The sequence below is a fragment of the Levilactobacillus bambusae genome, from assembly GCF_003124125.1.
In the GTDB taxonomy this organism is placed as follows: Bacteria; Bacillota; Bacilli; order Lactobacillales; family Lactobacillaceae; genus Levilactobacillus; species Levilactobacillus bambusae.
Genome location: NZ_QCXQ01000002.1, coordinates 157,201 through 214,871, shown reverse-complemented (window position 1 = coordinate 214,871; position 57,671 = coordinate 157,201). Strand labels below are relative to the sequence as shown.

The following is a 57,671-nucleotide window of genomic DNA, read 5'->3' as shown; positions in this document are numbered from 1 at the left end:
AGATTAACCGATTAAACTCTGACTGTAAAGAAAAATTTAAAGAAGCGCAAAACTCACCGCCGAATATCGCAGGGGATGGAACTCTTCACTACACGTTGACGGAAACCGATAATCCAACTTGTTTTGGGACGTTAGCAGCTTCTGATTTATAATCGTTGCAACAACATCTTTTGATTTAGACCTGCTATAATCGAGTTAAGATGTCGATCCGAGGAGGAAAACGGACCATGATCAAATTGATCGCAACAGATTTAGATGGAACATTGTTACGTGACGATGGTGAATTTAATGTGGAATTAATGGATTTATTGGTCGCACAGCTAGCGGATGCTGATGGGCACTTTGTTGTGGCAACCGGCGACCCCGTTTCCCACGTTAAGAAGTTATTTAAACGTTACCCAACGCTTACGACCGTCGCCGAAAATGGGGCAATTATTGTTCAGGATGATGAAGTTAGACGCAGTTTTCCCATTCCGGATTCTTTGTGGCAGGAGGCAGTGACGTGGATTGAAACCACGGATCAGCTAGCGGAACCATACGTGATCTTGGCGGGAGCTAACCGGGCCTACACCAAATTGCCAAAGGACGGTGACCGGTTTAAGGCTTCCCAGTATTACTACGAGAATTTAACGCATGTCAACGATTGGACGGAGATTCCGGAACCCATTTTAAAATTGGACTTAACTTGGCTGCAGGATGATGTTAATGATTACGCAGACGCCTTTAACCGCGAATTTAAGGGCCGGCTCGTAGCAACTCCCAGTGGATTAGGGGGAATGGATGTCTTGCTAGCCGGAATCTCAAAGGCGTCTGCTGTTTCGCACCTCATGGATCAGTGGCAGATTGAACCCACCGAGGTGTTGGCATTTGGAGATGCTGGAAATGACGTTCCCCTGCTTGAACTGGCGGGAACTGGTATTGCCGTTGAGAACGCCTCTGATGCGGCGAAACGGGCGGCTTCGGAGATTCTGTTAACTTCTAATAACGACGATTCAGTCTTAAAAACGGCGCTGCGGTTAATGTATTAGGTTAGGAAAAGAGTGCAAACGGAGATGAAACAGTTCTGGGGATTAATTGAAAACGGGTTAGTCGATTGGTTAAGCAGCGATACATACTTCCTGTTGAAACGGATCCTAACGGTCATTTTTCCGCTCGTGTGGCTAAGTGCCATGGCGGAATTAGTGGTTAAGGGATGCTTAACGTCAAACGGATACTACTACCAAACGCTTGGAGTGAAAAATTGGCTGCCCGGACTTTCGGTGTGGCGGACGTTTTTTCAACTGTTACAACAAATTCCCGCCCACTTAATTGCAATCATGGGTTGTTACGTAACAGCAGAGTGGGTTTCCCGGTTTTCGGGTGATCATAAACGGTGGGTTGGAATTACCGCTGTAGCCGGTTATTTAATGCTCAATACGAGTTCGCTATCTGGTTCGAATGCGACTTTCTATGGGGCATCGCTTGGGTATAAAGGACTCTTTTTAGCGGTAATGGTTGGTTACTTTGTGGGTTGGATCATACGTCTGGCTAATCACCGTACGGACTCGATTACCACCCAAAATACCATTCGGGGATGGGCCCTTGGGATGGTCATTTTATTCGCGGGGATCGGGTTGCTAGTACGGGAGTTTGTGACTACCGGATTGGTAAACGTCTTTTACCGGTTTTTAACCTATCCCTTTCAGTCAACCACGAAACTTTTGGCCATGCTGGGGGAGAGTTTACTGAATGGTTTTTATTGGTTGATTGGACTTAACGGCCCGTTAGCCATCAATAACAATGACGTGGTCAGTTCCTTAGAAAATTTCGCCTACGTTATCACGCACGATTCTTTGAAAAATTTGCCATATCCCGTCACGTTTCATACGGTTGTCGATACCTTTGCGACTTTTGGGGGACCCGGAATGACACTGGGGTTAATTATTGCCATTTTGCTGGCCTCAGATGATCACCACGAGCGCCGGATCACCTGGTTAAGTTTAGTTCCCGGGTTAGGAAACTTAAACTTGCCCCTGTTAGTGGGGATCCCCGTTGTGTTGAATCCGGTCTATGGAATTCCGTTCTTACTGGCGCCTCTGGCTAGCATTGGAATCGCCTTTGGACTGTTAAAACTGGGGTGGTTAGTTCCGGTGGTTTATCCATTATACAATGCGATTCCCGGTCCGTTTCAAGGGTTCTTTGGCTCCGGCGGTCACCTTAGCGGGCTAATTGTGGGATTGATTTGCCTTTTAGTTTCCGTGGCGATTTATTACCCGTTCGTTAAGTGGAACGCACGGCTTCAAGGGCGGATTGAAGAGAGGCGAAGCGAATGATTAAGAAACGTTACGGTTGGTGGCTCCTCCTGTTTGGCCTTTGCGTCCTCCTTTTTTTGCCGGGTTATCTAACTCTGTCTAAGCAGACGGAGGCCTTTAAGACGAGTAAAAAGACCTATATGGCACCGTTGATTATGGTTCCAGGATCCAGTGCGACTCCGAACCGGTACGACGGGTTAGTCACTGAATTGAATAAGAAAACTACCGTGAAGCACAGCTTGCTGCGGGTCCTCGTTAAAACCGACGGGCAGCTGAAGTTTTCGGGGAAAATTCGGGCTCGAGATCCTCAACCCATCATTGTGGTGGGCTTTGAGAATAGTGCCGACGGGGAACAAAATATTTATCAGCAGGCTAAATGGTTTAATATTGCGTTCAAACGACTTCAGTCAGTTTACCAATTCAACCATTTTTCGGCGTTGGGCCATTCAAATGGCGGACTGATTCTGACGCTATTTATGGAGGAAAACCTCAGTAAGTATAATGTAACGGCCGATCGGTTAATGGCAATTGGATCACCGTTTAACATGGAGGAAAAGGACCGGAACGTTAAAACCGGGATGTATAACACGCTTTATAAGCAGCGGCTTTACTTGCCGTCCTCGCTTACGGTTTATTCCGTTGCGGGGGGGACCTCCCTGAAGAGTGACGGGATTGTGCCCGATAGCAGTGTGGCACTCGGCCGTAATGTATTTCAAGGTTCTGTCAAACACTACACGGAGATTACGGTAACGGGATCAACGTCTAATCACGCTGACCTCCCCGAAAATCCGCAAATCATTAAGCTAATGGAGCAGTATTTGCTGACGGGCAAACCAAAGTCGAGTTCTAAACCAAACTAGTCAGACGAATTCTGAAAGAGTAAAATAAACGGGTAAGCAAATTGGAGGAATAATCATGATTGAGATGATTGCGTTAGATTTAGATGAAACACTCTTAACAACGGACAAACAAATCTCACCGAAGACCGCGGAGGCACTCATTAAGCTGCATGAAGCGGGTAAAAAAATTGTTTTATGTACGGGTCGGCCAATCAATGCCATTTGGAAGTACATCGAACAATTACAATTAACGAATGATGATGATTACACCATTACCTTTAACGGGGCACTAGTCATTCAGAACACGACCAAGGACGTTTTAGCCCGGTCTGGGATGAGTAAGACTGACCTTCAGCCCCTCTATGATTTTGCCAAACAAAATGGGAATCCGCTCGACGTGCTTGATTTTGAGCAGGTTTATCCGATCGCTGATTTAACGCCGTCTCAATATCAACAGATGCTCAAGGCGCCCATGGATTTTGTCCCAACGGACTTTGAAAACCTGCCGGATCAGGATTATAGTAAAGCCGTTATGTCAACTAATCAGGAAGTTTTGGATGAGGTGGCAGACCGGTTAACTCCTGACATGCATAAGCACTACCACATCGTACGGTCGCAGCCTAAGATCATGGAATTCTTAGCTGACGGCATGGACAAGGCTGTCGGGTTGGAGCAGCTGCTTGACCACTTTGATTTAACGTTTGCTAACCTAATGACCTTTGGGGATGCCGAAAATGATTTGGGAATGATTGAAGCCGCTGGCGACGGGGTCGCCATGGTTAACGGAACCGATCAGGTCAAGGCCGCCGCCGATGATATGACGACGTTCGATAATAATCATGATGGGATTGCGAAGTACTTAAAAAAGGCGTTTCCTGATATTTTAGACCGGTAATTAATTGAACCACACCGAACCCATTAAGTTCGGTGTGGTTCTTTTTTGGCTGTGGGAGTATGATGGAAAAAAGTGTTGAAACGGGTGACGATATAGCTGATAGAGTGCATGATCAGCATCGTTAGCCCGAGAGTCGGCGGATGTGAGACACTCTTTGGCTGAGTTGGCCGGAGATGCGTGAGGGCCAACCGGTTCAACCAGGAAAGTAATGAAGTGAGGCTGATAACTAATGACAGAATTAACCAAGTATGATATCACCATCGTAGGGGGTGGCCCAGCGGGAATGTTTGCGGCGTTCTATGCTGGAATGCGGAACGCAAAAACCCAGCTATTGGAAAGTTTAGAGGATTTAGGCGGGCAAGTTAACGCCCTCTACCCCGAAAAAAAAATTTTAGATGTTGCGGGATTTTCCCATATTAAGGGGCGTGATCTGGTTCAACGGCTGAAGGAACAGCTGGCGGATTTTGAGACGGATATTTATACTAAGTCCCCCGTGACAGACCTTAAACCCCAAGATGGCGGCTACCTCATAACGGCTGGCGGCCGACAATCGTGGACCAAGACGGTGATAATTGCGACCGGAAACGGCGCTTTTACCCCGCGGAAATTAACGGTTGATGGGGCTGATGCAGTTGAAGGAACGCACCTATTTTACACGGCAGCCGACTTAGCTCACTTTAAGGGGCACCACGTCATGGTTGCCGGGGGTGGGGATGCTGCCATTGATCAAGCCCTGATGCTAAATGAAGTCGCCCAGCACGTGACTTTAATTCACCGGCGCGACCAGTTTCGGGCCTTAGAACATAGCGTCGACGTGCTGGACGCTTCTACGGTAACGGTGGAAACCCCGTTTTTAATCAAGGCCCTTTCGGAGACGCCGGATAATCAAATCTCCGTAACTCTAAAACGGGTTAAAACGGAGAATGAATTGCACGATGAAGTGGTGGATGACCTCTTAGTCAGTTACGGGTTCACGTCAGATAATCGGGTGATGGCTGATTGGCAGGTGAAATTCGAGGAAGATCGGCGCTTACTGGCCGTTGATCGAACGATGGCGACGAATCAACCGGGAATTTATGCAATTGGGGATGGCGTCAACTATGAAGGCAAGCAAGCATTAATTGCCACCGCCTTTGGGGAGGCGCCAATCGCAGTGAGTGCCATTATGAACCGGTTCTTTCCTGACCGGCGCAGTCCCTTACACAGTACAATGATAAGCCAATAGGCCAAATGTTATCAGCCAAAAGAACGGCCGCCAAATTCAATGGTGAAGAAACCCCCGGTATTGGACTAATTCCAACATCGGGGGTTTCTTTGTTTTACAAACGGATGTCACCATCGTTCTTTTTAATTTGGGTTGGAAGCACTATTGGCATCCGGATTGGTAATTTTGATCCGGTTAGAGTTGGTACTCTTATGGGCAACTTCTGGGGCATCCGTTTCATACCAGTTCGTTGTCGTATGATCCCGGTTACCGGTGTAAAGGTCGGTTGATTTTACCCCTAGCTTTTTCTCAATGTCGATGGCCTTATCTAGACCGTTGGCGTAATTGTAGTCGCCGGCGTTGACAGCCTTAAATCCCTTGGGGTGGTAGAAGCGCAGCAGATTCTTTTCGTTTAGTGAATCTGATAGGCTAAGCTCGGTGTTAACCTTCTTTTGGTCGGCCTTAATCTGTTTTTCCTGCTTGCCCTTTGGGTGAATTTCCTGCTTTGTTTTATTGCTGTAGATGGTTCCGGACAAAGAGGTGTAGTCCGGATCAACCCAGTCCTTATTGCGGAAGGCAACGACTTGATCGTGCTGCTTTGAAAAGAGGTCCGTCCCAAACTGAATGTAACGTTTGGAACTAATTCCTAGCAAGTGCAGCAGGGTTGGCAGAACGTCAATTTCTCCCCCGTACTGGTGTTCAACCCGGCCCTTTTTATATCCGGGCATGTTAAACATGAGGGGAACCCGCTGTAACTGGGCGTTATCGTAGTCGGTCCAATCATCAGGATCCACGTTTAGAGCCTTGGCTAGGCTCTTGTTTTCGGAGTCCGAAATTCCATAATGGTCACCGTAGAGCATCACAATGGAATTTTTGGCTAACCCGGATTTATTGAGGTACTGATAAAATTCTTGAACGGATTGATCCAGGTAGTGAGCGGTTTGGAAGTAATTATCAACCGTAGAATCGCCCGTATCCGTCGTTTTAAAGCTGGTATCCTCAGAATCTAAGGAATAGGGGAAGTGATTGGAAACCGTAATGTACTTCACGTAGAAGGGCTGCTGCAGGCGCTGCAGGTAGGATACTGAATCTTTAAACAGCAGCTTATCCTTTAGTCCGTATCCGGTCGCCTTGTCACCTGAGGTATCGTAGTAGCTGGCATCAAAAAAGTACTGGTACCCCATGTTTTTGTAAACGTTATTCCGGTTCCAGAAACTGGCAACGTTCCCATGGAAAACGGCGCTCGTATAGCCGGCGCGTTGGTTTAGAATGGCCGGCGCGGCCTGGAAGGTGTTGTCCGATCCGAGGGAGGCGAACAGCGATCCCTGGGGAAGTCCGTACGTACTGGTTTCTAACATGTTTTCTGCGTCACTCGTTTTTCCCTGGCCCACCTGATGGAAGAAGTTATCAAACGAATACGTTGACTGACTCCGGTAAAGTTTGTTTAAGAACGGCGTCACTTCTTGGCCGTTAACCTTCTTGCCAATTAAGAACTGCTGAAAGCTTTCCAAGTGGATGACGATAACGTTCTTATGTTTGGCAATTCCGTAGAGTTTAGGATCCGGTTTCGCATAGTGCTTGTCTGTAAAAGCTTCAATACTCGTTAACTCGGACTTTTTAGCGGTCGCCCGCAGTTCATTCGTATGCTGGGAACGAATCCCGTCGTATACGGTGAAAGCGTCTAACCCGAGGTATTTAACAAGGTAGGTCCGGTCAAACATCCGGGTTAACAGCTGGGGGCGGTTCATTTCGGCGATCCCTAAGTTAGTCATAAATAACAGGACGGCTGCGGAAGAAAAAGCTGCCCCCACCCGCCAGTTAAGTGGTCGGAGGTCGATATGGATGTAGTGGAAGGCTAAACAAACGAGTACGATCACAATGTCAAGCCAGTAAAAAATATCGTGGATGTTAGTGAGGGCGATTGAGCTTCCGGATAATCCCTGGTTAACCTTATCGTAGCCGAGCATCGTACTAACGGTCATGAAGTCGGTGAATTCGCGGAAGTAGATGACGTTAAGATAGAGTAGGACGGTGTTCAAAATATCCAAAAAAATACTAATGGGATAGAACAGCCGGGCCGGTTTAATATAGAGGGCTAACCCAATGATTAATGCAGTCGTTGCAATGGGGTTAATGAGGACGATAAAAAACTGGAGGGGGTCTTCCAGCCCTAAATTAAAGTCGATAAAGTAGGCAAAAAGAGTTTTTAACCAAAACATGCCGATTAGTAGGGTGACAAATCCTAATCGGGTGCTGGTTTGACTCCATAGGTATTTAATGCGATTCACAAGCAATAGCTCCCTTATTGAAATGCAACACTAGTGTACATTGTATTATAGGCTAAAAGTACCACTAGTCACTAGGTTATCAGTCTTTAGCCGGGAAAACTTAAAAAATCAATAATTTAGAAAAAGCTTAAGTGCAGTATACTAGGGGTATTAAAGGTGAAAGGGTGACCAAAAATGACTGACGTAACACTTTATGTAGTTCGACACGGGCAAACCTACTATAACATCTACAACAAGCTGCAGGGGTGGAGTAATTCACCGTTGACGGAGAAGGGGATTTTGGATGCGCAACGTGCGGGAGACCGCTTAAAAAACGTTACCTTTAAAACGGCTTACTGTAGCGACACGACGCGAGCAGAGCAAACTGCGCGGACCATTTTAACGGCTAACGAAGCCCATTCGGCGACGGATGTGACGGTTAGTCCGCTATTTCGTGAACAGTTTTACGGTTATTACGAAGGGGCCAATATGGATGAGACCTGGTACGTAGCCGGGGCACCCCATGGGTTACCGACGTTTAAGGCCATTGTAAATCAATACGATATTGGGACGGCGAAGGACTTTTTAAAGGCGGCCGATCCCTTTCACGATGCGGAGAATAACGAAGAATATTGGACCCGTTGGGATCAGGCGTTAGATACCATTCGACATGATTCCCGGTTAGAGGATGGCGATAACGTTTTGCTAGTCAGCCATGGCAATACCCTTTTAAGCTTAATGGAGCGGTACGGCGATGGGGCATATGATTTAACGGAGCGCCCTAAAAATGGCAGTTTAACGAAGCTAGCACTGACACCAGCTGATGTACAGGTGATCAGCTATAACGAATGAGGAAAAGACGTGGAAATTAAACAATCAATGGGGCAAGGCCCGGAAAATCAGGCTGCGCTTCAAATTAGACGGACAGTCTTTATTGATGAACAGGGAATTGATGCTGATCTGGAGTTTGATGGGACCGATTCTGATAAGAAACATTATGTCGGCTATGAAAATGGGCGGCCCGTCACGACGGCACGGGTTGAATTAACGCCAACTGGTTGGCTCGTTCAACGGGTCGCGACCCTACCAGAAGACCGCCATCACGGGTATAGTCAGCAGCTTCTCACCCAGATTATTAGTGACGCTGCCAAAGCAGGCACTCCCCAGGTGAGGTTGGATGCCCAACACCAAGCAGTTTCGTTTTATGATCGGTTGGGCTTTCAGGTCGCTGGGGGCGCCTTTTTGGAGGCGGGGATTGTGCATTACCCAATGATAAAAGAGTTATTGTAGACAAAATAGTGGCTTAATTCTACTAAAATAGAATTAAGCCACTATTTTGACGTAAAGTTAATTGGTAATTGAAGTTATACAGGTAAACTTATTTTGTAACATGAAATAGGTTGAAATGAGTGAGTTAAAAACAAAACTTTCAAAAAATTCGTTTTAGGATAACATCCATGTTAAAATAGTTAACATAAGCTTGAGATAAAGGGGAGATATTGTGAACAGTGCGAAGAAAAACATTGAGAATATTCTCAATACGGACCGGTTTATGTTTCGAATTGGTGAATTATCACAGATGACTGGGGTTTCTGCTCGGCAGCTTCGATACTGGGAGAAAAAGGGGTACATTCAGTCGGAAGCTAGGGAAGATGGGCAGCGGGCCCGGGTCTATTCCTTTAAGTCCTTCGTGAAGGTCTCTCTTATCAAAGAGTTCCTCGATCAAGGCTTTACCCTTCCGGCTGCGGTGGATAAGATGACCGAACAAGGGAAACGAATGAGTGAATTACACCAACTTTATCATAACGCCTACCATGGGTTAGGATTTTATGAAGATCAGCTTTGGGTCAACATGGGTTATTTTGACGATGAAAAAACAAAAATTCTCTTAGCTCACGTTGGCGATGATGACGACGTTCATTACCGGGTGATGCCTGAAGAGGAAGTAGCTGAAAAACTAGAGAAGATCGGACCGGAAACGTTACCTGGCCCACCAATGCCTTAAATTAGCAGCAAACAATAAAGGCCCCGTAACCATTAATTGATGGTTATGGGGCCTTTGTTATTTGTCTATCGACTTACCGGGCGTGCTGGCTCTTTCGACGGTGGTAGGTAGGTAAAACAATGGTTAGCTTACCTACCGCGGCTAAGATGAGCGGCAGGGTCACGTTGAAGATTAATAGGGTGTAGATGGTAATCAGAGCAATACTAGCTAAGGTTACCGAACCAGTGAAGAATAGGGCCGCAAACAGCATGATACCGATGAAGGTTAAGTGGCGTACGGTTTGACCAAAATGGGTCATGCTAGGAACAACCCAAGAATCTAACGGCATTTCGCTTTCATGCATGTTCATTCCAATTCTGACGAGCTGTGTCGTCACGAGGATGGCGAGGGGAATCAAAACTACGAAGAGACCTTCCCAATCAAAGCTGGCCTCTCCGAATAACCAGTTGGTGGTTAATTCACCGAGTTGGAGCCCCGCACCAGCTGAGATACAGAAGGTGAGCAGCCAGTAAAAGGGTTGTAAGACGGATCGGGAAACGATGAAGAGAGCGAATAGAATAATTCCAAAGATCAGCATGAGCATCGCTGGGAGGCTGTGCTGGACTTGGGATTGAATATCAGCTTGGACCACGGGTTGACCCGAGAAAATCAAGTCAGCAGCGCCCAGGTTCGTTCCACGGATTTGACTATCGGCCACTTGCTGAAGATTCTTAACGACCCCCGCGGTTTGACGGGTGGGAACGTTATCTAAGGTGATCGTTAAGTAAGTGATTTTAGCGGTCTTATCCGTGTAGTTATACAGGGACTGCTGGAAATCACCGCTTTGGATTTGATCGGGTGTCAGGTAAAGGTTCTTAGCTGCTTCAGAGGTTTTGTAGCCAGCTAGGTAATCATAAATTTTTCCGAGGGTGGTTGAAGCCGTCTTTAGGCCGGCCTGGGATTCTTTGAGGCTGGTAGTGACTGTATCAACCGAACTCTCATAAGAGGAAAGGGCATTTGCTGAACTATCCAACCCAGTTTGGGTTGACGCCATGCTGGTTTCTAAGTCGGTTAACGCAGAAGCTGCTTGGTCTAATTCCGTATTTACCTTTGCAAGGGTCTTAATATAGGACTGGGCACTTTTAGACGTGCTGGTTCCGGATGCGGACGCCCGTGATTGAGCGCTTGCTAGGGAGGCATCTAGCGTTATGGCGTTATTTAGCATATCCGTTGACTGATTCGCAACCTTGTTTAATTTAGAGACGTTCTTGGACAGCTGCTTTTGGTTGAGGTTTGATCGATCAGACTTCAAGTCGTCTTGAAGCTGATTTAACTGGCCCTGAACGCTTTTGACGTTTCCGCTAACGGCATCCATTTGGGAATCAGCGTAATACTGTGTGATCGGCTGCCCACCAGGCTGAGTAATTGAGGCCACGGACTGAATACCCTTTTGGGCCTGTAATTTACGGGTTAAATTATCAATTTGGTAGAGGTAAGCTTGATCATTCAGTTTGTTAGAGGTCTTAACGTAAAGGGTAACCGGGGTGGCACTCCCACCACCCATGTGGGCCTGCATGACTTGGGCTCCCGAAATGGCTTGATCATTAACGTGGTTGGTGGTGGTGTAGTTCAGGTTATCCCGGTAGGAGAAGGCAAACGCCCCAACAATGACTAAGCAAGCTGCAATGGTAGCGACTGGCCGCCAAGCACCAAAGCGACTCAGGTGAAACCACATCGTGTGTTGGGTAGAACCGGCTACCTTATTACTTGGCCAGAAGATCTGGTCGCCAAGCAGTCCCATGAAGGTGGGCGTTAAGGTAAGCGTCGTTAACGTGCTAAGGATAAAGGCCACCGCAACTAAGCTTAAAGCGCGGATAGAGGAAAACTTAAAGAGGGCTAACGAACCAAAAGCAACGGCCAGAACCACTGTTGAGATGGTGGTGGATAACCAGACGGAGTGCAATGATGCGGTTACGGCATCTTGGGGCTCAACATCCGTATCCATTTGACGGCGAAAGTTTCTGAGAAGGTAGAAATGGCCGAAAAGTCCCAACATGACTACCGCAAGGAGCAGTTCAACCGGTGTATAGGCCGAAAAGGCGAAGTGGAACCGCGTTGCTAAGTTGCCAATGAGGCTTAAGCTAGCTAAGTAAGCCGCAAGTACGCTGAACATGGTGATGAACGGCGCCACGACGGAGCTGAATAAAACACCCATAATAATGAGGCTGACAATGAAAATGGCAATAATTGCCTTAAACCCGGTACTAGCAATGGCAGAGTTGTTAGCGTCATTAACCATTTGGGGGCTAGTAATGTACGTTTTAACCCCGGGGGTCGTAATTTCGGACGACAGGAGTTTGGCTTCATTGCGAACGGATGCGGTGGACGAACTAACCTGCAGCTGGACGATTTGCGTGGAACGATCCTTTGACTGAAGGACCGGCGACATTACGGGTGTATTAGAGACGGAGGTCAGTTGTTTAATTCCGTAACTCGTCTGATTTTTTTGTAGCGACGTGATGGTCTTGTTGATTGACGTTTGCTGTTTCTTAGTCAATGCTCCATCAGGATTATTAAAGACGGCATTGACCGTATAGGTGCCATCTAGATCGCGGCCCCAGTTGGCCCGAAGGTTTGAGGCTTGAACGGGTTGGCTGTCATTAGCCAATTGGGGTTGTCCATCATACTGGATGATTGAATTAATATTTGGTAGTAAAATAATGGATGCAAAAATAATGATTAACCAAACAATTAATGCAATCAGTCGGTTATGGTGTAATTTATGTATCTGTTGCTGCATTAGTGGTAGTCTCCCTCTCCAAAGTTAACTGGTTTTTATGTCGAAAAATAATCGTATTTATCTTAAATTTTATCATACTATGGCGTTATTTTGAGGGAATAAAATAAAAAGCCGCCAACTTTGAATAAATGTAACATTTCGATTCCGAACAATATTTAGCTTTGTTTTAACTTACTTTTAGTGTACGCTAGGGAAAAATAGGACGAAGGAGTTTTTAACATGGCGAAACACAAACGGCGGTATCAATCCCCGTATGCGCCACTGATGACGGATCAGCGGTTTGAATTTGCGTCGCAACTGGCTAAACAGTATCGAATGGACGTTAGTGAGGTGTTAATGGCATACATGCAGATTACGGCGAGTGTAGCCAAGGCCGTCTCAGGAACGCAAAAACGTCAGCAAGAAATTGATCAGAGGTTTACCGCATTCTTAACGGATGCCCAAAAGTTACCCTACTAAAAAACGATCCGCTAGCGGATCGTTTTTTAGTGGGCGAGGAAAAGTAGACTTAGAAGACCGATTAATACAGCTAAACTGATGACGACTAGCCGACGTTCGGATAACACGGCAAAAAATTCACGAATCCCGTTTGTAAAAAATAACGGTGCCGGGGTCAAAGCAGCGACACCCTGGGCGGCAACGTGAGCTTTTTTAGCTAGAAGAGCGGCCCGGGGCACGTGATAAGAATTGGTTACAAATACGATTTGTCCGGTATCGGAAAGCAGGGGACGGCTAAAGAGAAAATTTTCTGCCGTCGAGTGCGCTTGGGACTCACGCTTGATATGGTCGGGAGCAACGCCGTTTGCAATCAGATAGTCTGCCATGGCATCCGCCTGGGTGATGGTTGCACTTCCAGAAAAGCCGCCTGAAACAATTAGGGTGGCCTGCTTCTCTGATGCTGCGTACAAGTCAAGGGCCCGATCCAAACGGAGTGAGAGGAGAACCCCCACCGAGTTATCCGCTCTTAGCCGGGCCCCCAAGATGATCACTTGGTCAGAAATAATGGGACGCTGGGTGTGCAAGTACAACCAACCGTAGGCCAAAAAATCGGCTAGGAGCAGGGATAAACCACCGAGTTCGGCGGGAAAGATTAAGCTTAATCTAGTAACTCCGGATAGATCTGACTGAATGAACCCGATGACAGTAATCAAGCTTAACCCAATCCAGATGGTCAAACTCACCCGGACCCAAACTGGTAAACTAGCCCGTTTTTTAAAGATGAGCTGGCTTTGAAAAATCAGCCGAATTAAACAGAAGAGGGTCGCTGTAAGCATTAAAGCCGCGTATAGCACGACTGCCATGGTTAAGAAAAGTAGAATTCCGGCGCTTGTGGCGGCCGTTTGCCACGCCCAAATGGCAGTTAGAACCAGGGCCAGATTAATGAGCCACCCGTTAATTAAGCGCCGGGATTCCACGTGCCAACTAAAGATTAAGGCGCAGTAGCTGAGTAAGGTAAGCAGAAGTATAATAGGACATTCCTCCAATTAAAATTGTAAATTTTAGTATGGTTTTGCGAAATAAATTGGGAAACTAAGTTGACCTTAGTATAATCGATTTGTGGTAATCGGATGGAATTAAGGGGCGAAAAAGTTGGCAAGCAGAAAAAGAATGCGACGGTCGAAGACCTTTTCAACAATGATTTTTATGGCTGTAATCTTAGTCTTTGCAGTTGGCTTTGGTATGCGCCACGTGATGCTGCAGGTGGGCAATTCAGTCGATGCGACCACCTCCTCTGAGGTTAGCCCAACGGCTGCAGCCCATAAGGCCTTCATTAAGAAAATGGCTACCCCAGCAGTTGCTGCTTACCATCAAACCGGTCAGGTACTGCCAAGTATCGTGCTTGCTCAGGGGATCTTGGAATCTAACTGGGGCACGTCCGAACTGTACTTACAGGCGAATAATCCGTTTGGGGTCAAGGGAACGTATCAGGGCCAGTCAAAAACCTTCCCAACTTCAGAATATGTTAATGGTAAGAAAATTCAAATTCAAGCTGCGTTTCGGGCGTATCCCTCGTTAGAAACGGCCATCCTGGATCATGATGCCCTGCTGGCCAATCAATACTTAAAGAACCAGCGAATTACCAGCTTTTCCCGTCAGGCAAAACTGCTGCAAGAAAACGGGTACGCAACGGATCCTGACTACGCTGAAAAGTTAGTTAATCTCATTAATCAATACCAGCTCTCCCAGTACGATGCCTAGTTGAAATTTCTAGGTAAATGAAAGTGAACATGATAGAATATGGGTAACCAATTTTGAAGTGATGAATTGGAAAATTTTGGACTCATAAAGGAGAATTGCCACTAAATTGTTACACTTTTTGGGTGAACTTTACGGACCGTTTTTCAGTGAACAGAACTGGGCTGATGTGATTACGTCAGGGTCAGACTGGCTTATCATACTATCGTTAGTCCTCATTGAATGCCTCTTATCAGTGGATAATGCGGTTGTTCTGGCGGCACAAACTCAGTCGTTGCCGACCAAAAAACAGCAGGAGGAATCCTTATTTTACGGGTTGTGGGGCGCTTATATTTTCCGCTTCTTAATCATTGGGATCGGGACCTACCTGATTCACTTCTGGGAAATTAAGGTTTTAGGGGCCCTATACCTCGTTTATCTCTCCGTTCGATTCTTTACGAAGAGTAAGGTGGTTCACACCCGAAAGCTCAAGACGGACGATGGCAAACATCATATTCTGTCCCAGTTTTGGTCGGTGGTGCTCCAGATTGAGTTTATGGACATCGTCTTTTCCATTGACTCCGTCTTAGCCTCCCTGGCAATTTCTTCCAACCCCGTGATCGTGTTGATCGGGGGATTAATCGGAATTCTGTGTATGCGGGGAGTTGCTGAAGTGATTATGAAGTTAATGCGGCGCATCCCTGAACTTGAACCCATGGCGTACATTCTGATTTTAATCATTGCGATTAAACTCTTCCTGTCAATCCCAGCCATTGACATTGAAATTCCAGCCGCTGCATTCGGTGGAATTGTCATTGGGGCCATCGTGTTAACCTTAATTATTCACTGGGTTCGGGTTAAACGTGGGAAGGATCAGCCAACAAATCAAAATCAAAATAAAAATTAATTGTTAAACCAGGTTGGGATCATTTTAGGTAGCCCAACTAAAGGGGCGGGATTACCAGTGCAAACGGGTAGTGCCGCCCCTTCTTTATCCACTGATTGCTGCGTGGTACGATAGGAATAGAAAATTAGGGGGGATAAGCAGATGAAAATCGGGTTTATTGGAACGGGAGTTATGGGAAGTAGTATCGTCCAAAACTTACTCAAGGCCAATCATGAAGTCGTCGTCTATAACCGAACGAGGGCCCACGCGGAGGCAGTATTAGCAGCGGGTGCGGTTTGGGCAGACACGCCCGCAAAGGTTGCTGCACAGGTCCAAGTGGTCATGACGATGGTTGGATTTCCTGCGGACGTTGAAGAGGTTTACTTTGGAACCAACGGAATTTTTGCGGGGGCAACCTCCGAAACGATTCTAGTGGATATGACGACTAGCACCCCTAGTCTGGCCGAAAAGATTTCGACTGCCGCCCATGATCAGAGGCTGCTTGCTTTAGATGCCCCCGTATCTGGTGGAGATGTAGGCGCTAAAAATGCAACCCTGACCATTATGGTGGGGGGAGATGAGTCAGCCTACCAAACGTTAATCCCTATTTTTCAGCAAATTGGTCAGCGGGTCAGCTACTTTGGTTCTGCTGGTAAGGGTCAGCACACGAAAATGGCAAATCAAATTATGATTGCGGGCACCATGACTGGACTGACCGAAATGCTGGTATACGCGCAAAATGCGGGATTAGACCTAGAATCAGTATTAGCAACCCTAGAAGCTGGCGGAGCGGCAAATTGGAGTATGGCAAATTACGTTCCCCGGATTTTAAGGGCCGACTATACCCCGGGATTCTTTGCTAAGCATTTCCTAAAGGACCTGCGGATCGCTTTAGACGAGGCCAAACGCATGGATTTAGACCTGCCAGCAACCCAGTTAGCTGAACAACTCTATAAAAAAATGGTTGACCAGGATCATTTAGGCGATGATGGGACTCAGGGTCTCATCCTAACGTATCCGGGTTGGCAAAAATAAACAGGCTGGAACATAAGACGTTTGGGCCATGCCAAATAGGGGCGATGACCTAGTTCGATTGTTTTTGATCGGATTTGGTTATCGTCCCTATTTGGTTGTGGTCTGTCTTTAGTCGGGTTCCGTTTCTCAACTTTAAGCGAAGCGGATTGAATATTCCTAACTTTTTGAGTTTTTCTTACTCCGTATCCGCAAAAAATTGGTAGAGTTCTTCTGCCGTCAACTGAGCCTTGGCTTCGCCTGCAATATCGTAAACGATTTGTCCCTGATGAAGGACAATGAGTCGGTTACCATATTTAAGGGCGTCTTCTAACTGGTGGGTGATCATCAGGCAGGTTAATTTTTCGGTCGTAATCCGGTCGTCCGTCAACTGCATGAGCTGTTGGCTGGTTTTCGGATCGAGGGCTGCCGTATGTTCATCGAGAAGGAGAAGTTCAGGCCGCTTGAGGGTTGCCATTAGAAAGCTTAAGGCCTGCCGTTGTCCCCCCGAAAGATTTTCGGTTGGCGTTTTCAACCGGGTATCCAGGCCGTTGTGCATGGATGCGGTCAGTGACTTGAAGCGGGGGAGTTCACGATTCAACCGGCGGGGAACAAGCCGGCGCCGTTCACCCCGGTGTAAAGCCAGCAAGAGATTTTCGGCCACCGTCATACGGGGCGCAGTTCCCATCTTGGGGTCCTGAAAGACGCGACTGAGAAACTGGGTCCGTTTTTCCTCGGAGGTTTGGGTGATGTCTTGGCCGTGAAGGAGAATCTTCCCGCCGTTAACCCGTAAATTGCCACCAATGGTATTGAAGAGGGTGGATTTTCCGGCCCCGTTTGAGCCTAAAACCGTAATAAAGTCCCCCTCGTTAATGGTTAGATTCAGGTGGTTTAGAATGGTTTTTTGTTCTGGCGTATTCGTGTTGACCGTGGTCACAATGTTTTTCATTTCTAAGAGTGGTTTAGTCATGGGTTAACCCCCGTTTCAGTAGGTGCCGTAAATTGAGGTGCTTTTGGAAGACGGGCAGCATCATGCAGAGAGCTAGCACAATAGATGAAATTAAGTTAAGGTCGTTCGCACTAAAGCCGAGTTGGAGAACGATCAGAAGAACGAATCGGTAAAGAATACTGCCGCAGGTTACGGCAACCAAACGCTGGTTTAACGTTAATTCACCAAAAACGACTTCGCCAATAATGATTGAGGCTAGGGCGATCACGATAATACCAATTCCCATGTTGACGTCAGCGTACCCATCGTTCTGGGCGACTAATGCGCCTCCCAGTCCAATTAGGCCATTGGATAGCATTAACCCCATAATCTGCATGTTATCCGTATTAATACCAATGGAGCGAGCCATCACGTCGTTGTCGCCGGTGGCAATAAAAGCTTGGCCGAGGTCGGTCTGGAGAAAATAAATCATTAGGATGGTTACTAGGGTAACCACGATTAATCCCAGGAAGACGCTGTCGAAGTACATGGGAAGATGGGCAAAAAATGGGAGCTTAAAGAGGGTAATTTTACCCATTAAGGAAACGTTCGCCCGGCCCATAATCCGGAGATTGATGGAGTAACACGCCGTCATCACCAAGATTCCGGCTAGTAAAATTGGAATTTTACCCTTAGTGTAGAGGAGGGCGGTAACGAGACCTGCGAGTGCGCCTACGCCCGTGGCAAGGAGGGTCGCCATTAGTGGTGACATCCCGTTGGCAATGGCTGCCGCACAGGTTGCTGCTCCTAACGGGAAGGTTCCTTCAACGGTCATATCCGGAAAGTCTAAAATTCGAAAGGTGAGGAAGAGTCCGATTCCGAGTACCGCCCATAGTAGTCCCTGCCCAATTGCTGATACGATTAAATTCATTAGTGAACAACCTCCCCGTGTGCTTTAGCTTCCTTAATTAATGAGTTCGGGATGGTAATCCCAATTTTATCGGCCTGGGTCGGATTAACGACCAGTTCCCCGTGTTTAACAAAGTGGATGGGGGTGTCAGCTGGGGTGGCTTTACCGGCTAAAATTTTAGCGGTCATCTTTCCAGTTTCTACCCCGAGATCGTACTGGTTGATGGACATTGTTGCAACGCCCCCAGCTTTGACCATACTATCGACGGCCGGGAAGACGGGTACCTTAGCGTGATTGGCATTGGCGACTAATGTTTGCATGGCACTAGCAACGGTATTATCGGTCGGGACGTAGACGGCATCGACTTCAGACACCATTTGCTGGGACACCTGGTTTAAGTCGTTGGTGTTGGCAATGGAGTATGCCTTTAAGTTAACGTGCTTTTGCTGACAGAGGGCCTTGAATTTATGGTACTGTGCCGTAGCTGAATCATCCGATGACGTATAAATAATACCAAGGGTTTTCATGTTGGGCATGATTTTTTGAATGAGATCTAACTGTTCAGCTAAGGGAGCCTGGTCAGACACGCCCGTAATATTTCCCCCGGGATGGGTGTTGCTTTTAACGAGGCCAGCGCCCTTAGGGTCCGTAATGGCTCCCAAAATAATGGGGGTTTTCGTGGTGGCGTTGGCTAGCGCCTGGGCTGACGGTGTCGCAATTCCGATCATTGCGGAAACATTTTCGTTCACGAATCGGGTGCTCATCGTTTTGAGGTTGCTTTGGTCGTTTTGGGCGTTTTGAAAGTCAATTTTGACGTTTTTACCGACGTGGTAGCCTTCATCCGCCAACCCCTTGATAATTCCGCGGTGAATAGAATCCAATGCGGGATGGGACATGAGTTGAAGAATTCCAACGGTTGGAACTTTTGCTACGGTGGTCTGTTGGTGATTTTCACGGACAAATGCAAATGCCAAAAAGGCAATTAGTGCCGCAATAAAACTTAGTAGACGTTTCATAAACTCTCTCCTTTGCTGGGACGAAAAAAGGGCGATCCAGTTCAACTGGGTCGCCCAAAAAAGTTTAGGGCCCGCTGAACCGGATAAAAATCCGTGCGGGCCCTATATTATGACATAGGTAAATGAACCGGCACAGACGTGATCGATCGTCTTTGATCAAGTCACGTCTGAAACCGTGGCCTGATTTACCGGCTTTGCCAACGAATATTAACGTTGATCAAGGTGTTTGTCATAATTTCCTCCGAAATGTTTGATGGAATCAGTATATAAAGATTTAAAACCCGTGTCAATACAAAATAACTTTTTGTTACCGTCCAAATTTAGTTTTTGAAAAAGTTAAAAACGTTATAGTATTAACTAGTTGATGCTGTGACCATTTAAATAAGCGAATATAACGATTGTAGTAGTGAGGGATCAACGATGGAGAAAATTAGCGAGAGGGCAGGCCAAGTTCCCTTCGAAACTGCCTTTATCGACTATTGACAGGACTGCTGATATGTCGGACTGCGGGGCCCGGCATTCGGTTTTTCTTGTGCACTAAGAAGGCGACTCTTCATGTCCTTTAACCAATGAATTCAGAGAATCGCGATGATATTAAACGAAATACTGGGGTGAATGTTATACTGGTTAAAACAAGCGAAGAGGGGACCTGAAATGAAAACTGCAGTGGTAACAACCAGTTCAGCCTATTTGACTGCCGAACAATGTGAAACTTACGGGATCAAAGTCATTCACGCCCCCGTGCTGTTTGGTAATCGGCTTTATCAAGAGGGCGTGGATTTGGATTCTAACTTATTCTACCGACTGTTAAAGACGGAAAAAAAGCAAATTCCAACGCCAGCTCAGGCCTCCATGGATGAATTAACGCCGTTGTTTACCGACCTCGCTCACGAGGGTTATGAAGACGTGATTATTATCGGCTTGGCGGGTGGCTTATCCGGATTCATTAACACCTTAACCACTTACGCCCAGAACGTTACGGCGCTTCAGGTTTGGCCGTGGGATTCGTACGGGGTGTGTGCTTCGACGGGGTACCAAGCGCTATTAGCGGGACAGTTAGCCCAGAATGGGCTTTCGGTTCAGGAAATTTTAGCCCGGTTATCAGTCCTTCGCAGCCGGCTAAAAAGTGTTTGGCTGCTGGACTCGCTTCGGCCCCTATCCCGGACGGGCCAGATCAACTTGAACCCAGTATCGGATTTATTGAAGGGAAAACCCATTTTAACCTTTACTGAACAGGGTCAGGTGAAAGTCACGGGATCAGCTCGATTTGACCGGAGTGCTTTAAATGAATCGGTCAAGTTACTGGGGCAGGATGAGAAGGATGCTGATTATTTGCTACGGGCCACCGTTGTCAACGGTGATGACCGGGAAAGCATGCAGGAGTGGTTAGACAAATTAGCCGCTGAACTACCGAATATACAATTCGAAGAAGGAATCATTGGCCCGTACGTCGGAACTCTCATGGGGAGTGGTGCCATGGGGTTAGTCTGGGGCCAGGATTGGAAGTCATTAACCTAGTCATTAAGCTTGGACCTTAATTTGAAGGAATTTAAAACTCACAGTGAGCTTTGCTGTATGGACGTTAGGTCATACTACGAAGCTTACTGTGAGTTTTTATAATTAAACTTATGCTTAGATATTTAGAATATAGATTTTATTTATTGATAATTATTCATTTTGATCATCTTTTTGTCATTAAAATACGCAAAAAGTGGACATATAAGTAATTATGAAATAATTATAAAACAAGTAAGCGGATTATCCAAGGATCATTATCTGATGAATTAATAAAAAAAACACATATCTGAATAAAAATAAGGTCAATTTGTCTAAATCAGCTCAATTAGGGTAATAAGTGTCCACTTTTTGCGTAATTTAGGGCCATTCCTAGACAACATAATTCAGCAGGGGAAGGCAAATCTAGTAAGTAATTTAGATCAAAAATATATGGAGCTATCTTTAATCATTAATTTATAACGTTAATGAACTAGTGATTGAAAGGTTGTCAAGTGGAAAGGTGGTTAAGCGTGTTAATCATTAAGATTACTAATGGAGAAGGTCATTCAATTGGTTAGCTTAAGTATGCAGGAGGTTAAACCATGCTAATGTTATTGAGGAAAAGGCTTAGTCATATTGTGGCTGTGATAGTCTTGATAACAGCTTTAATTTTACCATTTTTTAGTAGCGTTGCTTCAGCCGCCGAGGTATCCGGAATTAACGGATTAGGCGCAGGCGATGCTATCGTTACCACAAACGACGGGACAAATGTTACCGGAGGTGAAACGGATACCAATACGTCATATGATGTTACATATAATTGGTCCATTCCTGACGGTACAGACGTTTCAGCTGGTGATACAGCTACCTTTACTATTCCTGATAATGTACAAGTAGCAAAGGACGGAACGTACGATATTAAGGCGTCAGATGGGGTAACCGTTATCGGAACGTTTACCGTTAAAAAGGGCAGTAACACTGGAACTATTACGTATAATGATAATATATCTAAGATAGGTAACACTGATCGTCATGGTCAAATTTCATTTACGGCAAATGGAACCACAACTCACTCTCAAACGGATTGGCGAATTAACAAAACGGGCCAATGGCAAGATGACGGAACTATTCTATGGAGTGTCGCAGTGAACAACCCCAATTTGGTTAATGGTGTCATTACAGATATTATGAGTGATAATCAAACCTTTAATGAGGGTAGTGTGACGGTTGCAACCGGTAGTTTTGATGAAAATAACAACTTCCAATCAGATGGCGGAACAGTTCCCGTTACAACTACGATTGATGGTCATACGGTTACCTTTACCTTAGGTGATACCGTTAAAGATGGGGTCTATATCACTTATACAACCACCCCTGATTCAAATTCGGATGGATCTACGATTTCGAATACAGTTGATTTAACTGGTGACGGTGTTGGAGATGGGGCTAACAGTAGTGCCAGCGTAGTCGCTAATGGTAGTGGAACAGGTGATGGGACGGATTCAACCTCAAGTACTCCTGATACTACCAGTTCAACCGACACTACAGATACCACTAGTTCAACTGATACCACGGATACGACAAGTACAACTGATACGACAGGTACGACTGATACCACAGACACTACCGATACGACAAGTACCACAGATACCACAGATACGACAGGTACGACCGATACCACAAGTACAACTGATACGACTGGTACGACCGATACCACAAGTACAACTGATACGACCGATACCACAAGTACAACTGATACGACCGATACCACAAGTACGACAGATACGACAGATACGACAGATACGACTGATACGACTGATACCACGGATACCACAAGTACGACAGATATGACTGATACCACGGATACCACAAGTACAACCGATACGACAGGTACGACTGATACCTCGGACACTACCGATACCACAAGTACGACAGATACGACTGATACCACGGATACCACAAGTACAACAGGTACCACGGACACTACCGATACGACAAGTACGACTGATACCACAGATACGACAAGTACCACGGACACCACAAGTACGACTGGTACGACAGATACGACAAGTACCACAGATACGACTGATACCACGGATACCACAAGTACAACCGATACGACAAGTACGACCGATACCACAAGTACAACTGATACGACTGGTACGACAAGTATGACAGATACCACCGATACCACGGACACCATTAGTTTACCAAGCCAATTAGGCAACGATGATTCCTCTACAGGAATTAGCCATATGGGTGATGATGTTTTTGTAAATAACGATACTAGTTCCTCTAACGACCAATCTAGTAACGGTAAATTACCACAAACCGGTGAGGTAAATTCTAACTGGTTAGTAGCTATTGGTGCTACAGTTTTAGTTGGTTTATTAGTAATGTTTGGACTAATCAAAAAACATCGGTCTAATAATTAGTAAACTGAAATAGAAACAACATGGGGGCGGGAACGCCCTTTTTTAATGGGGCTGATTATTTTTATGATAATGAAAAAAGCAAAGTCAGGGATAACCTATTTAGTCGCCTTTGTGCTACCAGTTATTTTAGTTGCTATTGCATGGTGGCTAAATGGTGTTTACCCTGGAAGTAAATTAAGTGTATTAGCAAGCGATTCATTTACACAAACTGTTAATTTTTACGATGCTTTTCATGATGTTTTACATGGAAATCAAAGTTGGTTTTATACATGGAGTGGGAGTTTAGGCGTTAACTTTTTAGGGATATATAGTTATTATCTCGGTGGCGTCGTAACTCCGATCGTTTACTTTTTCTCGAAATCGGATATGGCTAACGCGGTGTACGTCATAACCTTAATCAAAATCGGTCTAGCAGGTGTGACCGCATTTTGGTATGCCAAAACTAGTTTTCGACTGCAGACCTGGCAAAATCATCTGTTAGCTCTGTGCTATGCTATGATGTCATTTGGCCTTGCCTTTGCAGAACAGCCAATGTGGCTTGATACGCTTTATATTTTACCAATTATTATAATTGGAATTAATCGTGTCATTGACGGCAAAGGTGGAAATATTTTGATTTTTGGATATTTCCTCTTGTTTATAACCAATTTTTACATGGCTTATATTGTTGGGATCTTTTCATTCCTTTACTTTTGTGTAGGGCTTTATCGTAGGGGTGAATTGAAACAAAAGTTAACGTGGCTAGCGTATGGTTGGCGACTTGTTATTGCGTTAGGCTTGTCCGCCATCATCATTATTCCAACCGTGGTAACGATGATTAATACTCACATCCCACTATCAAAGGTTAACGGCCTTTTTACTGATAATACGGGAATTTGGGATTTGATTATAAAAAACATGGTAGGAGTTTATGATACGACTAAGTTTGGCACAATTCCCTTTGTTTCTGTGGGATTATTGCCGCTCATCTTTGCGATTAGCTTCTTTTTCTTAAAAAAAATTACCAAGAAAAGTAAAATTGGGATGGCTGTGTTGCTAGGCTGCCTCTGCCTGGGCTTTTACTTTCAACCCTTTGATTTAGCATGGCAAGGTGGCCATTTTCCTGCCATGTTCTTATTCCGGTACAGTTTCTTATTCTCCTTTTTAGTTATTCAACTGGCAGGAGAGGCATGGGAAACGAAACCCAGTTTTAAACTACTTAGTCGCATTATAATCAGTCTAGGCATTTTAATGATCGTTGCCTATTTTGGTTCATTTGGTCACTATCATTACCTAAGCGTCTTCAACCTGTTATCGACTTTAATCATTTTAGCTGCTTACCTGGTTTTATTTAGCCTGCTAACGACTGATCGACAAAGTGTTCAAAAAGGGATTGTTATCATCCTAAGCATTATGTGCTGTGTGGAACTAACCGGGAATGCTTATGGTATTTTTTTAGGAACCAAAAAGGAATGGCATTATCCACTTAATCGTTTATATACTCAGAACTATCCAGCAATTTCAAAAATTGTGTCTAAGTATCAAAAGAAGGATGTTCCTCTCCGGATGGAATCAATGGATCCAGTCTCTCGTAATGATGGGTTTAACTATAACTATAGTTCGATTAATCTTTTCTCATCAATGCGCAATCGGCCCTTCATGCAACAGATGAACAAACTGGGGTACCGATCGACCGGCGATAACCTTAACCTAATTTACGGGAATAATACGGTTTTGATGGATAGCTTATTAGGTAATCAACTGATCATTGCCAAAGGTAAGGTTAACCGTGTTGGTTATCAAACTCAACCTGACGTTAAGCCCTATCATGTATATAAAAATCAGTATGCAGCTGGGTTAGGGACGGTTACAAATGATCGAATTTTGAAGTTAAAACTGTCCAATACTGATAATTTAGGAAATCAAAGTCAGCTGTTAAATGACCTTAGCCAACAAAATCAAACTTACTTTAAGCAGCAAGCATTAAAGCTATTACCAAGTCCGGGGGCTCGGATTAGTATTCAAAATAATCAATTCTATGGTAATATGCCGTCTGATCAATCCGTGCAGCGGTTGACATGGAAGGTTAAAATTCCGGCCCATCAACAAGCTTATTTGAGCCTTTACCCACTATCTGGAACTAACCTAGGGGGATTAATGAGTGAAGTGAAGGTTGATAAGCAAGGAGTTAATCTAACGTCACGTAATTCTATGACGGGTCAGTATATTGATTTAGGTAACTATAAAAAAGCAACTACCATTACCATTCATACCAATATTTGGGGGAGTAAACAGTTTAGAATGGTTATGCCTAACGTTATTTTAATGAATACAAACCGATATGAAAAAAGTATGACTGAGGTTCAACGACATGCAGCAAAACTAAAAATTAGCGGAGATACTATTACGGGGAAGGTTAATGTAAACCGTAAAAATCAAGTTTTGGTTACCTCAGTCCCTTACGATGATGGTTGGCGATTAACAGTTAACCATCAAGCTGCGTCATTAAAGGCAATCGGGGGGGCCTTTGTGGGTGTTAAACTGCATAAGGGACAAAACCAAGTTCAACTGAAATATCGACCATCGGGATGGTATGTAGGGGTTATCATTAGTTCGATTTCGTTAGTACTCTTAATTGGAGAAATGGTAATTAAGAAGCGAAAAAATAATTAGTTAAAAAAGCTACCGCAAATGACTTTGCCTACGTCATTTGCGGCAGCTTTTACGTTAGAATAATTACAATTTAACACTGAAGTCTTGTCTTACGATAACTAAGATATGAGATAACTATGCTTTTTTCCGGGTTAGTAACTTCCCTGTGAATAGGTGAGGTCATAGGCGTGCGTGTAAATTTCAACTAAGTTGCCGAACGGATCCTCCATGTAAACCATTTGATACGGTTTTTTACCTGGATAATACGTTTTGATCGGCATTCTTTGTTTACCACCATGGGCAAGAATTCGGTCAACCAGCTCCTGAATGTTTGGATCTTGGACCCCATAATGAAAAATGCCGGTTTCAAAGTACCTAAAGTTATCCTCTGGATCAACGTTTTTCTTAAATTCAAACATTTCGATGCCCACACCGTCACCGGTTGTCAAATGGGCAATCCGGTACTGTTCCCAACCATGGCCAAACACGGCTTGAGACATTTCTCCAATTGCACTGGAATCTTCGGTGACTGTCGCTGGGGCCATAATCACGTACCAGCCCATTACCTCGGAATAAAATTTTACGGCTGCATCAATATCAGGTACGGATAATCCAACGTGTGAAAAATTAGTGGGATAAGTTTGGTTAGTCATATTAACCACTCCTTTGTCTTGAATAGGGACTAGCATACTCAGTTAAAACGAGGTAAAATAGTCCGCACTTTTAAGTAAGGGACTTACCTCAAAGTAAGAAATCAAGCAGGGGGAGGAGTTTCAGGATGACACAACGGGAAAAAAAGTTTCATATTGGTATTGAGGTTACGCTAAATGTTATTAGCGGGAAGTGGAAACCCTTAATTTTGTGCTTAATTGGGGTTGGAATAAATCGCAACGGGCGACTTCTACGCGCAATTCCGGAAATTTCTCAGAAGGTCCTGACGGAACAGCTGACCCAATTGGTTAATGATGATGTGCTAGTCAAACACGTTTTTGCGGAAACGCCACCCCGGGTTGAATATGCGTTTTCACCGCACGGGGAATCGTTGAGGCCGCTTTTGCTGGGACTTTGTGATTGGGGCGAACGGCACGCTGAAACATGCGACAACCATTTAACCACTGTCCAACCGCCAGCCGCCCTTTTGAACGGGAAAGAAAAATAGCACACTAAATAAATTGCCGGTCAACCTTATGAGGGATTGACCGGCAGTTTATTTAAAGCGTACTCAAAAAGTTATTCAGGAAATGGAGCCCGATGTTATACCGAATATCCCTAAAGTGGAGGTAGGCAAACGCTAGAACGCAGCCTAACGCCGAGTAAAAAATCAGGTTCAGGGATAGGGCTGGGTTGTGCAGGTAACCAAAGATAAACCCGGAAACGAGAATTCCTAGCCAGTTCGACCAGAAAGTGTCCTTGACGAAGAAGTACTGAAAGAAAATGCCCCGAAAGAGCAGTTCTTCAACTAGGGGTGCAACGACTGCGGAGAAGGCGTTGTTCCAAAAGAGAAGTTGGGAACTCATTTGGTTTAGCTCAGTTTGATTAGCCGGTTCCTTTAGGACGTGGCTAAAAAGCAGTAGCGACCAGGTAATCTGAATGGCATACATTAAGACGTAAAGGCCAATTTCAGTCCAGGCGCGGCGACGCGTTAACTTCGTTTTGCCGAAGTGCCGGGGATTGTTTTTTTTGAGGAGTCGGTGGTAAAACCACCCCATGAGGGCGATCAATAGTGCGGAACAGATCATCATGATCCCAATGTTTTGGTGGAGAAGCACGTTGCTTTTTGCGTGTACGGTGGCTTGCTGCAGAAAGAACTGGCAAACCCCATATAAGATCAGAAAGCCGAACATGACTAAAATTCCGCGGATCTTTTGCCAGAGATAACGTAATAAATTCAAATAACCGCTTCCTTTAACGTTGGTGGGTTGGTGGTAAAATCGTGATTTCAATTTGGTAGTGATCCGGGTCCTCAACGAGAACGGTGAGCGCCTGATCAGTTGCCGTAACGGATGAGTCAAACTGGGAAACGACGTGGACGCCATAGTTAATAAAGTGCTTCCGGATATCCTCGGCCTTATTCTTAGCCGTCATTTTTAGGACAGCCTGGTCAGTTGGGACGGGGGTGCCAAGCTGAAATTGGATGGTCTGATCGCCGGATTTAACGCCGGGTACATCGCTTTCCAACATGGGGAGGTCAAACACTTCGTGATAAAAGCGCAGGCTATTGTGTAAGTTAGCCACCGTTAACGTGGCAGGGGAGAGTTCACGGATATTCATTGTTTATTAACCATCCTTTTTTAATGCTTCAACCATTATAGCATGATTCAACCGAAAACCCATGAAAGGGTCCTGAAAACGGGGACCTGATTGACTTTATTCCTGATTTGGTGGTAAGGTTGTCAGAGTCTGAAATAAATTGAAACTAATAGGAAAGAACTACGGTTGAGGAGGATTAGAAATGCCATTACTCGATGTACAAGGCCTAACAATGGCGTTTGCGGAGAAGGATCTCTATGATGATGCCAGTTTTACCCTGGAAAAGGGCGAACACATGGGAATTGTGGGTCAAAACGGGGCTGGCAAGTCAACGTTAATTAAGATTATTACGGAACAGGAATTACCCTTAAAGGGGGACATTAAGTGGCAGAAAAACCTTAAAATTGGCTACTTAGATCAATATGCTGATATTGCCGACGGGATGACCTTAATTGATTTTCTGCATACCGCTTACGCAGAACTCTATACGCTTAATGCCCAGATGAACCAATTATATACGGACTATGCAGAGAGTCTGGACGATAAGTTGTTGGCACGGGCGGGTCGAATTCAGGAACGGTTAGACGCTGCCGATTTTTACAACGTTGATACTGAAATTGAACGAATTATTACAGGTCTAGGGTTAGACGACATTGGCCGTGATCACGAAGTTGCTAAGATGTCGGGAGGCCAGCGTTCAAAAATCATTCTAGCCAAGTTGCTGCTGGAAGAACCGGATGTTATTTTACTGGATGAACCCACGAACTATTTAGATACCGCTCACATTCAGTGGTTAATGGACTATTTAAACGGGTTTAATGGGGCCGTCATGGTGATTTCCCATGATTATGATTTCCTAGAGGCCGTGACGAATTGCATCATTAACGTGGCGTTCGGTAAGATTACCAAGTACCGGGGATCCTTTAAGCAAGCGATGCGACAAAAGGATGAACGGGAAGAATTTCAGCAGCGGGAGTTTGATAAGCAGCAGGTAGTGATTGAAAAGGCCGAACGGTTTATCAAGAAAAATAAGGCCGGATCAAAGTCAACCATGGCGAAATCCCGTGAAAAAATGCTGAAACGGATGGACCGAGTTGATCCACCTTCAACGAACGTCAAAGCCCGGTTTGAGTTTCCGTACGAAAACACGGGGTCACAGAACGCCCTCGTGGTGGATCGATTATCCGTTGGGTATAACCGGCCCCTGTTGGAACCCGTCACCTTTTCGGTAACCACGAACGAGAAAGTGGGTTTTCAAGGGTTTAATGGGGTTGGTAAGTCAACCCTGATTAAGACCATCCTTGGCTTGATTCCTGCGTTAGGTGGCGAAGTCAACTTTTCACCGTCGGCTAAGGTCAACTACTTTAGCCAGGACTTAACCTGGGATAATAACCGGATGACGCCCCTCCAAATCATCCAGGCCAAGTATGAAAAACTCCCCCAGAAGGCCATTCGGACGAAGCTAGCGAAGTGCGGGTTAGATCAAACTAACGCAATGAAACCCATTGGCCAACTGTCCGGGGGTGAACAGACGAAGGTCAAACTGGCCATGATGGAGTTTGTTCCCTCTAACTTCTTGATTATGGATGAACCAACGAATCATCTGGACGACGAAACAAAGGCGGCCTTAAAGGAAGCGATCCTTAAATTCCCGGGGAACGCTATTGTCGTTAGTCACGAAACCAGTTTTTACACGGGACTAGTGGATAAGACGTTAGACGTTGAAAAGCTGAGCTTACGACCCCGAGCACAGGACGAACAATTATAGAATTCACTAAGATTGAGCCACCCGTTTCACATTTTCCGGTAAATCGGGTAAAGTGGAAGGCGAGGATTAGATTTCAAATGGCGGGAGGAAGACCATATGAAACGATTACTAACGACGATAGGGGTCGTAGTGGTAGCCATTGCTATTGCTGTGGGACTCTATTCCACACAAAATAAAAGTACCAAGGCCCATCAGGCTGCTGATACAGCTAAGCAGACGGTAAAGGTCAAGAAGACGGCTCAGCCAAAGGAAATTAACTGGCGTAAACCGTCTGAAACTAAACCGTACCCCAAGTTGAAAAAGTCTGATTGGCTGGACGTCGATACAAAAAAGGAACGGGTATACGTGAAGCGAGGCGACAAGACGCTCTACACGATGTATTGTTCCACCGGAGTTGGGAAGAATAAAACGCCCCACGGCACCTTCCACATTCAAGAGGAACGGGGCACGTTCTTCTATAACAAGGAGTCCAAGGAAGGGGCTAAGTACTGGGTCTCATGGAAGGACCATGGAATCTACTTGTTCCACACGGTTCCAACCGATTCCAAGGGGAACTACATTAAATCTGAAGCAGAAGAACTCGGAAAAAATGCTGCCTCACATGGCTGTATCCGACTCTCGGTTGCAGATGCAAAATGGGTTTACGAAAAGGTTCCGTACGGGATGAAAGTCGTTATTCACTAATTAAATCTGAAAAGCAAGCCAAAACTTAGTTGTTTTGACTTGCTTTTTTTTCGGAATCTGGTAAATTAAAGAAGTAATGTACTTACTAAAAGTAAACGGAAGGATGATTCGATGACTAAGAAGATCGGAATCATTGTCGGAAGCCTGCGAAAAGGATCATACGGCAAGCAAATTGCAAAAAACTTTATGACGTTACTCCCAGACGGATACGAACCCGTTGTCATTGACTTTAGTCAATTACCCCTATACAACGAGGACTTAGATGACGGTCAGGATGTTCCGGCAGCTTGGACGGAATTTAGAAATGACGTGCAAGCCGTGGATGGTATCATGTTCTTTACCCCAGAATATAACCGGTCAATTCCCGGCGGCTTAAAGAACGCCTTAGACGTTGGTTCCCGGCCAATGGGACACAATGTTTGGGATCATAAGCCCGCTGCAATCATCAGTTACTCTCCCGGTGCCATTGGTGGGATGGGCGGCAACTTTGCCCTACGGCAACCATTGGTCTTCCTAAATATGCCAACTTTACAGCAGCCTGAAGCTTACCTTGGGCACGTTAACCAAATGCTGGATGACGATCAAAAGGTATCTAACCCAGGAACTATTCAATACTTCCAATCCATTGTTGACGCCTACGTTGAATTTTTGGATCGCAACATGGCGTAGATCTTGAGCTAACCACTTCCATTTGGAAGTGGTTTTTTTAATCGCGGCAAAATGGCGTCACCAGATGAGGTTCAGCTTAAATTAGGTCTCTAGCCAGGAAATATTTCCATGTTTGGCTTAATTAATCAGCAGGACCCAAACATTCAGGTTTACTTTGATCGCGCCATGTTGGACGAACCCGTTTTAACGTTTCATCCGGATATTAATACGCAAACCATCTTCATTAAAACTAATGATATTTTACGATTTGTTCGGGTAATGGGTTACGAGTACGAGGTGTTAGACTTACGGTAGGTTTGACGAAACTGGCAGCAACGTAAACGGGTAAAAAAGAGCCCCCTCCTAGGGCTAACTACAGAAAGCCCCCATCGACTGAAAATCAAGTCGTTGGGGGATGGCAACAACGCAAACGTGTTAAAAGAGACAGATTCCTGCGATTAACAAAATAACGCCAGTTTACCTTTGCTTTTTAAGGTAAACTGGCGTTATAACGTTAATTCTCAGAATCTAACCGTCTCTTTTAACACTCTAGTCCTTAAAATCTCCGTTTTCCACGTCCCGGATAAAGGTGGCGAGGTGGTCATAGTAGACTGGGGCGTTATCGATCATGTGGTGGTGGCCACCTTCAGGAGTGGTAGCTAAGCGGGCGTGGGGAATAGTTTCGGCCATGCGCTTAGCTGTATCTAAAGGCATCGTCTCGTGTTCGCCGAAGGTAACTAAGGTTGGGACCTGAATATTGTGAATTTGATCCCGGATATCCCATTCCTTTAATTTACCCGTAACAACGAATTCGTTGTCACCCTGGAAGACGTTGTAGACATCGGTAGCCATAGTAGGGGCAAGGTGGGCAATCGCAGCGGGTTGCTTGCGATCAACGTAGCCCTTGTTGAGGATGTCCACGTAACTTTGGTAGGTTGGATCATCCCAGTTCTTTTCGGCTTCGATTTTCTTCATGTAGGTAACTTGATCCTCAGTGAGGGCCTCGTCACGAACCTGTGAGAGGTGAGTTAGGTATTCTTCAATGTTGTCGGTCATGGAAGAGATGATGGCACCCTTCAAGTGTTCACCGTACTTTAAGGCATACAGTTGAACCAGGGCGCCACCCCATGATTGACCAATCAAGTAGAAATGGTCGATGCCAAGTTTTTGCCGAACTTCTTCAACTTCGTCTAAGAAGTAATCGTAGGTAAGGTACTTTTGGTTTTCAGGTTTACTGTAATCAGGTTGGTCAGAGTAAAACGAACCAAGTTGATCGTACATGTGAACTTGAACGTTTAACCCCTGTTTTTTTAGTTGTTCAGCGGTGTCTTCCCAGTATTCGTGGGTTCCGCCAGGGCCTCCGTGTAATGCCAACAAATGAATGTCGCCTTCACCCTGGGTCCGACTCCAGAGGTGGTAGCCGTTATCTAAGGTGAGAATGGTGGTTCCTTGCTTCATAAATGAATCCCCCGTTTCTTTCGAAATTAAATCTATTTTATCACTTCGGGTTGGTTCCCGCATATAACTTATGCGGGATTTAGGGATGAAGTGGCAGGGTTAACTTAGATTTACCGGGATCTAGGGTGTAGACTAGGGCCTGATTGCCCCGAATGGTCATCCCCATATCCGTAGCGTAGACAACCAGACCTAATTGGTGGCCGGCCTTAACCTTGAAGAAGGTTGGTTGTAACTTAAGGTCGACTTGAACCGGTTGGTTAGGGGTGAGGTCGTCTACTTGATAAGCGTGATGCCGATTTTGTAAGTTCATGTGTGCCTTGGTGATCATCTTAGACGGAGTAACTGGAGCGGGTTGAAACTCCCTTAGGTCGTCTTCTCGCCACCGGAACCCTGCATTTAATGAGTTACGGGATAAAACGGTGGGTGAGTCACCTAGCCGGTGGGCAGACCCAAAGTCAACGAGGGCCACACTCAGCATCCCCTTATTATCGTTAACGGCAACTGAGAGGTGGACGACGGCACTTCCGTCAATTAAACGATCTTCGGTTAAAGGTTCAGTTTTAAAGAGGAGTCGGTGACCCGCCATTTGACTATCATTAGCTAGGGTGTCCGTATGCCATTGATCAACGTGGTGGGTATAAAAATCGAATAGGTGATCCGGCAGCTGGTCATTGAACTGAACGGGAACGGTTGACTTGGCTACCGATTCAAGGGTTCCTGCGCCCAGGTACCACGTTTCAGTTGGGTTGGTGCTGCTTCCCCAATCTGGGTAAGCGTGCCAAGATTCGGCCACCGTATTATCCTGAACGATGACGTTTGGCAGAGTAGTCTCGGCTTGATTATCAACGTCCAGCAACTTGTGGGTTAACCAGAGATTCATCATATCCGTAAAGTCGATGGAGCGAAAGGCATTAATGTAAACATGCTGGCCCTGATGCAAAATCAGTTTTTTCTCAACGGGAACGTCACGGAGGGCGTCCCACAGTTGGGCAACGTTTTTAGGCTTGACATTCCAATCGTTTAATCCGTGAACTAAGATCATATCACACTTGATTTTAGGCACCTGGTTAAGGTAATTCCGGGCGTCCCAAAACGAACTATAGTTACCCGTTTGACGATCTTGATCCCGGGTTAGTGCGGTTAACTGCTGGGCCCAGGTCGATTTAATTCGGTGGTAATCCCCGGCGTTAAGCTGGCGGCTAAAGGTTTCTTCGGCTAGTACGTCGGCATCTTCGCCTTGAAAACCACCCGGAGCGATCACCAGACCGTTCTCCCGGTAGTAGTCGTACCAGCTTGAAATGGCGGCTTCAGAAATGACCGTTTTTAGCCCACTCACTCCCGTCGTGGCAGCTGCCGTTGCGAGGGTGCCTAAGTAGGAACGCCCGGTCATTGCGATATGATGGTTTGACCACCAGGCTTTAATTTCAACGTTGTCCGTTTTATTTGTAAACGCGCGCCGCTTGCCGTCTAACCATTCAATCACGGCAACGGTAGAGATTGTTTCCTCTGGATCACCGGTCGTCCGAATCCCATCGGAATCTTTGGTCCCGATCCCCGCAGCGTAAACGACCGCAAAGCCCCGGGCCAAAAAGTAATCGTTGAGCGTATAAGATTGCACCCGGGCAAAGTTTTCTTCGGGTTCGTTGACTTGATCTGTCACCTGTCGTTCCGGCGGGAGAGTGGGTTCAGCCTCACGGTAGGTGACGTCAGATAGGGTCAGCTGGTTGGGCACCTTGTGTTCGAGGGGCACGTTTACCTCGTGGGTCAGCTGTTCACCGGCTTCGTCATTGGTACCTTCCCCGTACGGGCTGGCCGTGTAAAGTACGGGGACCGTTAATCCGGTTTCGGTTTCCACCGGCCGAATAACTTTTACTTTTAACAGGTCCCGTTGACCATCGTGGTCGGTATCCTGGGGGGATTCAACGTAGACGACGTCGTAACGCAGCTGATGGGGATCAAAAACGGCCTGCGCCTTTCCGTTAAAGAGGAGGGGCTTTGAAACGGTCTCGTCGTGATAAAACGGGAAAAAGTAGCCTTCAGCAGTGAGGTCGTCTAGGTAGGTCTGACCTAGTTTGTTGTGCGTGCATAGTAATAGGTACCAGGCGGAGAGCAAGTGATCCCGTGAGAAAGTTAAGGGGGCCTCTAGAGCAGGAAGGCCAATTTTTTTAATGGCCGCCATTGGATTTTCTAAGTCAAAGTCGAGCCCCACCTGAAAATGTAATAGTTGTAATGCCACCGCATAAAAGGCGGTTTGTGACAGTTGGTCAGATTGAATGAGGTAATCCGCCAAAGTGAGGCTTGGCGTTGCCATGATGTTTTGAAGTTGTTGGGATCTGGCGGACTGGCCGTGGATCTGTGGCATAGCCCGGATCAACAAATCATGCCAGAGATCAATGGGATCGGAGATGGCATCATTTGAGGCCGATAAAAATTGAATTCGACGCAGCTCAGTCTTAGCCGTCGTCAGATCGGTCGGTCGAATGGCAAATTGATTGTTTTTCATTACAGTCCCTCATTTCACTAAGATTGTTCCTTATTATACCCTCATTTTGAGAAAATCTGGGCGACGGATCATATTTCGCTTTCCACCAAGCTGTTCATTGATTAGAATAGGGGTAAAGCAAATTTGAGGAGGAATTTAAGATGGAGACTGAATATGCAAGCGGCGCCGTTGTTTATAAGGTGATCGATGGGATTCCTAATTACTTGCTGTTAAAGAGCGCCACCAGTCACTTCTGGGGCTTTCCCAAGGGCCACGTTGAGGCAGGGGAAGACTTAGTCCAGACGGCGGTTCGCGAGATTCAGGAAGAAACGGGACTGACCGTGACAATTAACACTGATTTTAAGACGCAGTTAGATTATGATATGGTCAACGGCCACCATAAGACGGTGACTCTTTTTACCGCACAGGTTCCAACGGATGCTACGGTGGTGCGCCAGCAAGAGGAAATCAGCGAGTCAGGGTGGTTTCCGTATGATGAAGCCCGTCAACGGTTGACGTATGAAGATTTGAAGGCTGCGTTAGCGAAGGCCGACGATTTTATTACGGCCCAGCATGACTAACGGGGTGAGCGAACGGGGCCGAGTGATTGTCATTACGGGGGCAACGGGGACCGGAAAAACGACGGTGAGTGACTACTTAACCAAACGGTTTGGGATTCCCCAGGTTATTACGCATACCACTCGTCCCCCCCGTCCGGGTGAAACCGACGGGATCGACTACTACTTTGAAAGTCCAGAGTCCTTTCAAAAAAACCACTACTTAGAGTCCGTCACCTACGCTGGTAATCGGTACGGGTCTTCGTACGAAGGGCTGGATCGTGGGTTAGCTCATTCACCGCTGGTTTCCATCGTTTTAGATACGGCGGGCGCCGAGACTTATGCAAAGGAGCTTGGCGACCGGGCAATTATTATTTTTCTGACGGTGGCTACGCCAATGGAGTTGGCGAATCGAATCGAATCCCGGGGGGATAATCCCGAAATGATTCGTCAGCGGTTAGCTAGCCCGGATTTTCAGCGGGACTTAAAACTGCCCGAAGATTTGCAGCCGGTTGCACACGTCATTTCTAATGATAATTGGGCTGAAACTAAGCGGCGGCTTGATGCCCTGGTATCAAGGATCTATGACAAACTGATGACATCTTAACAATGGACTTGAATTTGTAGACCAATATGCTAGAATATGCCTTAATCATTCCGATCGGAGGTCGTTATTTATGGAACAAACATTGGCAACTGCAGAGGCAGTATTACGACAAAATCACTTCAAAGTGACGAAACAGCGTCAGGCCATGCTGGAGTTTTTGATTGATAACCAACATCACTATACCAATGTCACGACTGTTGATGATTTTATGCATCGTGAATTTCCGGGAATGAGTCATAACACCATTTACCGTAACATTAAGGAATTTAAAGAGTGTGGGCTGGTCGAACAGCAACTGGACAATGATCAGGCAACGGTTAAGTATACCTGCGACTTTACCCATCAACACCACCATCATTTTATCTGTACCAATTGTGGTAAGGTCATTGAACTTAAAATGTGTCCAACCGAGTTCTTTGCTGAACAGCTGCCAGGCTGTGAAATTGATGGTCATCGATTTGAACTTTACGGTCTCTGCGCAGACTGTAAATAAGTGACGACGAACCTAACCTTAGTGAAAAGTTAAGGCTATCTTCGCCGTTTTTTTAGCTATCTTTGTCATACTACACGTATTAGTACATTGGAGGAATGTTACATGGCTTATCGTACGCCACCATTTTTAACCCCGTTTGCCATCGTTTCAATTGCTTTGGCCCTGGGGGCGACCAACGTTGTTGCTAACAAGGTCACGGATACGTCTGAAGGTAAAGCCAGGACGTCGAGTGTTGTGTCCTCTACCCCCAAGTCCCAATCCTCATCGTTAAAGAAGAAAATGTCTGAGTCCGATCAAGTTAAGGATAAGAAGAGCGGCAGCGATTCAGTGAAGGACTCGAGCTCAACGTCAAGCGACGAGTCTTCCACGCCGGATACGGAAAGTTCGAGTGCCACCAAGACGAGTTCTTCCACGACTAAGGAGTCATCCGCGCAGAGTAGTGATGATGGTTCCGTCGCTCAAGATGGGACAACGAGTGATAACACATCGACTGGCAGCGAGGAAACAACCTCATCATCTGCGGCAACTAAGGCTGAACGTTCAACCTACTCAACGGGTTCCGCTAGTTCTGCAACAACCGAGTAGGTAAAGGAGGGTCAGAATGTTTAGTTTAATTGATTTAGTGAACCACTATCTGGGTTACGTCAACATGAACCTTAAATTAAAGAACCGGATTTACACGGTTTTGGGGACGTTTGGCGATTTCTATTTATTTTATATTGCCTTCCGATACATGCAGAACGGGTTTGCGGTCCGGGGACTGCTGTTGTTATTAGTGGCGGTAATCTTACTCTACTTTGTTGTTTTAAACGTTTTTTATTACTTCACCACCCGAACGACAAAGTTTGATATTTCACCTAAAATTGAGAAGCTGATGGGTGGCCATCCCGGTGATACGAAAGACCCAATGTTGGATCCAGAACCAATGCCTGAAGGGCGGTTTCAGACGCGGATCCATGCCAACGGCTACTTTGACGAGAAGAAAATTCTACCAGGAAAACTGGCCGTTTCTGATCAGGACCAGGCCAATGCCAATGCGTTAGCCGCCCGCTTACAGCAAAACGGGTTAATGCCCCTTGACTATTCAGGGTTAGGCGATCGGGCCATTTATCAGCAGACAACGAAACTCAATAAACCCGTCTATGCGTCGGGCCCTGGAGCGCCCATTCCCTACTTCGAACTGAAGGAGGAGGCCAATCAACTGGTTGTTTACGCCGGAATTAATCAGGCCGAAGTTCAACGAATGGGGCATGTTTCAACGGTTGGGCTGCAGGACGTTGACAGTTTACGTGATAAATATAAATTGTACTTAGCCAACGCGATCTTAGTGGGTGGGCCCTTTAAAGTTGCGGGCCGAAATACGGTTATTGAACACCAGGGCAACTTTGAAGTTGCCGTTCAGTTGGCCTACAAGAGTCGCCAGAGCGAGGAAATTCGGGTGCAGCCAGAGGATCCGACCCCAACGACGACTGAGCTTCCAACCCGGTCTTCCCGGCACCGAGATTAAAGGTAAATGAGAAAAACTGCGGACCATTTTAGGCCCGCAGTTTTTTTGTGTTTCCAGTTGTGTTTCCCATATACTTTGACCGCGTTGGCATGTTGGTTTAAACTTTAAGAGAAGTCTAATAAATTGAAAACGAATGTAAGGATAACTCAACCGAGGGTGGGTTGGCCGCAGACACTCGTTTATTAAAACTATGAGAGGCGGAAAAGATATGTCAATGATTGAATTTCACGACGTAGAAAAGTACTATGGAGATTTTCATGCCCTTCATGACATCAACCTAACCATTGAAGCGGGGGAAACGGTTGTGCTGATCGGGCCTTCCGGTTCTGGAAAATCAACGCTGATTCGGACGGTGAACGGACTAGAACCCATCCAAGAGGGGCAGCTGATCGTGAATGGTCAGGATCTAGCCAACCCCAAGACAGACATCAACCGGGTTCGGAAAAACGTGGGGATGGTCTTCCAACACTTTAACTTATACGCCAATAAAACCATCTTAGAAAACGTCATGCTAGCCCCTAGAATTGTGCTGCACCGGGACGAAACGGAAAATAAAAAGGTTGCCATGGAGATGCTTGACCGGGTGGGATTGGCCAACCAAGCGCCTAAAATGCCCGCCCAATTATCGGGTGGCCAGCAGCAACGGATTGCTATTGCCCGGTCTTTAGCTATGAAGCCAAAGTGTATTTTATTTGATGAACCAACGAGTGCCTTGGATCCTGAAATGATTGATGATGTGCTAAACGTTATGCAGTCCATTGCCCGGGACTCGTCTATGACGATGCTGGTAGTGACCCACGAAATGGGGTTTGCCCAGGCGGTAGCCGACCGGGTAATCTTTATGGCGGACGGCAGTATTTTGGAAGATGACAGTAAGGAAAAGTTCTTTGAGGGTGAACCGACAAACGAACGGGCCCGTCAGTTCTTGAGCAAAATTATTAAGCACTAATTGCGATTGGAGGAAGTTATGATGAAAAAACGATTACGGTTTTTGAATCTCCTCGTTGCGTTGGGTGCACTGCTGCTGGTGTTAAGTTCATGCGGGTCTCAACCGCTGTCTCAACGAAACGTCTTAAAAACGGATCAGAAGGAAAAAACGATTACCTGGGGGGTTAAGGGGGACACCCGGCTCTTCGGGTTGCTGGATACTAAGGACAACCAGATTAAAGGGTTTGAGGTCGATTTAGCAACGGCACTAACAAAGCAGATGCTGGGTAAGGACGCCCACGCTAAGTTTATCCAGGTAACGAGTTCTACCCGGATGCCCATGCTAAAGAACGGAAACATTGACGCCATTATTGCGACCATGACCAATACGCCTGAACGGCGGAAGCAGGTCGACTTTTCGAACACGTACTTTTACGCTGGTCAGTCACTGCTGGTTAAAAAGGGCAGTCGAATCAAGAATATACACGACCTCAATAAGTACCACGGGACGGTGCTGGGGGTCGTTGGGTCAGATTCCGTCGAAAACGTGAAGAAGGCGGCGCCTGATGCGCGGGTACTGCAAATGACCGACTACGCTCAAGCGATGACGTCCCTTAAGGCTGGCCAGGGTGAAGCCCTAACGACCGATAACGGGATCTTGTACGGGATGTCCGTTCAAAACCCCGGATACGTTGTCACCGGGGGATCGTTTGTCAGCGAACCCTATGGGATTGCGATGGATAAAGGCCAAGGTGACTTTAAGGCTGAGGTCAATCGGGCCTTGAGCGAGCTGCGAAAGAACGGAGAATATGACCGTTTAGTTCATAAATGGTTCCATAACGTTAAAGGATTTGACTATGAGGAGGCGGAAAAGCAATGATCCATATCTTTCAAGAATATGGCGGCACCCTGCTTTATGGGTTAGGTCAGACTTTGCTGTGTAGTCTAATTGCACTCTTTTTGAGCTTAGTCATTGGGACACTCTTTGCGCTAATGGAAGAATCCGAAACGAAGTGGCTTCGCGAAGTGGCCCGCGTTTACATTGAAGTTTTTCGGAATATTCCGTTATTGGTTATTACCATGTTCTTCTACGTGGTTTTTCCGCTCTACATTATTAAAATGAGCGGGTTCGTGGCCGGTACCATTGGACTGACCCTCTATACCTCGGCCTTTATTGCCGAAACCGTCCGGGCGGGGATACAATCCGTTGATCCGGGGCAGATGGAAGGGGCTCGAGCCAACGGGATGACGTACTGGCAAGCAATGCGGTATGTGGTACTCCCCCAAGCTTTCCGGTACGTGATTCCACCACTTGGAAATCAGTTCGTCAACCTGGTTAAGAATTCGTCAACGTTAGCGTTTGTTGCTGGGTTTGATTTAATGTACGAGGGAAACATCATTGCCAGTAACTCCCTTGAAACCATGAGTACCTATGCTTGTGTGGCGCTGCTATACTTGATTATTACCATGCCGGTAAGTTACTACATGAAGTATCTAGAAAATAAGTTAGCATAAGGAGGAGATTGCCATGTTATCATCATTTGCAGGTGCCTACTCCTTTGACAACTTACGCTACTTGGTTGAAGGATTAGGAATTACCATTTTAGTCTCCATTTGTTCGATTATCGGAAGCTTTATTTTAGGGTTGATTCTGGGATTAATTCGGTACGTGAAGTTTAAGTATGTTTCCGCAATCGTTGGGTTTATTATCGATATTATCCGGAACCTGCCATTAATTTTAATTTTATTCTTTACGTACTTCGGGCTGCCAAACATTGGGGTAAAACCCGACGTCATTCCCGCTGCAATCTTAGCCATGACGATCTTTGAATCGGCAATGGTGGCCGAGATTGTTCGGAGTGGGATTGCGGCCGTCGACCCCGGCCAAATGGAGGGGGCCCGGGCCAACGGGCTAACGTACTGGCAGGCTATGCGATACATTGTGCTGCCTCAGGCCATTATGAAAATGATTCCCGCCATGGTCAGCCAGTTTATCTCACTGGTTAAAGATACGTCACTAGCAACGATTATTCTGTTACCGGAAATGATGTTCCGGGCGCAGATAATTTACGGGCAAAACACGAATTATATTATTCCAATGTTCGTGGCGTTAGCCGTATTATATTTCATCGTCTGTTTTGCACTTTCGATTCTGTCAAGGTACCTAGAAAAACGATTGGCTTAACTAAACGAGCTAGGCGAACAACTATTCAGATTACGCTAAATAGGGAGGATGACCAGTTCGATTGCATTTAATCGGACTGGTCATCCTCCCTATTTGGTTGTGGTCTTTTTTATGTGTGCAGCGACTCTAGTGACTCAAAACCTCTGTTAGCCGGTTCCTAATCTGATATGACATACTGACTGAAGTGCTCTAAATCGGTCCGACTTAATTCGACGGTAAGCTGAGTCCCTTCAGCCACGTATTCGGTGGATTTAACGTCTGCGTGATCGTTTAGGTAAGCAACGACGTGACCATCGTTAAATGGAATGAGAAAGTCCACCGTGACGTAATCCTTAAAAACCTTTTCCTTCATGACTTTCGTAATGAGTTCCAACGAGGCAGGGTCCTTGGCGGAAACCACGAGGTGATCGCCAACCTCACGGGGGTAATCGACGTCCGTTAAGTCGGCTTTATTGTAGATGGTCACCATGGGAATGTCCGTGACCCCGATGTCCTTAAGGGTTTGCTCGGTGGTGGCCATCATTTCATCCCGGTTCGGGTCAGAAAAATCAACGACCTGAAGCAGGAGATCGGCGTTGGCAGCTTCAGACAGGGTGGATCGGAACGCCTCCACTAGGGTAGTGGGCAGCTTGCTAACAAAGCCGACGGTATCACTTAGCAGTAACTTCTTTTGGTCGGGAAAGACCAGCTGACGCACACTAGTGTCCAAGGTGGCAAAGAGCATGTCCTTAACGAAGACCTGCTTATCTTCCCCCTTGCCGAATTCCCTCACTAATGCGTTCATAATGGTCGATTTGCCGGCATTGGTGTAACCCACTAATGCAACGGTTGGAATTTTGTTCCGTTCACGTTGCTGGCGCTGAGTCTCATCCGACTTGCGAATTTCCTTGAGTTCGTGACGAACGTGGCTAATTTGTTTACCAATCTGACGCTTAGTTAACTCGGTTTGGGATTCACCCGTCCCACGGCTGGTGAAACCACCACCGCCCCCACCGGTCTGCTGGTCTAACCGTTGTGAAGCACTGGTATGCAGCCGGGGAAGTTGATACTGTAATTTGGCCAGTTCAACTTGGAGTTTGGCCTCCTTAGACTGGGCACGGTTGGCAAAAATTTCAAGAATTAAGCCCGTCCGATCCATAATCCGGACCTGGGTTTCGGCCTCTAAGTTCCGAATTTGACTGGGTGTGAGTTCATCATTAACGACAATGGTGTGAACGTCGTCTTCAATTGCGGCCTCGGCTAATTCCTGAACCTTACCCTTGCCGAAGTAAGTGGCTGGGCTGGGGCGGTCAAGGCTTTGGCGAATTTCTTCAACTGAAATCATGTTATTGGCTTCGACTAAGGCAGCGAGTTCAGCCATTGAGTAGTCGAAATTAAGCCCGCTATCTAATCCAATGGTAATAACGGGGGTTCGAGAATCTTGGGATTCCATAGTAAAACTACCTCCTTTAAGTGGCGGTTCGCGTTAATTATACCATTGCAACCCGTGAAAGCACGGGATTAACCAGTAAAATGATAGAACGATGGCAAAATAAATGAGAAAAAAGTATTGATTTTAATTGTTCTCTCATTTAAACTATTAACCAACGTTTAAAGAGATGTGAATCGAAAAGGAAGAGGAGTTGGTGAATATGAATCTACACTCATCATGGAAACTGGGGACGGTTGCTTTGGCATCAGTTGCACTGCTTGCAGCGTGTGGTTCCAAGGCCGCGGATAACAAGGCAAAGGACAAGACCATCAACGTGGCGGAAGCTTCAAACTTACCATCCATGGATATTTCAAAGGCGACGGACGTGGTTAGCGGAAAGACGCTAAACAATACGAACGAAGGATTATTAAAATTTGGCAAGAATAGTTCCCTACATCCAGCGGTGGCGAAAAGCTGGACCGTTTCAAAGGACGGGAAGACCTACACTTATAAACTGCGTCAGTCAAAATGGAGTAACGGTGATCCAGTGACAGCGCAGGACTTCGTCTACTCCTGGCGGCGGACAGTCTCGCCAAAAACGGCTTCCCAGTACGCCTATCTTTTCGATAGCATTGAAAACGCAAAGTCGATTTCAAGTGGCAAGATGGCTCCGTCAACACTGGGGATTAAAGCACTCGACAAATATACGGTTCAGGTTAAGTTGGCTCACGCCCAAAGCTACTTTAACGAGTTAGTAGCCAACCCCGAATTTTATCCCCAGAACCAACGGGTAGTGGAAAAGTACGGGAAGCAGTACGGTACCACAAGTTCTGCGATGGTTTATAATGGTCCGTTCAAGTTAACGGGGTGGACCGGGACGAACGACACTTGGACGATGGTTAAGAATAAATCGTACTGGAACGCCAAGTCGGTGAAGTTGAATAAGGTGAAGTTCTGGACGGTTAAGGATAACCAAACGGCCTTGAGTCAGTACCAAACGGGTAAGTTGGACACGATGACGTTATCAAGCACGCAGGTTAAACAGTATAAAAACAATCCGGATTACGTTTTACGGCCCACGGCATCAACCTTCTACATTGAAATGAACGAAAAGAAGGACCCGATCTTTAAGAACGTGAAGGCGCGGCAAGCTATTTCGGCTGCGATTGACCGGGACCAATTTGTTAACAAGGTGCTAGCCGATGGATCAACGGCTGCTAAGGGATTAGTCCCTACTAAGATGCAGTATCAGGATGGTAAGGATTTTGCTAGTGTCGCCTATCAATCGGGGACGGTCAGCTACGATCTGACGAAGGCCAAGAAGCTTTGGCAGGAGGCCTTAAAGGAAAGTGGGCAAAGCAGCTTAAGCCTTAACCTGCTCTCTGATGATACGCCAGCGGGTAAGCTCACCACTGAATTCTTACAGGATCAGCTGCAAAAACTGCCGGGACTAAAGATTACTAACCAGAACTTACCGTTCAAGACCCGGTTAGCCCGGTCAGAAGAAGGTAACTTTGACTTAGTTGTGACGGCCTGGGGAGCCGATTACCCGGATGCCAGTTCATTCCTGGACCTATTCGCTAAGGGGAACTCGTTGAACAACGGGAAGTGGAGTAATTCCGAGTATGACGACCTGGTTAACAAGGCGGATGTCACGGACGCAACGGATAAGAAAGCCCGGTTTAACGATATGGTTCAAGCCGATCAACTGATTAATCAGCAGGCTGGGGTAGTTCCACTTTACCAACAAGCCAACGGACAGTTAGTGAAATCGAACGTTAAGGGAATCATTTACTTCCCAACTGGAGCCCAGTGGGATTATAGTCAAGCTTACCTCACAAAGTAGCGGGGTGAATTTGACCAAAAGTAGGCCGCCAGTTACACTAATGAGTGCGGTTGATAACGAAAGTCAGGGTTGGCCTTCCGCAATCCTGACTTTCGTGTTTACTTACTTTATGCCAGTGTTAAAATAAAAGTTAAAAATCAGAACCGATTGAGAGGATCGCTAATGGCAAAATATCTTGCAAAACGAATTTTCTATCTACTTCTTACTCTGTTTATTGTCATTACTATTACGTTCTTTCTGATGAAGCTGCTTCCTGGGACTCCACTTACGAACCAGGCTAAGTTAAGCAAATCAGAAATTGCGGTCATTTATCAGCAGTACGGGTTAGACAAACCCGTCTGGCAACAATATCTCTCGTACGTATGGAACGCCCTGCACGGGGATTTTGGGACGTCCTTCCAGTTTAGCGATCAATCCGTTTCTTACCTGATCGGCAGCCGGATTGGGCCCTCGCTTCAAATTGGGCTGCAGGCGATGGTAGTGGGGGTTCTTGCCGGAATTACCATTGGTGCCATTGGGGCGGTTCGGCAGAATACCTGGGTTGATACGACAACGACGGTGATTTCAATTTTGGGAATTTCAATTCCCAGCTTCGTTCTAGCCGTGCTGCTTCAATACTTCCTGGGCTTCAAGCTTCAATGGTTCCCCATCGCTAACTGGGGTGGATTTATGTATACCATCCTGCCCACGCTAGCGTTAGCGGCATCACCATTAGCTGAATCGGCCCGGTTTATGCGGACCGAAATGGTTGACGTGCTGAACTCGGATTACATTGAATTGGCTAAGGCCAAGGGGATGAGCAAGGCGAAGGTGATTTATCACCATGCGCTTCGGAATAGTTTAATTCCGTTAATTACCGTTGTTGGTCCGTTAGCCGTTGGGATTATGACGGGATCCATGGTGGTTGAAAACATCTTCTCCATTCCTGGAATTGGGGAACAATTCGTCAAGTCTGTGTTAACCAACGATTATCCCACTATTATGGGGTTGACCATCGTCTATAGCGTTATGTTAATGGTGGTCTTGCTTATCACAGATATTATCTACGGAATCGTGGATCCCCGGATTCGCATTACCGGTGGATCAAACTAAGGAGGTCAGTTTATGGCAGACAACATTAAGCAGCCCGTCGATGACAGCTTTGAACCCGTACCACTTAACGAAAAGCAAAAACTGGACGATGAAAAAATTGCGGCTCCTTCGCTGACCTTCACCCAGGATGCTTGGCGACGGCTTAAAAGAAACAAGAGTGCCATGATTTCGATGATTATTTTATTGGTGCTGTTCGTGATGGCATTTAGTTCTAGCTTTATTGAACCTCACGATCCAAACGCCCAAGATCCATCCTACGCCAACCTGCCGGCTAAAATTCCCGGGGTGGGAATCCCTGGCTTTAATGGCACTCTGAAGCAGGGGGATGTCCGGGTGGATGCTTACGCCCAGGCCGGGGTCAAACCGGGGACCTACTATGTCATGGGGACCGACTACTTAGGCCGGGACCTCTTTTCCCGGGTACTCTACGGGACCCGGATTTCGCTGACGATTGCCCTGGTTGCCACGTTCTTTGACTTAACCATCGGGGTTGCCTACGGAATGATATCCGGCTGGAAGGGCGGCCGGGTTGATAATTTAATGCAGCGGATTATTGAAATTATTATGTCAATCCCTAGCTTAGTGGTGATCATCCTGCTAATTTTAATTTTAAAACCCGGGATGGCGTCCATTATTATTGCGATTGCGTTAACGAGTTGGACGAATATGGCCCGGCTGGTTCGGGCGGAAACGCTGGAACTAAAGAACCAGGAATTTGTGCTGGCTGCCCGTACGCTTGGTGAAAGTCCCATTAAGATCGCGTTTAAACACCTGCTACCGAACCTTTCCAGCGTAATCATTATCAACACGATGTTTACGATTCCGAGCGCAATCTTCTTTGAGGCCCTCCTTTCCTACATTGGGATTGGGATTTCTTCACCTCAGGCTTCACTAGGAACGTTATTAAACGACGGCCAGAAGAACTTTCAGTTTTTACCCTACCAAATGTGGTTCCCGGCAGTCGTTCTCTCATTGATTATGATTTGCTTTAACCTTTTTGGTGACGGTTTACGGGATGCCTTTGATCCCCGTTCGAAAGAGTAGGTGAATGGAATTGGAAAACCAAGATAACGTTTTAGAGGTGCGGAACCTCGAAATCAACTTTGATACGTTTGCTGGCACCGTAAAAGCCATTCGTAACGTAAGTTTTGACCTGAAAAAGGGGGAAACGTTAGCCATCGTTGGTGAGTCTGGTTCGGGTAAGTCGGTGACCACCCGGGCAATTATGGGACTGCTGGCGCGAAACGCCAAGGTGGCAAACGGAACGATTGAGTATCAGGATCGTGACCTGCTCCAGCTATCGGAACGCGATATGGAACAAATTCGGGGCGTTGACATTGCCGAAATCTTTCAGGATCCCATGACGTCACTCGATCCAACCATGAAAATCGGGCGGCAAATTGCGGAACCTCTGATGATTCATAAGAATATGAAGAAGGACCAGGCAGAGGCGGAAGCCCTCAAAATGATGAAACTGGTTGGCATCACAAATGCCGAAGACCGGATTAACGATTACCCCCACCAGTTTTCCGGTGGGATGCGGCAACGGATTGTGATTGCTATTGCCCTCATTAATTATCCGGATATTCTGATTGCCGATGAACCGACCACGGCCTTAGACGTTACCATTCAAGCGCAGATCCTTCATTTAATGAAGGAGTTACAAACCAAAATTAATACGTCCATTATCTTTATTACGCATGATTTAGGTGTCGTTGCCGGAATGGCCGATCGGGTAGCCGTGATGTATGCGGGTCAGATTGTGGAATACGGAACGGTTGATGAAATTTTTTATGATCCGAAGCATCCGTATACCTGGGGATTATTGAACTCGATGCCGACCTTGGACACTAAGGAAAATACGTTGCCTTCCATTCCAGGAACGCCGCCTGACCTGTTAGAACCTCCCGTTGGAGATGCTTTTGCGGCTCGTAACCAGTATGCGCTAAAGATTGACACCCAAAAGCAGCCGCCCTTTTTCAAGGTATCCGACACCCACTCGGCTGCGACCTGGTTATTAGATCCGCGGGCACCAAAGGTTACGCCACCTGCAACCATTCTTGAACGGCAGAAGAAGTATGCGGCGATGCATGAAAAGGCGGTTGCCGAGGCCAAACGGGCTGAACAGGAACAGCACCGTAGCGGAGAGGAGGAAGGCTAATGACAGATAATCAACGTGAAAAACTCCTTGAGGTGAAGCATTTAAAGCAGTACTTCAACGTGGGTAAAGCGGATGAAGTTAAGGCCGTTGATGATATTTCGTTTGATATCTATAAGGGTGAAACCTTTGGTCTGGTTGGGGAGTCGGGTTCTGGCAAGACCACAACGGGTCGGGCTATCATTCATCTGTATGAGCCAACCGCCGGGGAAATTATTTTTGACGGCCGTGATGAATCGAAGCTAAAGAGCAAGCAGGACCGGCAAACCTTTCGGCGCCAAATGCAAATGATTTTTCAGGATCCCTACGCGTCACTTAACCCCCGGATGACCGTTAAGGATATTGTGGCCGAGGGAATTGACATTAATCATCTGGCTAAGGACAAGGCCGAACGGGATCAAATGGTGGCCGACCTGTTAGAGACGGTGGGATTGAATAAGGATCACGCCAGCCGTTACCCCCACGAGTTTTCGGGTGGGCAACGCCAACGGATTGGAATTGCCCGGGCGTTAGCCGTGGATCCTAGCTTTGTGATCTGTGACGAACCGATTTCCGCGCTCGACGTGTCTATTCAGGCTCAAGTTGTGAACCTGCTTAAGGATTTGCAGCGGGAAAAGGGGTTAACGTATTTATTTATTGCGCATGATTTATCCATGGTTAAGTATATTTCCGATCGAATCGGGGTTATGCATTACGGCCGGATGTTGGAAATTGCGGATGCCGATGAAATTTATGCGCACCCCCTCCATGACTATACGCGCAGCCTCTTATCTGCGGTTCCGGTACCGGACCCTGAGTTTGAACGGACCCGGCAGGAAATTCCGTATGATGGGTCCGCTGAAAACGATGGCAAGGAAAGAACCCTGGTTGAAATTGCCCCCCATCATTTTGTTCGGGCTGCTCCAGATGAAATTGAAATGTACCAAAAGCGAGCCGAAGAAGCCGCACTTACACATTCTTAATAAAGTGGATAGAGCCTTACAAAGCCAGTCACTACCGGCGTTTGTAAGGCTTTTTTATAGGCAAAATGATGTTAAGTGTGAATCATCTATGTTATTCTGCACACAAGAAATCGGTTAAGAAGGTGTAGATTATGATTCCAGGAAACGTCATTTTAGTCGCAGTTGATAATTCATCGTATAGTCAGTATTTAGTTACCTACGCGAAAAATGCGGCGAGGGCGACTGGTAAAGCGGTTTATCTGGTCCACGTTGTGGATCCGCGTGAGTATAATATTCTCCATAATTCAGCACTTCTAGAAAAAAGCATGCTGGCAGAGGAAAAGTTGGCGACCTACCGGATGAAGGGCATCGCCAAAACGTTGGAAAAAGAAGGGGTTTCGGACGTTCTATGGACGGTCTGCTACGGAGATGCCCGGCACTGGCTGGTAAAACTAGCTAATCTAGCCAACGTCAGCACGGTGGTCGTCGGCGCCAAAGGAGCTCATCATACGACGTTTAACCGGGTCGGCCATATGGCCCGGTACGTGATGAGCTGGGCGGATAAGAACGTGGTAATCGCCAGGGAAACGAGCAAGCAGGGGATGTTTGTTTAACTAGGTGCATCTAACCAACACAAAAACCACCGGCGTTANNGCCGGTGGTTTTTGTGTGAATTGGATCGGTTACCCTAACTTATCTGACCCGGGCCTACAGTGACCCCTCCGTGTTGTTGAAGTAATCAACGGTAATCTGGCCGTTATCGACCGTCAATTTAGTTACACTCCCGTTTTTAGTGGATTCGGCAATGTTAATGTCTGGTGCGAAGTGTTCAACGATTGACCGAATCATTGTCCCATGGGCAACAACTAGGACATCGTCGCCATCCTGAGCTTGGTCATCGACCGTTTTTAATCCCCGGCTGATCCGATCCCAAAGTTCTGCGGCCGTATCGGCATCGCCAAACGGATCTTGCGCGTGGATTTTATCTTGAACGGCTGATAATCCCCAGGCAGCAATCAGCTGGTTAAAGGAGTTGTAGGGTTCGATTCCTGCGATCATGTGCCATAGGTTAACGTCATCGTTCCCTTCAAAGTAACCAAAATTTTCTTCCCGGAAATCAGGGTTAACATCGGCGTCTTGAACGGGGCCCCTGTTAACGGCAATAATATAGGCCGCCGTATCACGGGCCCGGGTCATGTCGCTGCTAAAGGCTGATGCAAATGGTATATCTGCTAAGCGTTGACCAACCCGTTGGGCATCTTCAATTCCTGATTTGGTTAATGGTGAGTCGGCCCACCCCTGAATTCTATGGTACCGGTTGAGTTGAGTTTGTCCGTGGCGAATAAAATAAATGTGGTATGACATGCGTCTTTTCCTCCTTATTCTGATACGCTTACATTATACCAAATGGAATTGGTCTATGTCCTAACTATCTGCCGATCTGTTGATCTAGTTGAATCACTTTATTATTATCGTGAAGCAGTGTACAATAGTTAGTCGAATTAGTTGCACTTTTTAAGACATAGGAGGGGTTAGTTTGGCAGACAACGTTAAAAAACAGGAACAGGACCATCTCAATGAGGTCATTGGGAAGTTGAAGGTTGCCCAAACAGCCGCTGAACGGACCATTAAAACGGCTAAGGACGACACAGCAGCGATCCGGACGAACTTGGAAAATGACGTTCGAATTAACACATCGTCTTACTCTGGGATGATGGATACGGCTTTATCCCTACGTCAGCAGCAACAAATGTTGGACGAGCGGCAGAACAGTCAGAGCCACGCAGAAACGCAGCTGGCGACTTTGCACCGGTTAGAAAAACAACCTTACTTCGCCCGAATTGATTTTCATGAGGCGGGGGAGAAAAAGGATGAAACCATTTATATTGGGCTAAGTTCCTTCTCCGATTCACCCGACCACTTTTTGATTTATGATTGGCGGGCCCCAATTTCTAGTATTTATTACGAAGGGAAGACGGGGGAGGTCACCTACACGGCCCCGGCTGGAGAACAGCACGTTGACGTGAAGTTAAAGCGCCAGTTCCAAATTGAGGCCGGTCAAATTAAGACCATTTTTGATACGGAGCAGGTCGTGGGCGACCAGATGCTGCTCGAAGCCTTAGGCGGCCGTTCCGATACTAAGATGAAGAGTATCGTGACGACCATTCAGAGCGAACAAAATAAGATTATCCGGGACACAAAATCCGACCTGTTATTTGTGCAGGGGGCCGCGGGATCTGGTAAAACGGCGGCGGTCCTCCAACGGATTGCGTATTTACTGTACCGTTACCGTGGCAAGTTGACGTCGTCGCAGGTTATTTTATTCTCACCAAACCAACTATTTAACGATTACATTGACCAGGTGCTGCCGGAACTCGGGGAGCACAATATGGTTCAACTCACGTATTACCAGTACGCTGGGCACCGATTACCGAAGATGCAGGTTGAAACCTTAGCGGAACGGTTTGAAGAAAACGAAACGCCGGCGGAAAAAACCGTCAACAAATTGAAGAATAGCCTGGCCTTCTTTAACGGGGTAACGGCTTACGCTGAGCACTTGGGCCAACGGGACATGATTTTCCGGGACATTAAGTTGAAGGACCGGGTGTTCTTTGAGAAGGAAAAGATTGCGGAAATTTATTATTCGTTTAACCAAAATTATAATTTGAGCAACCGGTTAGAGGCCACTCGAAATGAATTAATTAAGCAATTAAACCGACGCGTTGGATCTGAAACCCGCGCGAAATGGGTTGAAGAAACGATTCAAGGGCTGTCAAAGGAAGAAATTAACCAGCTTTACGGAACACACCCGCATAACTTCGAGGCGGCGGACGAGGAATACAAATTCCTGGCCCGAAAGCTGGTTCACCAAGCGTTCAAACCCATTCAACGGGCTATTACCCGTAACCGGTTCTTAAGCATTAACCGCCAGTATGTCCACATGCTGCGGGACATGCCGAAGTGGGTCAACCTTGAGCAGGCGGGAATTAGCTTAGAGGACTGGAAGCTGGCAACCGAAAAAACGATTAAGGCCATTCAGGGGTTTCACATGACGTTGACGGACGTTTCAGCCTACCTCTATCTCTACGATAAGATGACGGGTAAGCGTGGCAACTGGGACATCAAGTACGTCTTTATCGACGAAATTCAGGACTACACGGCGTTCCAGCTGGCCTTTTTGAAGTTCAGCTTTCCGCACGCCCGCTTTACCCTGTTAGGGGACCTCAATCAGGCCATTTTTACGAAGGAAAACTCGCATACGTTACTAAGCGAATTAAGTACGATGTTTGACGAAGACAAGACGCGCGTGGTGCAGTTAACCCGGTCGTACCGGTCAACCCAGCAGATTACCGACTTCACGAAGCATATTTTGAGAAACGGTGAAGAGGTGACGGCGTTTGATCGGACGGGGTCCAAACCAACCGTCGCCGTTGCGGCCGACGAAGATGCAGCTGTCAATCGGCTCATTGAGCAGATTGATTCGGATACGAAGGCCCATGAGACAACGGCGATTATTGGCAAAACGCTGGAAGACTGCCGCCAGTTAGCTGACCAATTGAAGGCCCGCGGGGTGAAGGCAACGCTAATTCAGACTGAAAATCAACGGTTAGCAACCGGGGTCATTATTGTCCCGTCCTTCTTAGCGAAGGGATTGGAATTTGATGCGGTGGTTGCTTGGAATACCTCCGCTGAACGGTATAAACGGGATGATGAACGCCAGCTGCTCTATACCATTTGTTCCCGGGCCATGCACCAGTTAACGCTCATCGCCATTGGGGACGTTACTCCGTTACTCGACTTAGTGCCAGAAGAAGAGTACGAAGTTGAAACCATTACGGCGGATTAAGCGTTGTGAAAATTAATGTTAAAATGGGCCACGCGGTGAAATTTGCCGGGTGGTCCATTTTAAATGGGAATCGTGTTGATGAAAGCGGTAATATGCTATAATTTAAGCTACGAGAAATTTTATGAAAAAATGAGGCAGTAGTAATGGCTTACCCGATGAATTACTATGATTTTACACGTGAAGAATGGCGGCGGTTTGCCCGCGAACAGGTGGTTCCGTTAACCCCCGAAAGTTTGCGGCAGATTAAGGCCTTTAACGATCGAATTTCAATGCAGGATGTGCGAGATATTTATATGCCCCTAGTCCGGCTCATTCAAGCGGAAGCAGCGGCGTACCACGAACGGCAGGTGAAAAAATCCACGTTCCTTCATAAACCCATTCGGCATACCCCCTTTATCATTGGGATTGCGGGAAGCGTGGCCGTCGGGAAGAGTACGACGGCCCGGGTGCTTGAAATGTTGATGACCCACCTGTTTTCGGATCGGCACATTCAGTTAATTACCACGGATGGTTTTTTGTACCCTAACGCTGAGTTAAAGGAGCGGGGGATTATGAACCGGAAGGGGTTTCCGGAAAGTTACGATATGGGCGCTTTGATTCGGTTTTTAAACGACGTCAAATCTGGTAAGCAGGTGATTCGGGCGCCGAAGTATTCCCACGCCACCTACGATATTCTCCCACACGAGTACGAAGAAATTACCGATCCGGACGTCCTAATTGTGGAGGGCATTAATACCCTCCAACTGCCGTCCACCGAACAAATTTACATTAGCGACTTTACGGACTTTTCAATTTACGTGGACGCCGAATCTAACCTCATTGAAAAGTGGTTCTTAGATCGGTTTGCGGCCCTACTAGATACGGCCTTTCAGGATCCCACGAACTATTACCATTCAACGGCGTTAGGTGATCGGCAGGAAGCCATGAAGATGGCGGAAAAGGTGTGGCAGGAGATTGACCTTAAAAACTTAACGGAGTACATCTTGCCCACCCGCAACCGGGCCGATCTAATTATTCATAAGACTGAGGGGCACTTAGTCGACCACGTTTTATTTCGGAAGTATTAGGGGGCCAAGATGTTAAGGGATGCAACAATTACGGATGCGGACCACGTTTTTGCGCTGGTTTTGCATGAGTTAGAGCGGCGAAACTGGCGAATTTTGCGGCGCGTCAGTAAGGAACAACTGAGTCAAGTGCTCTTTGTGGGCTATCACGCCCCTGACTTTCGCTACGGCCTGAATCAGGTACGGGTGTATGAAAACCAGGGGGTGGCGGCTGGAGTAGCGTTTGGCTACCCCGCAGCTAACGAGGCCAACTTAGACCAGCAGTGGGATGACCTCTTTGCTAAGTTTCAAATTCAACTCACCAAGCCGTTTCCACCCGTTGTCCGGGCCTACTCGGATGAATGGTACCTGGATTTGCTTGAGGTAAGTCCGCGTTACCGCCATAAAGCCTACCGAGGTCAAACCTTTGCGGAGTATTTAATGCAGGATGCGATTCACCGGACGCGGCTTTCTGGGTACCGGTACGTGGGGTTAGATGCGCGCCCGGGATCACCGTTGGCTGATTTAGCCGCTGAATTTGGGTTCGTTGTCACCCAGACAAATCGGTTTGACCGGCAAAGCTGGGTTCATTTACGATTGCGGCTGGTTTAACCCGAAAACGTATTGACCACAACCAAAGAAATCTGTATCATAATAGCAATGTTATTATTTTGATGAATTGAGAAAGGGTGAAAGGCTTGGCGAAAGATATGTCCGCGTTTGATAAGATCGTTGTCTTAGACTTTGGTAGTCAATACAACCAACTTATTACGCGTCGTATTCGTGACATGGGTGTTTACTCTGAATTAAAGCCGCATACATTGGATGCAGCCGAGATTAAGAAAATGAACCCTAAAGGCATTATCTTCTCTGGTGGTCCCAACAGCGTTTACGGCGAAGGTGCCTTAAGAGTTGATCCTGAGATTTTTAACTTAAACATTCCAATCTTGGGTATTTGTTATGGAATGCAATTGATGGCCTATGCTTTACCAGGTGGTGAAGTGGAGTCAGCAAATAACAGTGAGTATGGTCGGGCTGATATTACCATTACCAGCGACGACGCAAAGTTGTTTGTGGACACCCCTAAGGAACAGAGTGTGTGGATGAGTCACGGTGACTTAGTGACCAAGGTCCCAGATGGTTTCGAACGGGTTGCAACCAGCAAAAACTGCCCAATTTCAGCCATGCAAAACGTGGAACAAGGCTTTTATGGTATTCAATTCCATGCCGAAGTCCGGAATACCACGTACGGTAACCAGATCCTAAAAAACTTCGTCTTTGGCGTCTGCCAGGCGGACGCTAACTGGAGTATGGATGACTTCATTGACTTACAAATTGAAGACATCCGGGCTAAGGTTGGTGATAAGAAGGTTCTCTTAGGCCTTTCCGGTGGGGTTGATTCCTCAGTCGTTGGGGTCCTGCTTCATAAAGCAATTGGTGATCAACTCACCTGTATTTTCGTTGACCACGGGCTGCTGCGGAAGGATGAAGCTAAGAACGTCATGGAAAGTTTAAGCGGCAAATTCGGCTTGAACATTGTCATGGTGGATGCTTCAGAACGCTTCTTAGGTGATTTACAAGGGGTTACTGAACCCGAAGAAAAACGGAAAATTATCGGCCGCGACTTTATTGAGGTCTTTAATGAAGAAGCCCGTAAACTTGATGGGATTGAATTCTTAGCTCAGGGGACCTTATACACCGACGTGGTTGAAAGTGGAACGGACACGGCTCAAACTATTAAGTCCCACCATAACGTCGGGGGATTACCCGAAGACCTTCAATTCCAATTGATCGAACCATTACGGTCCCTTTTTAAGGATGAAGCCCGTGAATTAGGTGAAAAGTTGGGGATGCCAAGTAACTTAGTTTGGCGTCAACCATTCCCTGGTCCCGGGTTAGCCATCCGGGTCCTTGGCGAAGTCACCCCCGAAAAGCTTGAAATCGTTCGGGAAAGTGACGCCATTCTCCGGGAAGAAATCAAGAAGGCAGGTTTAGACCGGGACATCTGGCAATACTTCACCATCCTGCCCGGCATTAAGAGTGTCGGCGTGATGGGTGACGGCCGGACCTACGATTACACCGTTGCAATTCGGGCCGTAACATCCGTTGACGGTATGACGGCCGACTTTGCCCGGATCCCATGGGATGTCATGCAGGCAATCTCAGTTCGCATTGTCAACGAAGTTAATCGGGTTAACCGGATCGTGTACGATGTGACGAGTAAGCCGCCTTCGACTGTGGAGTGGGAATAAGATTTGAAACATTCACTCCCACTCGATCCAGTTATATCAGTAGAAAGTGCTTAAATAGATGATGTCATGCTGATAAAAAGGTAACTGAATAGAATTTAAATTGTTGAAGAGGCGGTACCTTAGGTGGTACCGCCTCTTTGTTTTGAATTTAGGGTGGGTACAAAGTTAAAATATTATTTTTTGGGCCTTAAACTATTCCAAATCTGTGAACTAAGTAAACGGAAATATGATAAGATTAAAAGCAGATTGTTTTAGAATAGGAGCGATAGTCGAATGCCAAAAAAGTTATGGACTAGTCTCATGACGCTGCTTATATTGGTGAACAGCTTACTTGGTTTTTCATCAGCAGTAGCCCATGCACAGACGAATTCATCTGCGATTCAATTTGTTGATTCGGTCACGATGAAGGATTCCACAGGTAAAGCCGTTGGGACAACTAAAATTAGTAACTCCTCTGCGGTACAGCTTCTTTACCAATTAAAACTTCCAGATGGGGATGTTGACCCAACAGCGACCTATACGATGCCACTGCCACCGGAACTACGGTGTGAAATTACGACCCCCGTGGAAATTACGGCTTCGGATGGAACCGTTTTGGGACATTTGACCGTCACTAACGGACAAATTAATTTGACATTTACAAATGCCATTAACCAATTAGCGAACCGGACGATTAATTTTGCAATTTGGGCAAAGTTTAATAAGGATACGTTAGACTATAGCAACGGTAATGATTTAGTATTTCCAACGGCTAACAATGTGGAAAATATCCTCCACGTTAACTTCTATGAGAGTGATTCAGGAATCGGTTCGGGAACGAGTGCCATTTCTAAAACATTACGATATGAAGGTGGCAATGTCGTTGATTGGACGGTAACAATTAATAAGGGAGGATATGCCGTTGATGATGCCGTTTTTGAGGATACCATGGAGAACACCCAAAGCTACATTCAAGGATCGTTGACGGTTAATTACCGAAACTACAAGGAAAAATCCGTACCTGTCTCGACTGAAACACCTAATTTAACGTTTACTCCTAATTCGGATGGTTCACAATCAGCTAACATTCACTTTGGAACACTAACCAGCAAAAATGTTATGGACGCTAATGCTGTGACTTCAATTGTGATTCACTACCAAACTAAAATGAGTTATAACGAAAAAGATAATAGGTATCCGAACCATGCCACCCTCTACAACGGGAATGTACAGGTTGATCGGGCTGCATCAACAGCGACTTATCGGGCAAATCAGGCGGGTGGAGATGGTGACCGGGTCAGCAACGTGATGGTGAAATACGTTGACGATAGTGGAAACCCACTGGCTAGCGACGTCATCTTATCTGGAAATGTGGGGAGTACTTTTTCGGCGGATCAAAAATCATTTGATGGTTATACATTAAAGACGATTCAAGGCGATCCGCAGGGAACCTTTTCTGACCAGGACCAAGAGATTACATTTATTTATTCGAAGACACCGGTTATGAGCGGTCGAATTACGGTGAAATATGTTGATGACGAAGGTCATGTTTTAACCGATAGCGACATTTTAACCGGGAATGTTGGTGAGAATTACCAAACTAACCCCAAAGCGATTAACGGTTACACCCTTAAAGAAGTTACTGGGCAACCGAAAGGTCATTATACTGATCAAGATCAGATAATTACCTATATTTATACAAAGAATCAGGTTGACAATCCGGCCACGGGCCCTGACAATCCAAGCAGTAGCAGTAGCAGTAGCAGT

The 57,671-nt window shown here is 46.4% G+C and carries 53 protein-coding genes; 40 read left to right on the top strand and 13 right to left on the bottom strand.

The window, feature by feature from the left end:
- Positions 1–227: 227 nt before the first annotated feature.
- From DCM90_RS03830 to DCM90_RS03810, 5 genes are all read left to right on the top strand, one after another.
- Entirely contained in the window at positions 228–1,028 is an 801-nt protein-coding gene (locus DCM90_RS03830; protein ID WP_165815194.1) for an HAD-IIB family hydrolase, read from the top strand.
- A 24-nt stretch (positions 1,029–1,052) separates the two neighbouring features.
- Entirely contained in the window at positions 1,053–2,312 is a 1,260-nt protein-coding gene (locus DCM90_RS03825; RefSeq protein ID WP_109250022.1) for a PTS transporter subunit EIIC, read from the top strand.
- Entirely contained in the window at positions 2,309–3,151 is an 843-nt protein-coding gene (locus DCM90_RS03820) for an alpha/beta hydrolase (RefSeq protein WP_109250021.1), read from the top strand. Before DCM90_RS03825 ends, DCM90_RS03820 begins: the two co-directional genes overlap by 4 nt.
- A 55-nt stretch (positions 3,152–3,206) precedes the next feature.
- Positions 3,207–4,025 carry a Cof-type HAD-IIB family hydrolase gene (locus tag DCM90_RS03815; RefSeq protein WP_109250020.1) on the top strand — a complete coding sequence of 273 codons (819 nt, stop codon included), beginning with the start codon at positions 3,207–3,209 and terminating at the stop codon, positions 4,023–4,025.
- A gap of 229 nt (positions 4,026–4,254) precedes the next feature.
- On the top strand, positions 4,255–5,250 hold the full coding sequence (locus DCM90_RS03810) for an NAD(P)/FAD-dependent oxidoreductase (RefSeq protein ID WP_109250019.1): 996 nt from the start codon (positions 4,255–4,257) through the stop codon (positions 5,248–5,250).
- Between the two features lie 122 nt (positions 5,251–5,372).
- On the opposite strand, the gene DCM90_RS03805 is transcribed toward DCM90_RS03810, so the two are convergent.
- Positions 5,373–7,508: an LTA synthase family protein gene (locus DCM90_RS03805; protein ID WP_370738408.1), complete on the bottom strand. Its 2,136-nt coding sequence runs from the start codon at positions 7,506–7,508 to the stop codon at positions 5,373–5,375.
- A 183-nt stretch (positions 7,509–7,691) separates the two neighbouring features.
- Between DCM90_RS03805 and DCM90_RS03800 the strand changes: the two genes are divergently transcribed.
- The 3 genes from DCM90_RS03800 (at position 7,692) to DCM90_RS03790 (ending at position 9,501) form a co-directional block, all read left to right on the top strand.
- Entirely contained in the window at positions 7,692–8,348 is a 657-nt protein-coding gene (locus DCM90_RS03800; RefSeq protein ID WP_109250018.1) for a histidine phosphatase family protein, read from the top strand.
- A gap of 9 nt (positions 8,349–8,357) precedes the next feature.
- Positions 8,358–8,786, top strand: a complete 429-nt coding sequence (locus tag DCM90_RS03795; RefSeq protein ID WP_225365958.1) for a GNAT family N-acetyltransferase — start codon at positions 8,358–8,360, stop codon at positions 8,784–8,786.
- A 211-nt stretch (positions 8,787–8,997) separates the two neighbouring features.
- Entirely contained in the window at positions 8,998–9,501 is a 504-nt protein-coding gene (locus DCM90_RS03790) for a MerR family transcriptional regulator (protein ID WP_109250017.1), read from the top strand.
- A gap of 73 nt (positions 9,502–9,574) precedes the next feature.
- Here the strand turns inward: DCM90_RS03790 and DCM90_RS03785 are convergent, their stop codons facing one another.
- Positions 9,575–12,280, bottom strand: coding sequence for an MMPL family transporter (locus DCM90_RS03785; RefSeq protein ID WP_109250016.1), 2,706 nt, complete (start codon positions 12,278–12,280; stop codon positions 9,575–9,577).
- Between the two features lie 219 nt (positions 12,281–12,499).
- Between DCM90_RS03785 and DCM90_RS03780 the strand changes: the two genes are divergently transcribed.
- Positions 12,500–12,739: a hypothetical protein gene (locus tag DCM90_RS03780; protein WP_109250015.1), complete on the top strand. Its 240-nt coding sequence runs from the start codon at positions 12,500–12,502 to the stop codon at positions 12,737–12,739.
- 26 nt (positions 12,740–12,765) lie between these two features.
- On the opposite strand, the gene DCM90_RS03775 is transcribed toward DCM90_RS03780, so the two are convergent.
- Positions 12,766–13,695 (bottom strand): YdcF family protein, encoded by a 930-nt coding sequence (locus tag DCM90_RS03775; protein ID WP_109250014.1) that lies wholly within the window; start codon positions 13,693–13,695, stop codon positions 12,766–12,768.
- 229 nt (positions 13,696–13,924) lie between these two features.
- Here DCM90_RS03775 and DCM90_RS03770 point away from each other — a divergent pair, with 229 nt between their 5' ends.
- The 3 genes from DCM90_RS03770 to DCM90_RS03760 all read left to right on the top strand — a co-directional run bounded on the left by DCM90_RS03770 (position 13,925) and on the right by DCM90_RS03760 (position 16,376).
- On the top strand, positions 13,925–14,479 hold the full coding sequence (locus tag DCM90_RS03770; RefSeq protein ID WP_225365957.1) for a glycoside hydrolase family 73 protein: 555 nt from the start codon (positions 13,925–13,927) through the stop codon (positions 14,477–14,479).
- Between the two features lie 106 nt (positions 14,480–14,585).
- Positions 14,586–15,362 (top strand): TerC family protein, encoded by a 777-nt coding sequence (locus tag DCM90_RS03765; protein WP_109250012.1) that lies wholly within the window; start codon positions 14,586–14,588, stop codon positions 15,360–15,362.
- A 141-nt stretch (positions 15,363–15,503) separates the two neighbouring features.
- Positions 15,504–16,376 (top strand): NAD(P)-dependent oxidoreductase, encoded by an 873-nt coding sequence (locus DCM90_RS03760; protein WP_109250011.1) that lies wholly within the window; start codon positions 15,504–15,506, stop codon positions 16,374–16,376.
- Between the two features lie 175 nt (positions 16,377–16,551).
- On the opposite strand, the gene DCM90_RS03755 is transcribed toward DCM90_RS03760, so the two are convergent.
- Genes DCM90_RS03755 through trpX form a run of 3 tightly spaced genes read right to left on the bottom strand, consistent with a single transcriptional unit; the run spans position 16,552 to position 19,206 of the window.
- Positions 16,552–17,322: an ABC transporter ATP-binding protein gene (locus DCM90_RS03755; protein ID WP_109250010.1), complete on the bottom strand. Its 771-nt coding sequence runs from the start codon at positions 17,320–17,322 to the stop codon at positions 16,552–16,554.
- Entirely contained in the window at positions 17,315–18,211 is an 897-nt protein-coding gene (locus tag DCM90_RS03750) for an ABC transporter permease (RefSeq protein ID WP_109250009.1), read from the bottom strand. The genes DCM90_RS03755 and DCM90_RS03750 overlap by 8 nt, the downstream gene beginning before the upstream one ends.
- Positions 18,211–19,206 (bottom strand): tryptophan ABC transporter substrate-binding protein, encoded by a 996-nt coding sequence (gene trpX / locus DCM90_RS03745; RefSeq protein WP_109250008.1) that lies wholly within the window; start codon positions 19,204–19,206, stop codon positions 18,211–18,213. Before trpX ends, DCM90_RS03750 begins: the two co-directional genes overlap by 1 nt.
- A gap of 654 nt (positions 19,207–19,860) precedes the next feature.
- Between trpX and DCM90_RS03740 the strand changes: the two genes are divergently transcribed.
- The 3 genes from DCM90_RS03740 (at position 19,861) to DCM90_RS03720 (ending at position 25,790) form a co-directional block, all read left to right on the top strand.
- The gene (locus DCM90_RS03740; RefSeq protein ID WP_165815193.1) at positions 19,861–20,724 is read left to right on the top strand and encodes a DegV family protein; all 864 of its coding nucleotides are present in this window, start codon (positions 19,861–19,863) and stop codon (positions 20,722–20,724) included.
- Between the two features lie 632 nt (positions 20,725–21,356).
- Complete coding sequence (locus tag DCM90_RS09890; protein ID WP_165815192.1) at positions 21,357–23,138, top strand: LPXTG cell wall anchor domain-containing protein; 1,782 nt, start codon at positions 21,357–21,359, stop codon at positions 23,136–23,138.
- Between the two features lie 69 nt (positions 23,139–23,207).
- A complete protein-coding gene (locus tag DCM90_RS03720; protein ID WP_165815191.1) occupies positions 23,208–25,790 on the top strand; it encodes a YfhO family protein in 2,583 nt (860 codons plus the stop codon).
- 131 nt (positions 25,791–25,921) lie between these two features.
- On the opposite strand, the gene DCM90_RS03715 is transcribed toward DCM90_RS03720, so the two are convergent.
- Positions 25,922–26,422 carry a lactoylglutathione lyase family protein gene (locus DCM90_RS03715; RefSeq protein ID WP_109250002.1) on the bottom strand — a complete coding sequence of 167 codons (501 nt, stop codon included), beginning with the start codon at positions 26,420–26,422 and terminating at the stop codon, positions 25,922–25,924.
- 125 nt (positions 26,423–26,547) lie between these two features.
- On the opposite strand from DCM90_RS03715, the gene DCM90_RS03710 reads away from it, so the two are divergent.
- Entirely contained in the window at positions 26,548–26,928 is a 381-nt protein-coding gene (locus DCM90_RS03710) for a winged helix-turn-helix transcriptional regulator (RefSeq protein ID WP_109250001.1), read from the top strand.
- Between the two features lie 52 nt (positions 26,929–26,980).
- Here the strand turns inward: DCM90_RS03710 and DCM90_RS03705 are convergent, their stop codons facing one another.
- Entirely contained in the window at positions 26,981–27,661 is a 681-nt protein-coding gene (locus DCM90_RS03705) for a CPBP family intramembrane glutamic endopeptidase (RefSeq protein WP_225365956.1), read from the bottom strand.
- Positions 27,662–27,674: 13 nt separating this feature from the next.
- Positions 27,675–28,040 (bottom strand): VOC family protein, encoded by a 366-nt coding sequence (locus DCM90_RS03700; RefSeq protein WP_109250000.1) that lies wholly within the window; start codon positions 28,038–28,040, stop codon positions 27,675–27,677.
- A 181-nt stretch (positions 28,041–28,221) separates the two neighbouring features.
- Here DCM90_RS03700 and DCM90_RS03695 point away from each other — a divergent pair, with 181 nt between their 5' ends.
- The 4 genes from DCM90_RS03695 to DCM90_RS03680 all read left to right on the top strand — a co-directional run bounded on the left by DCM90_RS03695 (position 28,222) and on the right by DCM90_RS03680 (position 31,434).
- Positions 28,222–29,787, top strand: a complete 1,566-nt coding sequence (locus tag DCM90_RS03695) for an ABC-F family ATP-binding cassette domain-containing protein (protein WP_109249999.1) — start codon at positions 28,222–28,224, stop codon at positions 29,785–29,787.
- Positions 29,788–29,883: 96 nt separating this feature from the next.
- Positions 29,884–30,471: a L,D-transpeptidase gene (locus DCM90_RS03690; protein WP_109249998.1), complete on the top strand. Its 588-nt coding sequence runs from the start codon at positions 29,884–29,886 to the stop codon at positions 30,469–30,471.
- Positions 30,472–30,582: 111 nt separating this feature from the next.
- Positions 30,583–31,140 (top strand): NADPH-dependent FMN reductase, encoded by a 558-nt coding sequence (locus DCM90_RS03685; protein ID WP_109249997.1) that lies wholly within the window; start codon positions 30,583–30,585, stop codon positions 31,138–31,140.
- 102 nt (positions 31,141–31,242) lie between these two features.
- Positions 31,243–31,434, top strand: a complete 192-nt coding sequence (locus DCM90_RS03680; RefSeq protein WP_306419291.1) for a YbaK/EbsC family protein — start codon at positions 31,243–31,245, stop codon at positions 31,432–31,434.
- Between the two features lie 234 nt (positions 31,435–31,668).
- Here DCM90_RS03680 and DCM90_RS03675 read toward each other — a convergent pair whose 3' ends face one another.
- Positions 31,669–32,577 (bottom strand): proline-specific peptidase family protein, encoded by a 909-nt coding sequence (locus DCM90_RS03675; RefSeq protein ID WP_109249995.1) that lies wholly within the window; start codon positions 32,575–32,577, stop codon positions 31,669–31,671.
- Positions 32,578–32,656: 79 nt separating this feature from the next.
- The gene (locus DCM90_RS03670; RefSeq protein ID WP_109249994.1) at positions 32,657–35,080 is read right to left on the bottom strand and encodes a Xaa-Pro dipeptidyl-peptidase; all 2,424 of its coding nucleotides are present in this window, start codon (positions 35,078–35,080) and stop codon (positions 32,657–32,659) included.
- Between the two features lie 140 nt (positions 35,081–35,220).
- Here DCM90_RS03670 and DCM90_RS03665 point away from each other — a divergent pair, with 140 nt between their 5' ends.
- The 9 genes from DCM90_RS03665 (at position 35,221) to DCM90_RS03625 (ending at position 41,335) form a co-directional block, all read left to right on the top strand.
- Positions 35,221–35,640, top strand: a complete 420-nt coding sequence (locus DCM90_RS03665) for a bis(5'-nucleosyl)-tetraphosphatase (protein ID WP_109249993.1) — start codon at positions 35,221–35,223, stop codon at positions 35,638–35,640.
- Entirely contained in the window at positions 35,633–36,223 is a 591-nt protein-coding gene (locus tag DCM90_RS03660; protein WP_109249992.1) for an AAA family ATPase, read from the top strand. Before DCM90_RS03665 ends, DCM90_RS03660 begins: the two co-directional genes overlap by 8 nt.
- A 70-nt stretch (positions 36,224–36,293) precedes the next feature.
- Positions 36,294–36,716, top strand: a complete 423-nt coding sequence (locus DCM90_RS03655) for a Fur family transcriptional regulator (RefSeq protein WP_109249991.1) — start codon at positions 36,294–36,296, stop codon at positions 36,714–36,716.
- 102 nt (positions 36,717–36,818) lie between these two features.
- Positions 36,819–37,301, top strand: coding sequence for a hypothetical protein (locus DCM90_RS03650; RefSeq protein WP_109249990.1), 483 nt, complete (start codon positions 36,819–36,821; stop codon positions 37,299–37,301).
- Positions 37,302–37,317: 16 nt separating this feature from the next.
- Entirely contained in the window at positions 37,318–38,223 is a 906-nt protein-coding gene (locus DCM90_RS03645; protein WP_109249989.1) for a DUF6681 family protein, read from the top strand.
- A 208-nt stretch (positions 38,224–38,431) separates the two neighbouring features.
- Positions 38,432–39,172 carry an amino acid ABC transporter ATP-binding protein gene (locus DCM90_RS03640; protein ID WP_109249988.1) on the top strand — a complete coding sequence of 247 codons (741 nt, stop codon included), beginning with the start codon at positions 38,432–38,434 and terminating at the stop codon, positions 39,170–39,172.
- 21 nt (positions 39,173–39,193) lie between these two features.
- Positions 39,194–40,030: a transporter substrate-binding domain-containing protein gene (locus DCM90_RS03635; RefSeq protein ID WP_109249987.1), complete on the top strand. Its 837-nt coding sequence runs from the start codon at positions 39,194–39,196 to the stop codon at positions 40,028–40,030.
- Positions 40,027–40,665 (top strand): amino acid ABC transporter permease, encoded by a 639-nt coding sequence (locus DCM90_RS03630; protein WP_109249986.1) that lies wholly within the window; start codon positions 40,027–40,029, stop codon positions 40,663–40,665. The genes DCM90_RS03635 and DCM90_RS03630 overlap by 4 nt, the downstream gene beginning before the upstream one ends.
- A gap of 13 nt (positions 40,666–40,678) precedes the next feature.
- Positions 40,679–41,335 (top strand): amino acid ABC transporter permease, encoded by a 657-nt coding sequence (locus DCM90_RS03625; protein WP_109249985.1) that lies wholly within the window; start codon positions 40,679–40,681, stop codon positions 41,333–41,335.
- A gap of 157 nt (positions 41,336–41,492) precedes the next feature.
- On the opposite strand, the gene hflX is transcribed toward DCM90_RS03625, so the two are convergent.
- Positions 41,493–42,767 (bottom strand): GTPase HflX, encoded by a 1,275-nt coding sequence (gene hflX / locus DCM90_RS03620; protein WP_109249984.1) that lies wholly within the window; start codon positions 42,765–42,767, stop codon positions 41,493–41,495.
- 199 nt (positions 42,768–42,966) lie between these two features.
- Here hflX and DCM90_RS03615 point away from each other — a divergent pair, with 199 nt between their 5' ends.
- From DCM90_RS03615 to DCM90_RS03590, 6 genes are all read left to right on the top strand, one after another.
- A complete protein-coding gene (locus DCM90_RS03615) occupies positions 42,967–44,592 on the top strand; it encodes a peptide ABC transporter substrate-binding protein (protein ID WP_109249983.1) in 1,626 nt (541 codons plus the stop codon).
- Between the two features lie 162 nt (positions 44,593–44,754).
- The gene (opp3b, locus tag DCM90_RS03610; protein WP_109249982.1) at positions 44,755–45,684 is read left to right on the top strand and encodes an oligopeptide ABC transporter permease; all 930 of its coding nucleotides are present in this window, start codon (positions 44,755–44,757) and stop codon (positions 45,682–45,684) included.
- A 12-nt stretch (positions 45,685–45,696) separates the two neighbouring features.
- Positions 45,697–46,728 carry an oligopeptide ABC transporter permease gene (gene opp3C, locus DCM90_RS03605; RefSeq protein ID WP_109249981.1) on the top strand — a complete coding sequence of 344 codons (1,032 nt, stop codon included), beginning with the start codon at positions 45,697–45,699 and terminating at the stop codon, positions 46,726–46,728.
- A gap of 10 nt (positions 46,729–46,738) precedes the next feature.
- Positions 46,739–47,845 (top strand): ABC transporter ATP-binding protein, encoded by a 1,107-nt coding sequence (locus DCM90_RS03600; RefSeq protein WP_109250522.1) that lies wholly within the window; start codon positions 46,739–46,741, stop codon positions 47,843–47,845.
- On the top strand, positions 47,845–48,804 hold the full coding sequence (locus DCM90_RS03595; RefSeq protein WP_109249980.1) for an ABC transporter ATP-binding protein: 960 nt from the start codon (positions 47,845–47,847) through the stop codon (positions 48,802–48,804). Before DCM90_RS03600 ends, DCM90_RS03595 begins: the two co-directional genes overlap by 1 nt.
- 131 nt (positions 48,805–48,935) lie before the next feature.
- Positions 48,936–49,397, top strand: a complete 462-nt coding sequence (locus DCM90_RS03590) for a universal stress protein (protein ID WP_109249979.1) — start codon at positions 48,936–48,938, stop codon at positions 49,395–49,397.
- 94 nt (positions 49,398–49,491) lie between these two features.
- On the opposite strand, the gene DCM90_RS03585 is transcribed toward DCM90_RS03590, so the two are convergent.
- Positions 49,492–50,148 (bottom strand): histidine phosphatase family protein, encoded by a 657-nt coding sequence (locus DCM90_RS03585; protein WP_109249978.1) that lies wholly within the window; start codon positions 50,146–50,148, stop codon positions 49,492–49,494.
- Positions 50,149–50,320: 172 nt separating this feature from the next.
- Here DCM90_RS03585 and helD point away from each other — a divergent pair, with 172 nt between their 5' ends.
- From helD to DCM90_RS03560, 5 genes are all read left to right on the top strand, one after another.
- Positions 50,321–52,630: an RNA polymerase recycling motor HelD gene (gene helD / locus DCM90_RS03580; RefSeq protein WP_109249977.1), complete on the top strand. Its 2,310-nt coding sequence runs from the start codon at positions 50,321–50,323 to the stop codon at positions 52,628–52,630.
- A gap of 143 nt (positions 52,631–52,773) precedes the next feature.
- Positions 52,774–53,697 carry a type I pantothenate kinase gene (coaA, locus tag DCM90_RS03575; protein ID WP_109249976.1) on the top strand — a complete coding sequence of 308 codons (924 nt, stop codon included), beginning with the start codon at positions 52,774–52,776 and terminating at the stop codon, positions 53,695–53,697.
- Positions 53,698–53,706: 9 nt separating this feature from the next.
- Positions 53,707–54,285, top strand: a complete 579-nt coding sequence (locus tag DCM90_RS03570) for an N-acetyltransferase (protein WP_109249975.1) — start codon at positions 53,707–53,709, stop codon at positions 54,283–54,285.
- 98 nt (positions 54,286–54,383) lie between these two features.
- A complete protein-coding gene (guaA, locus tag DCM90_RS03565; protein WP_191981026.1) occupies positions 54,384–55,925 on the top strand; it encodes a glutamine-hydrolyzing GMP synthase in 1,542 nt (513 codons plus the stop codon).
- Positions 55,926–56,198: 273 nt separating this feature from the next.
- Positions 56,199–57,671: MucBP domain-containing protein (locus DCM90_RS03560; RefSeq protein ID WP_109249973.1), on the top strand; the 1,473-nt coding region annotated here is incomplete at its 3' end.

What these genes read in the sequence shown, in the direction of transcription:
- DCM90_RS03640 (WP_109249988.1), top strand. Translation starts at nt 38,432, where the DNA reads ATGTCAATGATTGAATTTCACGACGTAGAAAAGTACTATGGAGATTTT.
- DCM90_RS03695 (WP_109249999.1), top strand. Translation starts at nt 28,222, where the DNA reads ATGCCATTACTCGATGTACAAGGCCTAACAATGGCGTTTGCGGAGAAG.
- DCM90_RS03595 (WP_109249980.1), top strand. Translation starts at nt 47,845, where the DNA reads ATGACAGATAATCAACGTGAAAAACTCCTTGAGGTGAAGCATTTAAAG.
- DCM90_RS03815 (WP_109250020.1), top strand. Translation starts at nt 3,207, where the DNA reads ATGATTGAGATGATTGCGTTAGATTTAGATGAAACACTCTTAACAACG.
- DCM90_RS03715 (WP_109250002.1), bottom strand. Translation starts at nt 26,422, where the DNA reads ATGACTAACCAAACTTATCCCACTAATTTTTCACACGTTGGATTATCC.
- DCM90_RS03645 (WP_109249989.1), top strand. Translation starts at nt 37,318, where the DNA reads ATGTTTAGTTTAATTGATTTAGTGAACCACTATCTGGGTTACGTCAAC.
- DCM90_RS03710 (WP_109250001.1), top strand. Translation starts at nt 26,548, where the DNA reads ATGACACAACGGGAAAAAAAGTTTCATATTGGTATTGAGGTTACGCTA.
- DCM90_RS03700 (WP_109250000.1), bottom strand. Translation starts at nt 28,040, where the DNA reads ATGAATATCCGTGAACTCTCCCCTGCCACGTTAACGGTGGCTAACTTA.
- DCM90_RS03825 (WP_109250022.1), top strand. Translation starts at nt 1,053, where the DNA reads ATGAAACAGTTCTGGGGATTAATTGAAAACGGGTTAGTCGATTGGTTA.
- DCM90_RS03635 (WP_109249987.1), top strand. Translation starts at nt 39,194, where the DNA reads ATGAAAAAACGATTACGGTTTTTGAATCTCCTCGTTGCGTTGGGTGCA.
- coaA (WP_109249976.1), top strand. Translation starts at nt 52,774, where the DNA reads ATGGCTTACCCGATGAATTACTATGATTTTACACGTGAAGAATGGCGG.
- guaA (WP_191981026.1), top strand. Translation starts at nt 54,384, where the DNA reads ATGTCCGCGTTTGATAAGATCGTTGTCTTAGACTTTGGTAGTCAATAC.
- DCM90_RS03630 (WP_109249986.1), top strand. Translation starts at nt 40,027, where the DNA reads ATGATCCATATCTTTCAAGAATATGGCGGCACCCTGCTTTATGGGTTA.
- DCM90_RS03670 (WP_109249994.1), bottom strand. Translation starts at nt 35,080, where the DNA reads ATGAAAAACAATCAATTTGCCATTCGACCGACCGATCTGACGACGGCT.
- DCM90_RS03740 (WP_165815193.1), top strand. Translation starts at nt 19,861, where the DNA reads ATGAAAACTGCAGTGGTAACAACCAGTTCAGCCTATTTGACTGCCGAA.
- trpX (WP_109250008.1), bottom strand. Translation starts at nt 19,206, where the DNA reads ATGAAACGTCTACTAAGTTTTATTGCGGCACTAATTGCCTTTTTGGCA.
- DCM90_RS03615 (WP_109249983.1), top strand. Translation starts at nt 42,967, where the DNA reads ATGAATCTACACTCATCATGGAAACTGGGGACGGTTGCTTTGGCATCA.
- DCM90_RS03590 (WP_109249979.1), top strand. Translation starts at nt 48,936, where the DNA reads ATGATTCCAGGAAACGTCATTTTAGTCGCAGTTGATAATTCATCGTAT.
- DCM90_RS03780 (WP_109250015.1), top strand. Translation starts at nt 12,500, where the DNA reads ATGGCGAAACACAAACGGCGGTATCAATCCCCGTATGCGCCACTGATG.
- DCM90_RS03625 (WP_109249985.1), top strand. Translation starts at nt 40,679, where the DNA reads ATGTTATCATCATTTGCAGGTGCCTACTCCTTTGACAACTTACGCTAC.
- DCM90_RS03830 (WP_165815194.1), top strand. Translation starts at nt 228, where the DNA reads ATGATCAAATTGATCGCAACAGATTTAGATGGAACATTGTTACGTGAC.
- DCM90_RS03690 (WP_109249998.1), top strand. Translation starts at nt 29,884, where the DNA reads ATGAAACGATTACTAACGACGATAGGGGTCGTAGTGGTAGCCATTGCT.
- DCM90_RS03750 (WP_109250009.1), bottom strand. Translation starts at nt 18,211, where the DNA reads ATGAATTTAATCGTATCAGCAATTGGGCAGGGACTACTATGGGCGGTA.
- DCM90_RS03770 (WP_225365957.1), top strand. Translation starts at nt 13,925, where the DNA reads ATGGCTGTAATCTTAGTCTTTGCAGTTGGCTTTGGTATGCGCCACGTG.
- DCM90_RS03810 (WP_109250019.1), top strand. Translation starts at nt 4,255, where the DNA reads ATGACAGAATTAACCAAGTATGATATCACCATCGTAGGGGGTGGCCCA.
- DCM90_RS03665 (WP_109249993.1), top strand. Translation starts at nt 35,221, where the DNA reads ATGGAGACTGAATATGCAAGCGGCGCCGTTGTTTATAAGGTGATCGAT.
- DCM90_RS03570 (WP_109249975.1), top strand. Translation starts at nt 53,707, where the DNA reads ATGTTAAGGGATGCAACAATTACGGATGCGGACCACGTTTTTGCGCTG.
- DCM90_RS03650 (WP_109249990.1), top strand. Translation starts at nt 36,819, where the DNA reads ATGGCTTATCGTACGCCACCATTTTTAACCCCGTTTGCCATCGTTTCA.
- DCM90_RS03675 (WP_109249995.1), bottom strand. Translation starts at nt 32,577, where the DNA reads ATGAAGCAAGGAACCACCATTCTCACCTTAGATAACGGCTACCACCTC.
- hflX (WP_109249984.1), bottom strand. Translation starts at nt 42,767, where the DNA reads ATGGAATCCCAAGATTCTCGAACCCCCGTTATTACCATTGGATTAGAT.
- DCM90_RS03785 (WP_109250016.1), bottom strand. Translation starts at nt 12,280, where the DNA reads ATGCAGCAACAGATACATAAATTACACCATAACCGACTGATTGCATTA.
- DCM90_RS03660 (WP_109249992.1), top strand. Translation starts at nt 35,633, where the DNA reads ATGACTAACGGGGTGAGCGAACGGGGCCGAGTGATTGTCATTACGGGG.
- DCM90_RS03800 (WP_109250018.1), top strand. Translation starts at nt 7,692, where the DNA reads ATGACTGACGTAACACTTTATGTAGTTCGACACGGGCAAACCTACTAT.
- DCM90_RS03655 (WP_109249991.1), top strand. Translation starts at nt 36,294, where the DNA reads ATGGAACAAACATTGGCAACTGCAGAGGCAGTATTACGACAAAATCAC.
- DCM90_RS03685 (WP_109249997.1), top strand. Translation starts at nt 30,583, where the DNA reads ATGACTAAGAAGATCGGAATCATTGTCGGAAGCCTGCGAAAAGGATCA.
- DCM90_RS03720 (WP_165815191.1), top strand. Translation starts at nt 23,208, where the DNA reads ATGAAAAAAGCAAAGTCAGGGATAACCTATTTAGTCGCCTTTGTGCTA.
- DCM90_RS03820 (WP_109250021.1), top strand. Translation starts at nt 2,309, where the DNA reads ATGATTAAGAAACGTTACGGTTGGTGGCTCCTCCTGTTTGGCCTTTGC.
- DCM90_RS03585 (WP_109249978.1), bottom strand. Translation starts at nt 50,148, where the DNA reads ATGTCATACCACATTTATTTTATTCGCCACGGACAAACTCAACTCAAC.
- opp3C (WP_109249981.1), top strand. Translation starts at nt 45,697, where the DNA reads ATGGCAGACAACATTAAGCAGCCCGTCGATGACAGCTTTGAACCCGTA.
- DCM90_RS03760 (WP_109250011.1), top strand. Translation starts at nt 15,504, where the DNA reads ATGAAAATCGGGTTTATTGGAACGGGAGTTATGGGAAGTAGTATCGTC.
- DCM90_RS03755 (WP_109250010.1), bottom strand. Translation starts at nt 17,322, where the DNA reads ATGACTAAACCACTCTTAGAAATGAAAAACATTGTGACCACGGTCAAC.
- opp3b (WP_109249982.1), top strand. Translation starts at nt 44,755, where the DNA reads ATGGCAAAATATCTTGCAAAACGAATTTTCTATCTACTTCTTACTCTG.